We start from the raw sequence: 57671 nt of genomic DNA, 5'->3' as shown, positions 1-57671 counted from the left end.
ATGGTTTCTGACTTGTTTTTTGTTGCTAAAAATTATGTTTCAGGGAAAGATTTTGTGAGCAAGTACCAAGTAGAAGCACCTTTCCAAGAATCTCCATCAGATGCGGAAATTTTAAAAGATACTTCAAATTATAGAGTATTTGAGGTAGGAGATATTATGGGTGCTAGAGCCTCTTATTTTCATAAATCTATTGGTGGTTACAGTGCTGTGAGACCAAGAAGGATACAGCAGTTACTGGATTACCAAATTGTAAAAAACAATATCGAAGTGCTGAACATGCTTAATGTGAAGTATTTGATACAGAAAGATAAGGAAGGGAAAGAATTTCCGGTTGCTAACCCTGATGCTAATGGAAATGCTTGGTTTATCAGTCAGGTCAAACAAGTAAATTCTCCCGATGCCGAAATGAAAGCTTTGGATAAATTAGATTCTAAAAATACGGTTGTCATTAATACAAAGGAGTTTCAAGTTAAAAATACGGCTTTCGCCAAAGATAGCGCGGCTACAATAGCTGTAGTTACGTATAAACCAAATTACATCAAGTATACTGCTACTAATAAAAATGAAGGCTTCGCTGTGTTCTCTGAGGCTTATTATGGCAATGGGTGGAATGCTTACATTGACGATAAAAAAGTAGATCATTTGAGAGTTGATTATCTTTTAAGAGGATTACCAGTACCAGCAGGAAAACATAAAATCGAATTTAAGTTTGAGCCTCAAGTAGTAAAAACGGGTAGTATGATTACGCTGATAAGTGCAGTTGGAATATTGTTACTACTGATTGGGGGAATTTATTACGAAAAAAAGAAGAACCCGAAGAACGTGATTAATTAATGTTGTTTTATATTTTCGGAGTAGTTGTCAGGAATATTTTAATTCAACAGGAATAAATTGAAAAATAATAAAATTTTAATAATTACCTATTATTGGCCACCAGCGGGAGGACCAGGAGTACAGCGTTGGCTTAAGTTCGTAAAGTATTTGCCAGATTTTGGCGTTCAGCCTATAGTTTATATTCCGGAGAATCCTACCTATCCTATTGTGGATCAAAATCTTGTAAGTGAGGTGTCAGATCAAGCAATTATTGTCAAGCATAGGATTTTTGAGCCTTATCAATTGGCCTCTTTTTTATCCAAGAATAAAACTCAAAAAATGAATTCGGGGATTATTCCCAATCAAAAAAAGCAATCTTTTCTTGATAAAACTTTTCTTTGGATTAGAGGCAATCTTTTTATTCCTGATGCCCGCGTTTTTTGGGTAAAACCATCAGTATCATTTTTAGAAAAATACATTTTAGAAAATGATATTGATACCATTATAACTTCGGGTCCGCCACACAGTTTGCATCTTATTGGATTAGAATTAAAACAAAAATTAAATCTAAAATGGTTTGCTGATTTTAGAGATCCTTGGACCACAATAGGGTATCATAAATCCTTACGTTTATCAAGTTTTGCCGCCAAGAAACATAAAGCTTTAGAGCATCAGGTTTTGAATACTGCTGATACGGTTATTGTAACGAGTAAAACTACTAAAACGGAATTTCAAGCGATTACAAATAAACCAATTTCGGTAATTACCAATGGTTATGATACAGAGCAAATTGAAAAACAAACTTTAGATGTCAAATTTAGCTTAGCACACATTGGTTCTTTTCTTTCTGAGAGAAATCCAAAGATGTTATGGGAAGTGCTGCTGGAACTGCTAGAGGAAATCCCTAGTTTTAAATTGAATTTAGAAATAAAACTAATAGGCGCGGTCAGTCAAGAAGTTTTAGAAACTATTTCTCAATTCGGGTTAAATGCATATTTGAATAATCTGGGTTATGTTTCACATGCAGAAGCTATTGCGCACCAAAGAAAGTCACAGGTTTTGTTGCTAATCGAAATCAACTCTGAAGATACTAAAAGCATTATCCCGGGAAAACTTTTTGAATACATGGTTTCTAATAGGCCTATTATAGCAATTGGGCCTCAAGATTCTGATTTTGCTGAAATTATTACCAATACCAACACAGGTGTATTTTTTGACTATTCTGAGAAAATGAAACTTAAAAGAGTAATTTTGGACTTTTATGATCAATTTTTAGAAGGAACGTTGCAATCCAATGGAGTTGGTTTACAAAACTATTCTAGAAAAAACCTCACGAAAGATTTGGTTCAATTGCTTAACAAAATATAATAAAGTAAAGCCTGTTTGTGTTTTACAATCATAAAATAATGGGAATAGTATTAAATCAATCATTAAAGAATACCATAATTACCTACGCCGGTTTTGGAATTGGAGCAGTGAATACACTTTATTTATATCCTATTTTTTTAGGTGCTACGTATTACGCTCTAGCTAATTATATTTTATCTGTTGCCAATGTGATTATGCCTTTGTTTGCAATAGGGATGCAAAATACATTAGTCAAGTTTTATTCTCAATACAAAACAGATGAGGAGAAAGCTCAGTTTTTATCCTTTACGGTTTTGTTTCCGCTATTATTATCGATTCCCTTAATCTTTATTGGGTTTTTATTTTTTGATGACATTTTGTTTTTTGTTTCTAAGAAAAATCCAATTGTAAAAGATTTTATTTGGTTGATACCCTTTATTGGGATGTCAATGGCTTATTTCGAAATATTTTATGCTTGGGCACGAGTGCATATGCACTCCGTTTTTGGTAATTTTATTAAAGAGGTTGGACTTAGATTGTTGTCATTACTAGCATTAGTAGGAGTCTATTATAAGTGGATTACCATTGTTGATTTTATATATATTACAGCTGGGATTTACTTTTTGGCACTTGTAGTCACTATGGCTTATGCTTTTTATATCAAGATGCCTAGTTTTCAAATCGCAGTACCTAAAAACGTTAAAGACATTTTAGAGTATACTTTTTATATCATTTTATCAGGTAGTGTTGCCAATTTACTTTTGGATGGAGATAAAATTATGCTTAACCAATACATGGTTATTGATAATATTGCGTATTACTCTATTGCAACCTTTATAGCGTTAGTGATATCCGTTCCTAGTCGAGCCATGCATCAAATTGTTTATCCGATTACTGCAAAATTAATGCACGATAACAAACTCACGGAGTTGAATGTATTGTATAAAAAAACATCTATAAATCTGCAAGTTGTTGGTGGTTTTGTAATGCTAGGTATTTTTGTTAATATTAATCAGTTGTATGAAATTGTTCCGAAGGAATATAGTGGTGGAATATTAGTGGTTTTTATGATTGGAATTTCTAAGTACTTTGATTTGATTCTGGGTAATAATAATGCGATCATTTTCAATACAAAATACTATCGTGCCGTTTTATTTTTAGGTGTATTTCTTGTAGTGGTAGCCATTGGTTTAAATGCTATTTTTATTCCACTTTACGGGATTATGGGTTCTGCATTTGCTACATTGGTTTCTATAACATTGTACAGTATCGCTAAATTGCTTTTTGTTGTCAAAAGATTGCACTTATATCCTTTTACAAAGCAAACTTTACATTCACTAGCAATTACATTTTTGTTGTTTCTTATATTTTATTTTTGGGATTTTCCTTTTAATCCTATTTTAAATATTTTACTGAAATCAATCTTGATTACAGTATTGTATGTTTATGTTAATTACAAATTTGTTGTATCAAATGAGATCAATGATGCTATAAATGTGGTTCTTAAAAAAATAAAGTTTTTGTAAAGAATTATCGCAACTGTAAACCCTAATTTTAAAGGTATATTAGTCTATTTCTTGTTATTAAATTCTCTTGGATTTCTAGTTTGAATTTTTTATTAAAAATAATTAAAATATCACTAAAAGTGGGTATTGTTGGTGTGTGATTAAGATGGTAATTTTGTGGTGCATTATAAAATAATATAAAGTACAAAAGGACTCATTTAAATGGTACATACAACGTCACAAGCAGAAAGCATAAATGCTAACTTGGTTAAATTTTCAACTCTTTTGAAAGGAAAAACTAAAGAAGGATTTGTAGTCGTGGAACGCAATGATAAACTTCCTTATGCGGTATTATTGAAAAAGAAAAAGAAAGTAAACCACATCTATAATTTTGCAATTTTTTGTGCAACTTTAGGGTTATGGTCTTTTGTATGGATTTACATTACGCAAGTTTCATCAAAAGCTAAAAAAATTCTAATAGCTATAGATGAGGATGGAAATCCATTTGAGGAAAAATGCTACATGGGATAATTTTTCTTATTTTTGAAATCAATATTCAAATATTTTAATAGACTCATTATGAAATGTAAATTACTTATCCTTGCAGCTGTGCTGTTTAACATTAGTATTGCTGTTGCACAATCTCCTGGAGAAATTGATAGTAAAGAACGTATCACTATCAGTGATGATGTAGATTCTCCAAAAAAGAACAACTTTAAAATCAGTTTAACCAGCTTAATTTTTGGAAACTATCAGTTGCAATACGAAAGAAGTCTTACTAAGCGCATTGGACTTGTTGTAGGGTATAGTTTTATTCCAAAAGGAGCTGTGCCATTTAGAACACAACTAAATGACTTAACAGCTGATAATGCAGATACACAAGGTATATTTGAAAATGCAGAATTGGGTTACAAAGCTTTTACTCCAGAGATTAGATTTTACTTGGGAAAAGGGTATGGAAAAGGATTTTATGTAGCTCCTTTTTATAGAAATGTACAGTATGATATTAACAATGTAAATTTTACTTTTAGCAGTGACGTTGCAGGTGTAACAGAGCAAAATCTAGCTATGGGTGGTAAGCTTTCGGCTAATTCTTTTGGGTTGCAATTAGGTGCTCAATTTAATTTAGGCAAACATATCATACTTGATTGGTGGATTGTAGGTCCTCATTATGGTACTTCAAAAGGTGATTTTGTGGGAATAACTGATAGAAACTTAACTACTTTTGAACAACAAGAGTTGAAAAAAGAACTGGATAATATTGAACTTCCATTATCGGATATAAAAACAGAGGTTAATGCTCGAGGTGCTAAGATTAATGTGAGTGGTCCTTGGGGTGGTGTAAGAAGCGGAATTAGCTTAGGATACCGATTCTAAATAACTTATTACAAATATTAAAAGCCGATATACTTGAAAAAGTATATCGGCTTTTTTATTATTTTAGAACTGCTTTTAAATAGGTTCCAGTAATAGATTCTTTATTTTTCACCACCTGCTCTGGAGTACCAACCGCTAATAATTTCCCTCCATTTTCTCCACCTTCAGGACCAAGATCAATTAACCAGTCGGCACATTTTATTAAGTCAAGATTGTGTTCAATTACTATTATAGAATGTCCTTTCTCAATTAAAGCATCAAAAGACGCCAATAATTTCTTGATGTCATGAAAATGAAGTCCTGTTGTAGGTTCATCAAAAACAAATAAAGCTTTGTCTTTTGTGGCTCCTTTTACTAAAAATGATGCCAGTTTTATACGTTGTGCTTCTCCGCCAGAAAGGGTTGAGGATGATTGTCCTAGTTGTGCATAACCCAAACCTACATCTTGCAGCGGTTGCAATTTTTGAGTTATTTTAGTTTGTTTTTGAGCTGTAAAAAAAGCAATTGCATCATCAATGGTCAAGGTTAGAATTTCATGAATGTTTTTCCCTTCAAAAGCTACCTCTAATACTTCTTTTTTAAATCGTTTTCCGTGGCAGGTTTCACATGGTAATTGCACATCAGCCATAAACACCATCTCTACGTTGATAGATCCCTCGCCTTTACAGGTTTCGCAGCGCCCACCATCAACATTAAATGAAAAATGTTTGGCTTGGTATCCTCTTACTTTTGAAAGTTTTTCTTTGGCATACAAATCCCTAATGTCATCATATGCTTTGATATACGTTACCGGATTTGAACGTGAACTTCTACCTATTGGGTTTTGATCTACATATTCGATATGTTTTATTTGCGAAAACGAACCTGATATTTCTGAGAATTGACCTGCTTTTTCACCAATATTTTCTAGCTTTTTTTGCATAGCTGGAAAAAGAATTTTCTTTACCAGTGTACTTTTTCCACTACCTGAAACACCTGTAATGACCGTTAAAACATCTAACGGAAATGTAACATCAATATTTTGTAAGTTGTTTTCGCGAGCTCCTTTAATTTCAATGAAGTTCTTAAACTGTCGGCGTTTTTTTGGTACCGAAATTTCTAAATCACCATTCAGATATTTTGCTGTAAGAGAAGTAGATTTTAATATTTCGTCAAATGTTCCTTGGGCCACTAAATTTCCACCAAGACTACCAGCTTCGGGGCCAATGTCAATGATCATATCTGCTGCTTTCATGATATCCTCGTCATGCTCTACAACAATTACAGTATTACCTAAATCTCTTAAAGACAGTAGTACTTTTATTAGTCTTTCAGTATCTTTAGGGTGTAACCCGATGCTTGGCTCATCCAAGATATACATAGATCCTACCAAGCTACTGCCAAGTGAAGTAGCTAAGTTAATACGTTGTGATTCACCACCAGACAATGTCGCTGAATTTCTATTGAGTGTTAAGTAATCAAGACCTACTTCAGTTAAAAAAGACAGTCTGTTGTTGATTTCAATTAGCAATCTATTGGCTATTTGTTTTTCATAAGAATTTAATTCTAAGTTTTTGAAAAAAGTATCCAAATGCTTGATAGGCAAATCAACCAAATCAGAAACTGTTTTTTGATTAATCTTAACATAAGAAGCTTCTACACGCAGCCTTTTTCCTTTACATGAGGTACACTTTGTCTTGCCTCGATAGCGAGAAAGCATTACTCTGTTTTGGATTTTATAGTTTTTTTCTTCAAGCTCTTTAAAAAAAACATTCAATCCCTGAAAATAGCTATTTCCTGTCCAAATAAGTTCTTTTTGAGTCTCAGTAAGTTGATAAAAAGGTTTGTGAATGGGAAAATCAAATTTATAAGCTTTGTTAACTAACTCGTCACGATACCAACTCATACTATCACCACGCCATGGAAAAATAGCATTTTCAAAAATAGATAAAGTAGTATTTGGAACAACTAGTTCAGCATCGATACCAATAATGTTTCCGTAGCCTTCGCACACTGGGCAGGCGCCATAAGGATTGTTAAAACTAAATAAATGAACATTTGGTTCTAAAAAAGTGATGCCATCCAGTTCAAAATTATTTGAAAAAGTATGTTTAATATGGGTGTTTAATTCTTGTAAGTAGCAAACGCCTTTCCCTTCAAAAAAAGCAGTTTGAACCGCATCTGCTAGGCGGTTGTAAAATTCTTCTTCAACTTCGGGATCTTGGTTAACCACAATACGGTCAACTATTAAATAAACTTCCTTTTCATTTATTTCATCTGGAATGGTATCCAGCCTAATCATTTCATTGTTTACAAGGATTCTAGCAAAACCTTGTTGCAAAAGAACATTGAGTTTGTCTTGTAGTTTGCGTCCGGGTTCTAAATGAATGGGAGCTAATAACAACCATTTGCTGTTTTGTTCTAGCTTTTTGACCGCATTTACAACATCAGTTACTGTATTTTTTTTGACTTCAACACCAGAAACTGGGGAATAAGTGCGTCCTATTCTTGCAAAAAGTAATTTTATATAATCATAAATTTCTGTAGAAGTACCCACAGTTGAACGTGCATTTGTAGTATTTACCTTTTGTTCAATGGCAATAGCTGGAGCAATACCTTTAATATATTCTACCTTTGGTTTATCGAGTCTGCCAAGAAATTGGCGGGCATAAGAGGATAAGCTTTCAACATACCTGCGCTGTCCCTCGGCGTACAAAGTATCAAATGCTAAGCTTGATTTTCCAGATCCTGAAAGACCTGTAATAACCACTAGTTTATTTCTAGGTATAGCAACATCCACGTTTTTTAAATTGTGTACTTGCGCTCCTTTTATAATGATATTTTTTTTTGGGTCTAATTTAGAAAGGTCAACTTGCATAAAAATGATAATTTTTACAAAAGTAATCAATTTTGAACAGAGATTTCAGGATGAACAACTCACAAATAATGATTAAAACTGAGGTTTAAAAGTCAATTTTGGCCTTGTATGGTATTTATGTTTTCCATCCGATAAATAAGTACTATTTTTAGGTTTATTTTTGACAAAACAAACGAACGCTACCATTGAAAACAAAGTTATACCTTATTCTTTTTTTATGCTGTTTTTGTGGCTTTTCACAAGAGCTCCCCCCTATTGTAAAATATAGTTCTGCAACGTATGGCGCAGGAAATCAAAACTGGATGATTTCACAGGATAAAAAGCAATTTATTTATCTAGCAAATAATGAAGGACTACTAGAATTTAATGGTGCTAATTGGGAACTGTACCCGTCTCCAAACGAAACCATTATACGATCTGTAAAGGTTATAGGTAATAAAATTTATTCGGGTGCCTACATGGAATTTGGTTTTTGGAAACGAATATCCAACGGGAAACTTAAATACTATTCCTTAAGTAAAAAAATAAAAAACAAAATTCTTGATGATGAACAGTTTTGGAATGTTTTAGATTTTGAACAATGGGTTGTTTTTCAGTCTTTAAATAGAATGTATATTTATGATACTAAGACGGATACTTTTAACATCATTAGTCCAAAAAATAACATTACTAAATCTTTTCGTACTAAAGATGCAATTTATTTTCAAATAGCAAATGAAGGTCTTTTTGAAATAGAAAGTGGTACGTATCGTCTTGTAACCAATGATCAAATTGTATTGCAAAATAAGTTGGTAAATATTTTTGCTGATGATGATGGACTCCTTTTACAAACGCAACAAAATGGTTTTTTTAAACTTATTGATAAACGTTTGAAAAAAATTAAAACAGATGTAGACGATGAATTTGCAACAGGAAATGTGTATTGCAGTCAAAGGTTAAGTGATGGAAGTTTTGCCTTGGGAACTATTTCAAATGGTGTTTTTATACTTGATACAGCAGGTAAATTGAAATTTCATATCACTCAAAATAAAGGTTTGAGTAATAATACTGTTTTATCACTCTATGAAGATGTTGATCAAAATGTATGGTTGGGCCTTGACAATGGTATCAATTGTATCAATTTGCGTTCGCCCATTCAAAATTATAGTGATGATACAGGAATATTGGGGACTGTTTACACCTCTTTAAAATGTAACGGGAACTTATATGTAGGAACAAATCAAGGATTGTTTTTTAAAAAGGATTCTGTACAGGAGGAATTTCGTTTTGTGAGTGGTACTAAAGGTCAAGTATGGTCTTTATTTGAACATGATGGTACGCTTTTTTGTGGTCATGATTCAGGGACATTTATTGTTGAGAATGGGATGGCTAAGAATATTTTTTCTGCATCTGGAACTTGGAAATTTGAAAAGGTAAAAAATAAGAAAACAGTACTATTACAGGGCAATTATTTCGGTATTTCAGTTTTAGAAAAAAGAAATAATCAATGGATTTTTAGAAATAAAATAACAGGTTTTGATTATTCGTCTAAGTATTTTGAGATTTCAAAAAATTCAGATGTATACGTAAGTCATGAATATAAAGGGATTTATAGACTGGAACTTGATAAAGATCTATTGAAAGTACAACGAGTTCAGGCTTATAAAACACCTCAAAAAGGGAAAAATGCAAGCTTAACTACCTTTAATAATGAAATTTATTATGCTAATAAAGCAGGTATTTTTAAACTGAATCAAAAATCTAAACAGTTTGTAAAAGACAAAGTATTGAGTACTGTTTTTGAAAAAGATGAATACACATCTGGAAAATTAATTGTTGACAATTCTAATAAGATTTGGTTGTTTTCAAAGAATTACATTCATTATTTTTCTCTTAGTAAATTTAGTAATCAACTAGTTCAAAATTTAATTCCCATACCAGCAGCTTTGACAAACTCTATGTTGGGATATGAAAATATAACTCAAATTTCTCACTCCAATTATTTAATAGGAACAACTGATGGATATTATATTTTAAATTTAAATGAATTAGGTTTAAAGAATTACAACGTTTCATTATCAGGAATAACTACAAATAAACAAAACGAATCGTTTCAAAATCAAAGTATTCTAAGTGAGGGAAGTTTTGATCATGATGAAAATAACATTTCAGTTTTTTATGCTGTACCCGAGTTCAATAAGTATATAAATGTAGAGTTTCAGTACTTACTCGAAGGGTTTCAAGAGGAATGGAGTGAATGGAGTGCAAAGTCATCCGTTAATTTTAAGAATCTACCTCCTGGGTATTACACCTTAAAAGTTAGAGCAAAATATGCTAATTCCACTTTAGATAGTACGATATCCTATTCGTTTAGAATAAACAAACCTTGGTACTTTACTCATGTCGCGCTTTTGATTTATTTAATTGTGCTAGTCTTTGCAGCAAGATTTATACACAAGGCTTACAAACGCTATTATGAACAATTAGAAAAAAAATTAATAGAGGAGAACAATCTGTTATTAGAAATAAAAGAGTTGGAGAACGAGCAAGAGGTTATGCGAATTAAAAACGAACAACTTTCTCAAGTGGTTGATTCAAAAAATAAAGAATTGGCTGCATCTACAATGAGTTTGAATAGTAAAAATGAGTTGTTGGCCTTTATCAAAGAAGATTTGAAAAAAACAACTGAGGATGGCAATAAAAGTATAAAATCTGTAATTTCTACCATAAATAAAAATATCAATCAAGGAGACAGTTGGAGTATTTTTAAAGAGGCATTTGATAGTACAGATAAAGATTTCTTGAAAAAAATGAAGGCGGCGCATCCTACATTAACTCCTAATGATTTAAGATTGTGTGCTTATTTAAGACTTAATCTATCCTCCAAAGAAGTAGCACCTTTATTGAACATATCTGTACGAAGTGTTGAGATAAAACGATATCGTTTGCGTAAAAAAATGGAATTATCGCATGAACAAGGACTTGTAGAGTACATTTTAGCTGTATAGGTCATCACTTTTTAGGTCTAAAAAACTATACATTACCACAACATTAACGTTATTGTTGTGTATTTCTTGAGATTTAAGATTTTATTAAGAGTTAAGTTTCACTGTAAATTATGAAGTAATTTGAGAAATATTCAGTGATATTAGTTTTTTTTTGCTTTGTATGTTTTTTGTTGTGGTTCTAATTTACAAATTAGCAGTCTTTAGGTGTTAATTTTATAATTCACAAAAAACATAAATTATGAAGTCAAACTATCTATTAATCTTTTTTCTATTCATAACCACTTTGGGTTTTTCTCAAGGGTATGATGTAGGAGGTGTTGTCAAAGAGGCAAGTTCTGGTTTACCAATACCAGGGGTAAATATCCAAGTAAAAAATTCTTCATCAGGAACCACAACAGATTTTGATGGTCGTTTTTATGTAAAAGGTGTTTCGCCTAATTCCGTTTTAATATTCTCTTTCGTAGGTTTTAAAAGTGTAGAATATAAGGTTACACAAGCCACACAAAACCTATCAATCGTTTTAAAAGAAGACGCAAATACATTAGACGAGATTGTTGTCATTGGGTATGGAACTCAAAAAAAGAGAGAAGTAACAGGAGCAGTTTCTGTTGTAGATAGCAAAACGCTTGAGGTTTTAAAACCAGTTAGAGTAGAACAAGCATTGCAAGGAACCGTGTCTGGAGTAAATGTTACCTCTACATCTGGAGCGCCAGGTGCATCGCTAGATATTAGAATTAGAGGTATTGCTACAAATGGAGAAAATAGACCTACTACTATTATAGATGGTTATGTAGGGGAGTTAGGCTTACTAAATCCTAATGATATAGAAACGATTACGGTATTAAAAGATGCTCAAGCTGCCATTTATGGTACTATTGGTGCCAATGGTATTATCTTGATTACAACCAAATCAGGTAAAAAGAATACCAAATCTAAAATTAGTTACAATGCCTATACTGGCTTTCAAGAAACTTCAAGAAAATTACCGACTCTTAATGCCACTGAATATGCATTATTACTAAATGAAAGTTATGCTAATGGTGGTAACGCAATTCCTTTTCCAAATGTTTCTGGATTGGGTAAAGGTACCGACTGGCAGAATGAAATTTTTAGTACTTCAGTTCCAATAATCAATCATGATATTTCTTTCTCTGGAGGATCTGATAAAATAACTTATGCAGTGAGTGGGTCTCACATTGATCAAGAAGGGATCATTGGAGAAAAAAAATCAGGCTTTTTAAGAAATACTGCAAGAATTGCGCTAGGGGCAGATGTAACTGATAAATTGAAATTAAAAACGAATGTTATTTACACTTATTTTACTAGAAACACACTTAATGAAGGTGGATTAGGTTCTGTGTTATTTAATGCGTTGAATATGCCGTCTACACTAAAACCGTATGATGCTAATGGTGACTTTACACTTGCAGGTACGGGTCTTGGTAACGAAATAATAAATCCTTTAGCTCAAATTGCAAATACCTATAACGATTATAACTTCAAGAAGTTAAATGGTAATTTTGGGTTAGATTATAAACTATTTAAAGATTTTGTGATTACGAGTTCTATTGGATTTAATACGTCTAATAGCGAGTCGAAAACATTTTCTAAACAAATCAGTTATGGAGGAAAAGTTTTTGATGTACAAAGAAGTTCTGTAACTCAAGGTGCTATAAACGACAATAATTATTCATTTGATATTTATGGTACGTATACTAAGAAAATTGCCGATGCGCATAATATCACAGCAACTATAGGTAACACTATTTTTAAAGAGTATGGTAATGGTTTGTTTGCCACAGGTTTTGACGTTCCTTATAATTCTTGGGAATTTGCTGATATTGCTTTAACTAGAGGAATAGCAACGGTTGTAACAAACAGTTCGTATAATTATGATGAACGTAGACTTTCTTATTTTGCAAGAGGTCAGTATGATTATAAAGGGAAGTATCTTTTCTCGGCAATGATTCGTCGTGATGCTTCTACAAAATTTGGACCTGGCAACAAAGTGGGATACTTCCCTTCATTTACAGCTGGTTGGGTAGTATCTGATGAGAGTTTCTTTGGTCAAGATAAGTTTATTAATTTCATGAAATTTAGAGGAAGTTACGGAACTTTAGGAAACGATCAAATCCCTAACAATGGATATATTTCTCAATTAAATGGCGAGGCTACTTACGTTTTTAATGATGTGTTAGTAAATGGTTTTGCTGTAGGCCAAATTCCAAATTCTAATTTAAAATGGGAAGAAGCCCGCAAGTTTGATGTAGGATTGGATTTACGATTTCTTCAAAACAAAATATCATTTGTTGCAGATTATTTTATTGACACAAGAGCTGATTTGTTAATTCCATTTATTCCTGTTTCTGGAATTAACGGTGCTGCTGCACCTGGATCTAATGCACCTACAATTAATGCAGGTACGGTAAGAAATACAGGTTTAGAGCTAGCCTTGGATTATAAAAATAAGTTTTCGGATTCCTTTTCTTTAAGCGTAGGATACAATGTTACTTTCTTGAAAAACGAAGTGCTAGAGGTAAACAATGGTATTGGGTATCTTGAGGGAGGATCCTTTGGAGTTGGTCAACAACCACCTTCAAGAATGGAAGTAGGTAGACCAATTGGTTATTTCTACGGCTATAAAACAGATGGTATTTTTCAGAATCAAGCCGAAGTAAGTGCGCATCCATCTCAATTATCATTAGGAGCAGAGGCAAGTCCAGGTGATTTAAGATTTGTTGATGTAAATGGTGATGGTATTTTAAATGCCAGTGATAGAACTAATATTGGTGATCCAATTCCTGCAGCTACAATGGGTTTCAATGTCCAAATGAACTACAAAAACTTTGATTTTGCCATGTATACTTTTGCCTCTGTAGGCAATGATATGGTTCGAAATTATGAACGAAATCTAACAGATGTTAACAGACTGAATTATGTTTTAGACCGTTGGACAGGTGAAGGAAGTACAAATTCAACTCCGAGAGTAACAACAGGCGCTACAGGAAATTCAAACTTTTCAAGTTTTTTTGTTGAAGATGCTTCGTATGCAAGAATTCAAAACATACAGTTAGGATACGCACTTGAAAATAAGTTTATTGAAAAAGCAGGTCTTTCAAAAGTACGTTTGTTTGCCGGTGTAAACAACTTATACACTTTTACAAAATACAAAGGTTTTGATCCCGGAGCATCAAGTGGAGCTCCATTGGGTGGAGGTATTGACAATGGTTTTTACCCTATTCCAAGAACTTACTTGTTAGGTTTGAACATTAATTTTTAATCTGAATTAAAATGAAAAAATATCTTTTTAGTACCGTAATGATAGCAGCTATAGCCATGACTATCATTTCATGTAGTGATGAATTTGTGGATAGACCAGTGGAATATTCTATTGATTCTGAAAATTATTTCAACTCAAAAGAGGATTATGATAATGCCTTGATTGCTGCTTATGATTTGTTGCAAACCACGTATCTTAATTCACTTTTAGGAGAAATTGCCTCTGATAATACCTTGGCTGGTGGCGAGAGTCAATCAGACACTCCAGGTTTTCAGCAAATTGATGATATGATTCACACCCCTGTGAATAGCAATTTAAAAAATCTCTGGGATTGGATGTTTGCAGGTGTTCAAAGAGCCAACTATATCTTAGAATTTAAAAATAAAACAGATTTTCAAGGCAAAAACCAAATTATTGCCGAAACTCGATTTCTAAGAGCTTACTATCATTTTGAACTAGTAAAATGGTTTGGTGGTATCCCGATGAAAGGAGACGCAAGATTTGTTCCAGGAGATGAGAAAAAAATCCCTCGTTCTTCAAAATCAGAAGTTTATGCATCTATAGAAGCCGATCTAATTTTTGCCTCCGAAAATTTACCTGTAACAACAACTCAAAAAGGGAGAGCAACTCGTGGAGCAGCACTTGCTTTGTTAGGAAAAGCCTATTTGTACCAAAACAAATTTGCACCAGCTGCTACAACTTTTGATAAGTTGATAACGTCAGGGGCGTATTCATTAGTTCCAAATTATAATTCAATTTTTGAAAATGAAGGCGAAAATGGAGCAGAATCTGTTTTTGAGGTACAATATACTGATGTTGAAGGTGCCGGTTTTGGATGTCTCCAATGTAGTGAAGGGAATGTAGCGGTAGGTTTTAGTGGACCACGCAGTTATAGTGGTACTTTGTTTTCATCTGGATTTAGTTTTAATGTGCCTACGCAAAAAATTGTAAACGCTTTTGAGGCTGGTGACAATCGTAAAGCAGTGGCCATCCTAGATATTGAAGCTTGGGCTACTAGCACAGGAGCAACTTTTGGAAAAGGATACGAGCATACTGGGTTTTTTAACAGAAAGTACATTCCTAGAAAAAGAAGCACAACTGCTCAAGGTGATTTAAACTTGACAAATCCTAACAACTACCGCGCTATTCGATATGCTGATGTATTATTAATGGCAGCAGAGGCTTTCAACCGTGGTGGAATAGACGATGTAAAAGCAAGAGGATACCTAAATTTAGTTCGCAGACGTGCTTTTGGGGACTTGAACCATGATATTTCAACATCGGGAGCGGCATTAACTGACTTTATTTTGGCAGAAAGAAGGGTAGAATTAGTAGGAGAAGGACATCGTTTCTTTGATTTAGTTCGAACTGGTAAAGCTGCACAAGAAATCCCAGGATTTACAGCTAACAAACACGAATTATTTCCTATTCCTATCGAGGAAATTCAATTTGCAAATGGGAATTGGAAACAAAATCAAGGATATTAAAAAACTAACATAATTTAGATATGAAAAAGTTACAATTAATTCTAAGTATTTTCATTCTGACCCTTTCTTTTGGGTGTACGGAGGAAAATAATGATGTAGATTTAGAAACTATAGGTGCGCCAAAAAACGTTTCCGCACTCACAACCATTACACAAGATAATTCAGGTAATGTTACTTTTTTGCCAAAAGGTGAAGGAGTAACTCAATTTGAAATCTTCTTTGGAGATGCTACAACAAAGTCTATTATTGTGAATCCTGGCGGGACATACACCCACAAATACCGAGAGGGAGTATTTAAAGCAAAAATCATTGGGATAACCCTAAATGGCAAAAAAACTGAAACTATTCAAGATGTAACAGTTTCGTTTTTAGCACCTAAGAACTTAGTGTCGACTGTGGCAATTGGTAGTAATTTAAGCGTAAATGTTTCTGCAGAAGCAGAATTAGAGACTTTTTTTCAAGTTTATTTTGGTGATGTCCCTAACGAAGTTCCAGTAGATTTCATGCAAGGTCAAGTAATTACGCACACCTACAAAACCCCTGGAACCTACAATGTACGTGTTGTAGCATTGAGCGGTGGTGCAGCAACTACCCAAAAAATAACTCCAGTTACTGTTACAAATTTATTTGCTGCACCAGTACCAACGGTTCCAGCTGCTAATGTTATATCGATGTTTAGTGATAGCTACACTAATGTTGCAGTTGATACCTGGAGAACTTCTTGGTCACAAGCAACTTTAGAGGACATTGATATCAGTGGAAACAAAGCAAAAAAATACAGCGCATTAAATTTTGTGGGTATAGAGGCTACTTCTTCTCCTATAAACGCATCGGCTATGACATTTTTTCATATTGATATTTGGTCATCAGATGTAACCGAATTCAAAGTAAAACTAGTTGACTTTGGTGCAAACGGAACTTTTGACGGTGGTGATGATAGAGAACACGAAATAACCATTGCCAATCCTAAAAAAGAGGAATGGGTAAGTTTAGACATTCCTTTAAGTGATTTTACAGGATTAACTACACGTTCTCACATTGCGCAATTAATTTTAGTAGGAGCTCCAGCAGGAAGTAATACGGTTTATGTAGACAATGTGTTTTTTTACAACACTGCAGGCTCTGTTACTGCAGCGCCAACACCTACACGTCCTGCATCAAGTGTGATTTCTATGTTTAGTGATGCATATACAAATGTAGCCGTTGATACCTGGAGAACATCTTGGTCTAGTGCGACATTAACTGATTTGAGTATAAGCGGAAATGCAACTAAAAAATATAGCGCTCTAAATTTTGTGGGTATTGAGGCTACTTCAACTCCTATAAATGCAACGGCTATGACTCATTTTCATACTGATGTTTGGTCTTCTGATTTTACACAATTCAAGATTAAATTAGTTGATTTTGGTGCCGATGGAGCTTTTAGTGGAGGCGATGATGTAGAACATGAAATAACAGTAAATTCTCCAGCCCAAGGATCATGGGTTAGTCTTGATATTCCATTGAGTCAATTTACAGGATTAACTACAAGAGCGCATATAGCACAATTAATTTATGTTGGAGCACCTTCTGGTAATACAACTGTTTATGTAGACAACGTATATTTTCACAATTAACCTTTATAAGGATAACAGTAGGTTGAAAAGTAAACATACACTAAAAATTAAAAAATAATAAAATGAAAAAAATACTAATCAAAATAGTTTCCGTTTTTATCCTGCTATTGATGGTCAATTGTCAAGAGGATAATTTAGGATTTGGAGCCATTGATGCCCCCTCAAATCTAAAAGTAACTGCTGAAATTATTGGAAAATCAGCTGCATTTCCAAATGGAGATGGATCAGGAAAAGTAAAATTTATAAGTACCGCCGAAAATGCAATTTCATACAAATACGTTTTTAGTGATGGCACAAGCAAAAATCAACCAAGCGGAATTCTTGAATATCCATTCGCTACTCCTGGTACTAATACATATACTGTAACCATCATAGCATCGGGTGCAGGAGGAGTGACTTCTAGCACTACAATAGAGGTTACTGTGTTTAGTAACTTTAAAGATGAAGCTGCAGTTCAATTTTTAACTGGCGGATCTAGTAAAAAATGGTATTGGGCACAAAGTGAACCAGAACATTTGGGTGTAGGTCCTAATGTGGCTTGGTCTGATCCTACCTTTGGAACACAAAATTATTACCCCTCTTTTTATAGGGCTGCTGCCAATGAAAAAGCTGCAACTTGTTTGTATAAAAGTGTAATGACCTTCTCGTTAGTGGGACAACAAATGAAATTTGAATTGGATAACAAAGGACAAACGTATTATAACGCTGCTCTCAAGGGCGTTAATGAAGATGCATGTTTTGACTTGGTTACTACAGGATTAAAAATAGTTACTCTTAGTAAATCAGATTCTTTTGTTTCTAAAAATCCAGGAGCTGCCACTCAAACTAGGGGAACTGTTTTAAATATTGCCGATGGAGGTTTTATGGGGTATTTTGTTGGTTCAAGTTCTTATGAAATACTTTCTTTAACGGATAACAGAATGAGAGTAAGAGTAATTCAAGCAGGAAATCCATTTCTAGCTTGGTACCACACCTTTACTACTACAGCACCTGGAGCAGCAGTTACACCACCATCTGCGAATTATAATGTATTGAAATTTAGCGATGAATTCAATACTGACGGAGCACCAGATCCTACTAAATGGGGTTATGACTTAGGTGCAGGAGGTTGGGGTAATAATGAATCTCAGTCTTATACAAGCGCTAGTGATAATGTAGTTGTAGCCGGTGGGAACCTAAAAATTACTGCTAAAAAAGTAGGTTCAGGTTATACTTCTGCTCGATTGAAGTCTGAAAACAAGTTTGAATTTACCTATGGAAGGGTTGAGGTGAGAGCTAAATTGACAACTGGGGCGGGTACTTGGCCAGCAATATGGATGCTAGGCGAGAATTATGCCACTAATGCTTGGCCTGCCTGCGGAGAAATTGATATCATGGAATTCAAAGGCAGTCAACCTACTACTATATATGGCACCTTACATTATCCCGGAAATTCAGGAGGTAATGGTAATGGAAGTTCAACTACAATAGCTAATGCTGCTTCTGAATTTCATATTTACAAAACCATTTGGAGCCCAGAATCAGTAAAAATATATGTTGATGATGTATTGTTTCACACGGTTGCAAATACAAGTGCGTTGCCATTTAACAAAGATTTCTTTTTGATTTTAAATGTTGCAATGGGAGGAACCTTTGGAGGTGCTATTGATACAGCCTTTAGTCAGTCCTCAATGGAGATTGATTATGTAAGAGTATATCAATAAGCACATTTAAATTAGCAATAATAGTAAAAGGTAGGTTTTTTTTACCTGCCTTTTGCTTTAATAAACATACCACAAATGAAGTATTCATTTCTATTTATACTTGGCAGCCTATTTTTTGTAGTTGCTTGTAGTAAAAAAATCACACAACCATCAACTCCTTTGGTGCAAAAAAACGCATTAGATAGAAAGGTTGATTCGGTTCTTCAATTGATGACTTTAGAGGAAAAAGTTGGACAACTCAATCAATACAATGGTTTTTGGGATATTACGGGACCCACTCCAAAAGAAGGCCAAGCCGCAAAAAAATACGAAGACCTTAAAAAAGGCTTAGTTGGATCTATGCTTAACGTAAAAGGGGTAAAGGATGTTCGCGCTTTGCAAAAAATAGCTGTGGAACAAACCCGTCTCAAAATTCCTTTGCTTTTTGGCTTTGATGTAATTCACGGGTATAAAACAATTAGCCCTATTCCACTTGCCGAAGCTGCAAGTTGGGATTTACAAGCCATACAAAAATCTGCGGCTATTGCTGCCGAAGAAGCTTCGGCAGAGGGATTAAATTGGACTTTTGCTCCCATGGTTGATGTGGCTCGTGATGCACGCTGGGGTCGTGTTATGGAAGGAGCTGGCGAAGATCCATACCTTGGAAGTAAAATTGCGGTGGCTCGCGTACAAGGTTTTCAAGGAAATGATTTGGCTGCGACCAATACTATTTTGGCTTGTGCCAAACATTTTGCAGGTTATGGTTTTGCTGAATCAGGTAGAGATTATAACACGGTAGATGTAAGCGAAAATACGTTGCAAAACACCATTTTCCCTCCTTTTAAGGCAGCGGTTGATGCTGGCGTGCGTACTTTTATGAATTCCTTCAATGAATTGAATGGCATACCTGCTACTGGTAATGCGTATTTACAGAGGGATATTTTAAAGAAAGAGTGGAATTTTGATGGTTTTGTAGTTTCAGATTGGGGTTCTATAAACGAAATGATAGCTCACGGATATGCCAAAGATAGCAAACATGCTGCCGAGATTGCCATCAATGCAGGATCAGATATGGATATGGAATCAAGCGCTTATGTAGATCATTTAGTGGTATTAGTAAAAGAGGGTAAAGTAAAAGAGAGCTTTATTGATGATGCTGCAAGACGTATATTGAAAGTGAAATTTGAATTGGGACTTTTTGATGATCCCTATAAATATTGTGATGAAAAAAGAGAGCAAGCCACAGTAGGTAAACCCGAGTTTCATGAAGGTGTTTTAGACATGGCAAAAAAATCAATTGTGCTTTTAAAAAATGACAATAATATTTTACCATTAAAAAAAACGGGTCAAAAAATAGCATTAATTGGTGCTTTGGCAAATGATAAAACAAGTCCATTAGGCAGTTGGCGAATTGCAGCTGAAGACAATACGGCGGTTTCTGTTTTAGAAGGATTGCAAAAATACTCTGGAAATCAACTGACTTTTTCAAAAGGTGCTGATGTTTCAGTGGGACGCACTCAATTTATTTGGGAAACTAAAATCAACTCCACAGATAAAACGGGATTTGATGAAGCGATTGCAAATGCAAAACAAGCAGATGTTGTGGTAATGGTTTTAGGAGAACACGGTTTGCAATCTGGAGAAGGTAGAAGCAGAACCGAGATAGATTTACCAGGTGTACAGCAAGAATTACTAGAGGCAGTGTATAAAGTGAATCCTAATATTGTTTTGGTTTTAAACAATGGTAGGCCTCTTGCTATTCCGTGGGCTGCAGAAAAAATTCCTGCAATTTTAGTGGGATGGCAGTTAGGCACACAAAGTGGTAACGCTATAGCGCAAGTACTATATGGAGACTACAATCCAAGCGGAAAACTACCAATGTCTTTCCCGCGTAACGTGGGGCAATTGCCTTTGTATTACAATTATAAAAATACCGGAAGACCTATAATGAATGAACCTGAAAGTGTTTTTTGGTCTCATTATATTGACGAGAAAAACACGCCTCAATTTCCTTTCGGACATGGTTTAAGTTATTCTAAATTTGAATATTCAGGTTTTGAATTGTCTTCTAATGCTTTCGCAAAAGGTGGATCTATTCAAGTATCGGTCAATATTAAAAACACAAGTAATGTAATAGGTAAAGAGGTAGTTCAGTTGTATATTAGAGATTTGATTGCCAGCGTTACGCGCCCTGTAAAAGAACTTAAAGGTTTTGAATTAATAGAGTTACAACCTAATGAAACAAAGAAAGTAGTGTTTACAATCAATGAAAAAACGATTGAATTTTTTACCGCCAATAGAAAATGGGAAGCCGAAGCGGGAGATTTTAAAGTCTTTGTTGGAGGCAGTTCTGTAACACAATTCGAAAAAGATTTTCAATTTAAAAACTAAGCATTCATGAAATATATATTGGTTTGTTTCCTAATTTTCACTTGTTCATTCGCACAAGTGGGTACTCGCAAATTAGTTTGGGAAGAACACTTTAATGGAAAATCATTAAATGAAAAAACTTGGAATATCGAGTTGGGTGATGGTTGCCCAAATTGTGGATGGGGTAATAATGAAAGACAGTTATATACAAATGATAATCATAAAATTGAAAAAAGTTGCTTAGTAATTACTGCAAAAAAAGAAGCAGACAATAAATACACATCAACAAGAATTACTACCAAAGGGAAAAAAGAATTTCAATACGGTAGATTTGAAGCAAGAGCAAAACTTCCCGTAGGGCATGGGATTTGGCCCGCTTTTTGGATGTTAGGCTCTAATATTGATCAAGTTGGGTGGCCCATGTGTGGAGAAATTGATATCCTTGAATATGTGGGTAAAGAACCCAATATGGTATTTACATCGTTACATACTCAAGACAGTCATGGAAATACTATTAACACTAAAAAAACAAAAATAGAGTCTATTGAAGAGGGTTTTCACCTGTATGCCATAGAGTGGACACCAGATAAAATAGAATTTTTTGTAGATGCTAAGTTAGTGTATACTTTTCAGCCTGAATTAAAAACCCAAGCTGTTTGGCCATACAACCAGCCATTTTATTTTATTATAAACATGGCTATAGGAGGTAATTTTGGAGGGCCCAAAGTTGATGATGCAATTTTTCCTCAAAAATTTTATATTGATTACATAAAAGTGTTTCAATAATGAGCAAATTATTTTCAACTCTAGACACTAAAAAAGCCAGGTTTTAGCTCTTTTTAGTGTTTTTTGTTGAAAGTTTATAATTTCATTGACAATTTCACCACATTATAAATTTATTTATATAATTTTTATTATTTTTTTTTGCATTTAAATGCAATATTTTGTTAAATTTGAATTAAAATTAACCACGAAAACCAAAAGCCTATTACATAAAATTACTTTTTTGAGAAATCATACCCCAATTAATTAAATTAAAAAAGTACTATTATGGTTAATATACAACTCAACGATGCACTTTTAGTTAAAGAATATGTATCTGGAAACGAGGATGCATTAGCAAAACTAATTAAAAGGCACGAGTCTAAAATCTACGGTTTTATTTATTCTAAAATACCGGATAGAGACATCACTAATGATATTTTTCAAGACACCTTTATTAAAGTAATCAATACTTTAAAATCTAATTCTTATAACGAAGAGGGTAAATTTCTACCATGGGTCATGCGAATTGCTCACAATTTGATTGTAGATCATTTTAGAAAGTCCAAAAAAATGCCTTTATATAGAGAAACCGAAGAGTTTTCTATTTTTTCAATCATGTCTGATGATTCACTATCTATTGAAAATAAAATTATTGCCGACCAAGTTCAAATAGATATTAAGAAAATTATTGAAGAGCTTCCTGCTGATCAAAAAGAAGTTTTGATCATGCGCATGTATCAAGACATGAGTTTCAAGGAAATATCTGAGATAACTGGTGTTAGCATCAATACTGCCCTTGGAAGAATGCGTTATGCGTTACTCAATTTGAGAAAAGTTATTGATAAACATCAAATTGTTTTGACTACTTAATACTATCCCTTTAATTCTTACGTTATAATTTAAAATAAAAGCGTAGGATTTATGGCAAAATTATACTCAAAAAGGGCAAGTGCCTTACCTTTAATGAAACCAAAAAAGGAAATCGTTTCCTTTTTATTGAGCTATTCAAAAGCACTAACAGTATTAAAAATAGACAATAGATGTTATGAAATAGTATCTAATTAAAATTTTAATTTAAGTTTTAAAAAGTAAAACCACTAATTTATAGTGGTTTTACTTTTTTTTGATATTCGTTGATTACCTTTTTTCTGCCAATAGTTTTGGTGATAATATCTTTTTCTAAATCCCAACCTCTCGCTGGTGAATATTCTCTTCCGTACCAAATAATTTGAAGGTGCAGGTCGTTCCATGTTTCTTCAGGAAAGATACGTTTAGCATCTTTTTCCGTTTGAACAACATTTTTACCATTCGTTAAATTCCAGCGGTACATTAACCTATGAATGTGCGTATCAACAGGAAATGCAGGTACTCCAAAAGCTTGAGACATGACCACACTAGCCGTTTTATGGCCCACAGCAGGAAGTTCTTCTAGAAACTCAAAACTTTGCGGAACTTCGCCGTTATGTTTTTCAATTAGGATTTGTGATAATCCGTGAATTCCTTTAGATTTCATTGGCGATAAGCCGCAGGGTCTAATGATTTCTTTTATTTCTTCTACAGTCATTTTTACCATATCATACGGATTATCTGCTTTTGCAAAAAGTATTGGGGTTATTTGATTGACCCGCACATCAGTACATTGAGCAGATAATAACACAGCTATCAATAAGGTATAAGGATCTTTATGATCTAGCGGTATGGGAATTGTAGGGTACAATTCTTTTAACGTATTTATAACAAAAGTTACGCGTTCCTGTTTGGTCATTATTCCTAAATTTGATTTGTAAAGAAAATCATTTCTAATTTCAAATGCAACTAACAAGCCATTTCACTATTAAATATTATTACAATGACAACATTAACTAAAGGAGATAAAGCTCCAGATTTTATAGGTTTAGATCAAGACGGTAAAAAACATCAATTAGCAGATTATGCGGGTAAAAAGCTAGTTGTTTTTTTCTATCCAAAAGCAAATACTCCTGGATGTACGGCTGAAGCTTGTGATTTGAGAGATAATTTTGAACGCTTTCAGGCTAATAATTATGCATTATTAGGCGTGAGTGCTGATAGTTCAAAGGCTCAAGCCAAATTTAAAGACAAATATGAATTTCCTTTCCCTTTACTTGCTGATGAAGATAAATCTGTAATTCAAGCTTTTGGAGTTTGGGGACCAAAAAAGTTTATGGGTAAAGAATACGATGGAATTCACAGAACTACTTTTGTAATTAACGAAGAAGGTTTTATTGATGAGGTTATATCTGATGTGAAAACCAAAGTACACGCCGCTCAAATCTTAAAATAATACAATTTAGGATTTACATAATTTCAACAAAATAAAAAATCCAGTATTCAAGATTGTATTCTTGTGTACTGGATTTTTATATATAGCTAAAAGTTAATTGCTTTCGTTTAAGACTTTTTGAGGAGCATAACCAAACAGTTGATGCTCTTTAATGATTTCAGCTATACCTGATGGCAACATACTTTCCCATCCTGGTTTACCGTGATTAATCATGTTGAGTACTTCTCGAGAAAACACATTTAATATAGTAGGATCATAATCATCAATATCAACTACTTTTCCATTGAATTTAAAGAATTTGTAGAGCTCTTTCATTCGTGGATGTACTTTCAAGTTATCAGAGTTGATAATTTCACCGTTTTCTCCTATCATTGGGTACAAGAAAACTTTCATATCGCGATAGAATAATTTTCCAAAAGCTTCAAGAATTCCTCCACTTAAATGTCGGTAGTATTTTTCGTCAAAAATATCAATTAAGTTATTAACTCCTAATGCTAGTCCCATTCGAGCCTTAGTATAATTAGCAAAGTATTCTACAACTTTATAATATTCTTGAAAATTAGATATCATAACGGTTTGCCCTAGTGAACATAAAAGCTCAGCACGATCCATGAAATCCCTTTCGTTGATCTCTCCATCAGAACGTAAATTAGATAAAGTAATTTCAAAAACAACTAGTGTATTGTCCTTATCTACTTTATTTTCATTCAAAAACATTTTTAAAGACTTTTCATACATGTCCATATTTACCTTGGTCACAGGACGAAAACTTCCTCTAAAAGCAAGTATGTTTTTCTTGTAAAGAATGGCTGCAGGAAGAATGTTTTTACCATCAGGGTTAAACATCACGGCATCTGTCATGCCATTTTTCACAAGTTGCAAACTCATTAATCTGTTGTCTACATCTGCAAATCGAGGTCCAGAGAAATTTATGGTATCAATTTCTAGTTGGTCTTTATCTAAGTGATCATATAAATAACGAAGTAATCTTTTAGGATCATTGTATTTATAAAAAGCTCCGTAAATTAAGTTTACACCTAGAATCCCTAAGGTTTCTTGTTGTAATCTTACATCTGTTTCTTTAAAACGAATGTGAAGTATAATTTCATTGTAATCTTCATCAGGTTCAATTTGGTAGCTAATTCCTACCCATCCGTGGCCTTTAAATTGTTTAGCAAAATCTATAGTGGCAACTGTGTTTGCATAACTAAAAAACATTTTATTAGGATGTTTTTCACGGCTCAATCTTTGTTCTATAAGATTTACTTCATGCGAAAGCATTTTTTTTAACCTACTCTCTGTAACGTATCTACCATCCGATTCTACTCCGTAAACGGCATCACTAAAGTCTTTATCATAAGCAGACATGGCTTTTGCAATTGTTCCAGATGAACCACCAGATCTAAAAAAATGTCTTACAGTTTCCTGTCCAGCTCCAATTTCAGCAAAGGTCCCATAAATATTTTCGTTCAAATTTATTCGAAGCGCTTTGTCTTTTATTGATGGGATTTGTTCGATGATTTTATCACCTTTTAATTTTATCTCTGTATCCATTTTTTTTAATTCCTAATATGTTACAAAGTTAATGAAATAGGTTATTAAAGAAAGATAATTAACCCTATTTTTGCAAATAAAATCTATTGAATTGAAAGTATATTTTTTAGGAACGGGCACCTCTCAAGGCATACCTGTTATAGGGAGTAATCATCCCGTGTGTAAGAGCACTGATTTTAAAGATAAAAGGTTGCGAGTATCAGTTTGGATATCGTGGGATGACTATTCTTTCGTTATTGATTGTGGTCCTGACTTTAGGCAGCAAATGCTAGTGTCTAATTGTCAAAAAGTAGATGCTATTTTGTTTACTCACGAGCATGCAGATCATACCTCAGGACTGGATGATATTAGACCTTTTAATTTTAAACAAGGAGAGATTCCTATTTATGCTCATACACGAGTGATTAATAATCTTAAGGAGCGTTTTGCTTATGTTTTTGAAACCATCAATAAATATCCAGGAGCACCTTCTGTAAAAACAATAGAGGTCATCAATAATCATCCCTTTGTACTGGGTGAAAAAAGAATTGTTCCTATTGATGTACTTCATGGTAGTTTGCAGGTTTTTGGGTATCGAATGGATGATTTTGCGTACTTAACAGATGTGAAAACAATCAGTAACGAGGAGATTTTAAAATTGAAAAATTTAAAGGTTTTAGTGATCAATGCCTTGCGGGAAGAGCCGCATGATACACATTTCAATTTGAAAGAAGCTTTAGATTTCATAAATTTGGTGCAACCAGAAAAAGCATATCTCACACACATTAGTCATGTATTGGGCTTTCATGAAGAGGTCGAAAAACAACTTCCTGAGAACGTGTATCTTGCTTATGACAATTTGGAAATTATAATTTAATTAAACTAAAAATGAAAAAATCATTCTTATTGTATTTGACTATTCTCGCAGTTTTGTCTACTATTTTTACGTACATGTTCTTAAGTAAAGAGGTTGCATTTGAACAAAAGCGTTACGATAAAACCACTAAAAAATTGAGAGATAGCATTGCATTATTATCAAATGAGTTGCAAAGTGCTAATTACTTTTCATTAGAAAAAAATGAAAATGCACAAAATTATTTTGAATCTGGGTCGAATGATAAAATGATTCAATATGAAAAATTAATTCCATTTGTCACTGAAAAACTTTTGGATTTTAATGCCAACCCAAAAGGGAATCCTTATACAGGTCAAGATCAAATAGGAGCGAATAAGTTTATCATTAACAAAGTGAAAATTTTAAATCACAGATGGATTATTGCTGATTATAGCGATGGAGAAATTTGGGGAGAAGTTTTACTGAAATACTTTGTGAATGATGATGAAAGCATTTCATTTGAAGTAAATCAATCATTCTTGTATCAGAAATAAAAAAAAAGTCGCAGTTGAAATTAAATTTAACTGCGACTTTTTTATTTAATTTTCAAGTAACCAATTCTTGAAATCATAAAAGTTTTGTGGTGCTACACCGTGTCCCACCGGATATTCTTTGTAGGTAGTGTTAATGCCTAAAGTTTCCATCACTGATGGTGTTTTTCTTGCCCAATCAATAGGTATTACTTGATCAACGGTTCCATGTGATGCAAATATTTTTAAAGTATCAAAATTGTTTTTTTGATAACCGTCTTTAATAATCTCTGCATTGAAATACCCGCTCATAGCAACGATTTTCTGCACTTTTTCAGGGTAAGATAAAGCAACAGCATAGCTTAAAATTGCTCCTTGGCTAAAGCCAATCAAAGCAATATTTTGCGCATCAATGGGATAAGTTGCGGTTAATTCGTCTATAAATTGAACAATAACATCTCTAGATATCCTGGCTTGATCGTGATCTGAAAATTTATTCTCATCAGCATCAAAATTGATGGCGTACCAAGCGTAGCTTCCGTATTGCATGTCATACGGAGCTCTGGCTGAAACTACATAATACTGCTCCGGAAGTTCTTCGGCAAATGAAAATAAATCAGCTTCATTACTTCCATAACCATGTAGGAGTAACAAAAGTGGGTTTTTGTCTAAAATTATTTTGGGTTCTCTTATTTTGTATTCAAGTGATAATGCCATTGTTTTTAAGATATATTTGAAAGCCATTTTTGATAATACGTACCTAACAGAGGTACCGGTCTTGTTTCTCCTTTTATTGCGCTTGTAATTCCGTATGACCACAATACAAATGTAAAGATCCACATGGGCGCTGAGATCATTAAACTATCAAAGTTACTTATGATCAAACCGAGTGAAATAAAAGTTAGTGTGATTCCTAATCCTTGCCTGATGTGAAATGACGCAAATTCATTTTTATCTTCGGAATTCATGGACATGGCTATAAAAACGCCAATTCCTAAAATGTAGCTTGTTATAGCGGCTGTTTTACCAGATTCGGTTTGGTTTGAATTCATTTTTTTAAGCTAAAATTAATTGGTTTTGATTGATAATTCCGTAGACTTTTCCATTCAGTTCAGTCCCCAGAAATGCGGAGTTTTTTGATTTTGATAAAATGGATGATTTGCTAAAAACACTTTTAAAATTAGGGTTGAACAGTGTAAGATTTGCTTTTGCACCTTTTGCAATAATTTCTTCGGGTATACCAAAGGTTTTTTTACCAGAAGTTAATTTCTCAATAACTACTTCAAGTGGTAAAACGGTCATTAGGGCACCAAAACAACTTTCAAGGCCGATAGTACCATTTTTTGCTCCATCAAATTCCATTTTTTTATGTTCAATATCTATCGGATTATGATCGGTAGTAATCATATCTATTGTTCCATCAAGGACTCCATTGAGCAAAGCTTGACGGTCACTTTCGTTTCGTAATGGTGGTGAAACTTTAAATCGAGTGTCAAATTCTTGTAGTTTTTCGTCAGTGAGTACTAAGTGGTGTACAGCAACACTACAACTGACCTGAAGGCCTTTTGATTTAGCGGCCTTAACTAATGCTATAGATTTTTCAGTAGATAAAGTAGGTAGGTGTAATTTTCCTCCTGTGTACTCTAGTAAATATAAATTTCTAGCAGTGTGGATTTCTTCAGCTAAATTTGGAATTCCTTTTAACCCAAGTTGAGTTGATATAATTCCTTCATTTGCAACTCCATTACCTTTAATATGTTCATCTTGTGAAAAAGCAATTATCAAACCATCAAAATCTTGAACATATTGCAATGCAATTTTTAGTAAATTGGCATTTTCTGTACTTTTATTATAATCACCAAAGGCTACTGCACCAGCATTTTTCATGTCATATAATTCGGCAATATCTTTTCCTGCGCTTTCTTTTGTCATAGCACCTATGGGATAGAGTTGCGTTGCAGTCTGCGTTGCTTTGCTTTTTACAAAATGTATTTGGGATTGATTGTCAATTACAGGATAGGAGTTAGGTTGTAATGCAAGGCTTGTAAATCCGCTTTTTGACGCTACTTGCAGCCCGTTAAGTATGGTTTCTCGATCCTCAAAACCGGGTTCTCCAAGAGATACGCTACTGTCAAACCAGCCTTGGGAGAGATGTAAATTATCTAGTTTAATTTCTTGAATTTTATCTGGATTTTCAAGATTAGTTCCTATTTCTTGAATGTATCCATCTACTATTAAAAGATCTGAAATGGTGTTATGAAATGAACTTTTAGGGTCAATAATTTTTGCATCTCGGATAATTAATTTCATATTTAAGGAACTTTTTTTATGATTTGACAAATTTGAGAATTGCCATTTCTAAGAGTAGAAATAGTAGTGCAAATATAACAAACCATTTCCAAATTTGGTTATCGGTTCGGTTTGTTTGTAAAGCATTAAAGAATGATGTAATAGATGATTCTTGGTTCAAATCAGCTAGTACGTTATCATTGTTTTTAATTAAATCACTCTCTGATCTTGCGTAGTTGAAACTGAGATTTTCGATCCAATTTTTTTTGGAGAAAACACTAAAATTTCCAGCTTGTTTTGGGTAACCATTAAAAGTCATTTTAACCTTAGTACTCAAGATTTGTTGAATGGGAATAAATTGCTCCTCGGTTCCTTTAATGGTTACAATAGCGTCTTTTTGTAAAGCTGCATCTGTAATGTGAGGTAAATTACTTCCTATGGTATATGCAATAACTCCGTTATTTTGATTGTTAATCACCATTTTATAAAACGTAGGTACAATCAATGGCGACTGCTGAAAATTAGAATTTTCAAGATTTAAAGGTGATGCAAATACGGCTACTGTAGCTACCGAGTTTGTTAAGGATGTGAGAAATGGACTCTGGTCTTCATAAGATAATGCTGCGGGACTCGAACTACTTAAAGGATAGGATATTTTGGTCTTTGGATATTGAAAATTGGTTATTTTCGACTCGAATACATTATTGAAAATGGGATGATTAAAGTTGATTTTAGTAATTTGCTTTTCGGTTTGTTCTAATGGACTGTATGAAAGTGTACCAAAATTTTTGAAAAATGCGTTGTACGTTTCGATTGAACTTTCTAATGACGGAATTACAACAACGTGTCCGCCCTTTGACACAAACGATTTTAAAGTAGTTGCTAAGGCTTGAGGTATTTCATTCAATTCATTTAAAACAATAGCATCCTGCTGCTCTATACTGTTGTAATTCAGTGTGCTTAAAGAATAGTTTTTATACACAAATTCATCAGGAGTGTAAATTCGGGTTAAGAAATTACTTTTTGATGGCTCTCCTACACTAATTACATTTGCTTTTTTATTTTTCGAAATGCTAAAATAAAGGATGTTATCATAAGCAAGACCATTGTCTTGAATAGATATATATCCATGAAATGATTTTTTCGGGATGGTAAAAGTGATATTTTTTTTCTTGCTATCTAGGTCAACAGTAGTTTTTGCAATTAATTTATTATTGTCAAAAATGGAAATTGGAACATCAGGAAATTTATCGCCATAGCCAGTGACTTGAACCGTAATTTCATAGAAACTTTCGACCGTTTTACTGATGTACACGCTATCTACAGATGCGTTGTTTTTTTGTTCCGCTTCTGAAAGTATTAATAGAGGATTCATATTTTGATCGCTAGTTTTTACCTGTTTTTCTGTTATAGATAATCCATCTGTAAGGACTACAACATCTTTGTTATACGGGGATTTATGAGCTTTTACCTTAGCTAGAATATTATCTAAATTGAATGCCTCAGAACTGTATTTTAAATTTTGTAAATTACTTCGAACTGATTTTATATCGGTGTTCCAAAAGTTTTCAGAATTTGTTAATAATGAAAATGTAATATTTTCTGGTGTTTCTTCAAGCAGTTCTTGAACAGCTCTTTTTAATAGTTCGCCTTTCTTTCCTTTAGCCTGCATGCTATAGGAATTATCTAAAATAATAAACAGTTCATTGTTTTTATTTTTACTGTCTTTTGAGGAAAAAAAAGGCTGAGCAAAAGCAATGATAATACATGTCAATAGTAACAATCTGCATGTTAAAAGAAGCCATTTTTTTATTTTAGAGCTTTTTCTAGTTTGAATGGTGAGTGCCTTTAAAAACCGAACATTTGTAAAAAGTTCCGTTTTAAACTTTCGCAATTGAAAAAGATGAACCAATATTGGTATGAGCAAAAGGAATAAAAAATATAAAACTTCAGGGTGCTTAAAATGCATACTGTGATGGTATTGACTAGAATGTGTTAAAACTCCAATGGATTTCATTGTTGATAATGGAATCAAAAATACAAATTTGTTGACAGTTTATCAGCACGTTTGGTAAATTTTGAATAATAAATAATTTTACATTTGCGTGCATTTAATCTTTATTTTAGCCTTATTGCAAATTTTTACACAATGAAAAAATCTTTAGTTTTCTTGATACTCCTTGTTTTTAGTGTTACGGTCAAAGCGCAGAATAAGAAATTCAATTTATTAATTGGAACCTATACTCAAAATTGCGACAGTAAAGGTATTTATGTTTATGACTTTGATACTTCAAATGGAGATTTCAGTTACAAAAACGCAACTGATAAGACAGTTAATCCAAGTTTTTTAACCGTATCCAGTCAAAATAATTTCGTGTATTCTGTTAATGAATTTGGAAAAGAAAGTACAATTAGTGCTTTTAATTACAATACTTCTAGCGGCGCTATTCAGTTATTAAATAAGCAAAGTGCTATGGGTGCTGATCCTTGTTATATTATTAATGATGACAAAAACGTCATTGTAGCAAATTATTCTGGAGGTTCAATCAGTGTTTTGGAAAAAAATAGTGACGGTACGCTCCAAGAAGCCAAACAAGTCATTCAACATTACGGAAAAGGATTGAATCCCAAACGCCAAGAAGCGCCTCACGTGCACATGGTCTCTTTTTCACCTGATAAAAAATTTGTTTTGGCGAATGATATGGGAAATGACAAGATTTATACCTATTGTTACGATCCACTTGCAAAAACCGATGTACTGCAAATAAAAGATAGCATCTCCGTAACAGCAGGAAGTGGACCACGGCATTTAACTTTTAGTAAAAATGGCAAATTAGTTTACGTTCTGCAAGAGCTTAGTGGTATGATTACAGTGTACAGTTATAAAGAGGGTAAACTAGTTAAAAGAGATGAAACGTCTATATTAGCAGGAGGTTTCAAAGGAAATTTTACAGCTGCAGATATTCATTTTTCTCCTGATGGAAAGTTTTTATATGCTACTAATCGTGGCGATGCCAATACCATTTCAATATTTAAAGCCAATCTTAATGGTAATCTCAAATTAGTGGAGCATGTTTCAACATTAGGAAAAGGACCGCGTAATTTTGCAATAGATCCTACTGGAGCTTTTTTACTTATTGCGCATCAATATTCAAATGATGTAATTATTTTTAAAAGAAATAAAAAAACGGGCACGCTAACCAATACGGGCAAAAAAATAGAATTGTGTGCGCCTGTTTGTCTTGTTTTTACAGATAATAAGTAAATGTATTATACTAAAAAGGGCTGTTGTAGTAGCCCTTTTTAAGTAATTTATTTTTTATCTTTTCGTTTTTTATCTCTGGTCTTCAACATGTTTCTATTAACAGATCCGTGTGTTTTTTTCTTAGTAATTCCAGGTCCTCCAAGATTTACCTTTTTATTTTTCTTGCTTTTTTCCTGAAAAGCACCATCACCGGCTAGTTTTTGTTTTTTCATCAAAAACTTAATAGGTTGTCTTTCTTTCTCAGGCTCAATTAATTTTGAGGATACTTCAACAGTTTCTGGGAATGCTTCAATAGTAAGTTCCATATCCATCAGGAGTTCTATCTCAATTTTAAACTCCTCTTCGCGCGGAGCAACTAAACTGATTGCAGTACCTGTAGCATCTGCACGACCAGTTCTACCTATTCTGTGCATGTACAATTCCGGTAATTCGGGTATTTCAAAATTGACAACATGTGTTATATTAGAGATATCTAAACCTCTTGCCATAATATCTGTTGTAATCAAACCTCTTAAGTTTCCTTCTTGAAAAGAGGCCATGGTGCTCAAACGATAGTTTTGTGATTTATTAGAGTGAATGACACCAAACTGTCCATCAAAATCTTCTTCTATGCGATCGTGTAGTAAATCGGATATTTTTTTGTTGTTCACAAAAACAAGAACGCGACTCATATCTGGTGTGGTAGATAATAAGTGTTTTAATAAATTAACTTTCGTGTTAAAATTAGGAACGTTGTAGGTGATTTGTGTAATGTTTTCTAACGGAGTTCCTGACGCAGATAATGTAACTTCTTCTGGATAATCAAAGAAATCATTCAAAATAGCATCTACTTCATCAGTCATGGTGGCTGAAAAAAGAATGTTCTGACGTTTTTTTGGCATCATTGCCAAAATTGCAGTAAGTTGGGTTCTAAAACCTAGATTAAGCATTTCATCAAACTCATCAATTACGAGTTTTTGCATTTCCTCAAATCGGATTACGTTATCCAATGTTAAGTCCATTATTCGGCCGGGTGTTCCAACTAATATGTCGCAACCTTGGTAAACGGTAGTTTTTTGTGTATTAATGTTTACACCACCAAAAATACCAATAGTACGAACCGACATGTATTTTGTCAATTTCTCAACCTCTTCCACCACTTGCACTACAAGTTCGCGCGTAGGTACTAGGATCACTATTTTAGGAGTATGGCCAGGAGTAAATTTGTATAATTTGAGTAAAGGAAGTAGGTAAGCAAATGTTTTACCAGTTCCCGTTTGCGCAATTCCCATCATATCTCTACCAGACATGATTACTGAGAACGTTTTTGCTTGAATAGGGGTAGGTGTTGTAAATCCTAAATCATCGATCGCTTTCTGTACGGATTTAGGAAGATTGAATTGCTCAAAAGTAGTCATTTGCTTTAATTTTTTGCAAAGATAGTCTTTTTGAAAGTAATCAAGCAAATGTGCTAATTTACAGTCTTTTTGTTACCGGTGAAGGTATACATGCGTTTTGGTAAACGTTTCAAAAACCTTCAAAAACTCCTAATCCAAACAAGGCAAAATCATACTTTACAGGATCTTGTGCATCAAATTCGCGAAGTTTAGCGTCTAATTCTGCTAAAGCTTTTCCATCATTTTGTTTTCGAGTAAGCAACCCCAGTTTTCTAGCCACATTACCAGAGTGTACATCAAGCGGGCAAGATAGGGAAGCCGTTGAGATGTTTTTCCAGATACCCAGATCAACGCCAGTTTTATCATTTCGAACCATCCACCTTAAATACATGTTGATTCTTTTTGCTGCCGAATTGTTCAAAGGATCTGAAACGTGTTTTTGAGTTCGAGCGAGATGAGGGATGGAAAAAAAGATTTTTTTAAATTCGGAAATGCTATTTTGCATCGAATGAGGTTCTTGATTTTTGGCAAAAACCGTTTCTAGTCCACCGTGATGGGAATAGATGTTTTGTAAAGATTGGATGAATCCAATGAAATCTTGACCATTAAAAGTACGATGAACAAATGTATTTAACCGTTCTAAATCAGCTGGAGTGTGTGACATCACAAAATCATAAGGTGCATTGCCCATTAAGTCCAGCATGCGATGCGAATTTTGTATTATCATTTTACGATTCCCCCACGCAATGGTAGCACTTAGAAAACCAGCAATTTCAACATCTTCTTTTTGTGAATAAAGATGCGGAATTTGAACGGGATCACTTTCTATGAAATCTAAGGTATTGTATTGTAAAACTTTGTCGTCTAGAAATTCTTTTAATTCTGTTGTAGTCATTATAAGGTAGGAAAGGTATAATAAGAAAGAGTGTGTTTGTAACGGCTGTTCATTGCCCAGATAGGAACGGCATCTCCCGATTTTAAAAAACAAGGCTTTTTCGGCCGTAGTTTTTTTGATCGGGAATACAGTGGATAGCTGGACATCGAAGATTCAGCTGAGCTAAAAAGCTCCTAATTACTAATCAAACCATCCACCATGACTAGTTTTCTGTCGGCCATATTAGCGAGTTCTTCATTATGAGTTACAATCACAAATGTTTGTCCGAATTCGTCTCTTAGTTTAAAGAAAAGCTGATGTAAATTCTCTGCCGATGTGGTGTCAAGGTTTCCTGAAGGCTCATCTGCAAAAATAACCGCTGGTTTGTTGATTAGTGCTCGTGCCACGGCTACGCGTTGCTGCTCTCCACCCGAAAGTTCATTTGGTTTATGATTTATGCGGTGTGAAAGACCCAAATAGTCTAATAATTTTTTTGCCTCTTGCTCTGTTTCACCTTTTGGTTTGTTGGCAATAAAGGCTGGAATGCAAACATTTTCAAGTGCAGTAAATTCAGGAAGTAGTTGGTGAAACTGAAATATGAATCCTAAATTTAAATTTCTGAAAGTAGATAAAACTTTGTCATTCATGGTCAAAATGTCTTGACCATTGATGAATAAGGAGGTAGTTGTTTTTTGAATATCTGTGTTGGGTATAGTATTGGGTTTGTCTAAGGTGCCTAAAATTTGCAAGAGTGTTGTTTTTCCTGCTCCCGATGACCCTACAATAGATACAATTTCTCCTTTTTTAATATGCAAATCTACTCCTTTAAGTACATGTAGTTTATCGTAGTATTTATGTATATTTTTGACTTCTATCATTTTATTCTGTTTTTACAAAGAAACAAAGATTTTAAGTATTATGAATTGGAAGTCATTAATTTTTCAGTTTGACAAACGATAAACTTTAGTTAAGAATAGGTCTAAGGTGTTTGATAATAAATAACTTTGATTAAAATTTGAAATATGAAAAAAATAATTGGATTGATGATCGCCCTTTTGCCCTTTTCATTTTGTGCCAAAGAAAAAAACGTAATTGTACCTAAAAGTTTAGAATCAAAAAATATGGAAAAACAAGGAAATTTAGAGATTGCAACATTTGCAGGAGGTTGTTTTTGGTGTACCGAGGCAGTATTTTTACAGCTTGACGGAGTGAGTAAAGTAGTTTCAGGTTACATTGGTGGAAATACCGTAAATCCTAGCTATAAAGACATTTCTACTGGAGAAACGGGACATGCCGAAGCTATTGAAATAACTTTTGATCCTAAGAAAATAAGTTTTGGAGAGCTACTTGAGATATTTTTTGCCACTCATGATCCTACCACGCTCAACCGTCAAGGTGCTGATGTAGGGACGCAATACCGAAGCGAAATTTTTTATCACAATGATACTCAAAAACAGTTGTCACAGGATTACATTGCCTTGATGACGCAAGAAAATACTTTTGGTAAACCTATTGTTACTAAAATATCAGCTGCCACAAAATTTTATGTTGCTGAAGACTACCATCAAAATTACTACAACCAAAACAAAACGCAAGGGTATTGTAGTTATGTAATTACTCCAAAAATTGATAAGTTGAAGAAAATGTATCAAGGAAAGCTTAAGAAATAATTGGCATTAGATTTGTATATTGTTCAATAAATATAAATTGAATACTTATGATACAACCTGTTGCTAATGATGAAGCAAATAACAAAACAAGAAATTTTTTGTTGGGAATATTGTTTGATGCTATTGGGATGCTTTCTTTTACCATTCCTCTTTTGGGAGAATTTTCAGATGTAGTTTGGGCGCCATTAGCAGTTTTTTTAATGACTTGGATGTATAAAGGTAAAATAGGTAAAGTAGGAGGAGTGGTAACTTTTCTTGAAGAAATTATACCGTTTACTGATTTTATTCCCACATTTACCTTAACGTGGATATACACGTATTTAATAAAAAATAAAAATGCCTCTTAACGAGGCATTTTTTTATGGTACTACTTATGATTTAAAAAGAAATCCGAGTCCTAATCTTTTCAGCATTTTTTTCTCAAATGCCCAAAAAAATTTGAATTGCCCAAATATAAAACCAATACAAACTAGCAGTACTTGGTATATAGGAAATATTAATATCAAGCGAACAGGAATTATCAAATATCCCAAAGAATCTTTTGTTATACCTAGCCACGTACAAAACGGTTTAGATAACCAAGCTGATGCTGATCCCGTAATAGCAAAAACAATTAGAATTATTATGAATTGGAAATTTGTTTCAATTCCCCAACGTTGTTTGAGTTTGTTCATTTTTATTTATAATGAATACAAATGTAGTGAGATTATCTCAGGGGTACAAAACCAAAAAGTTTTTGTTTGTACGTGTTTTGGAAAAAAATCATGTAGTTGTATATCAAATAATTTACTTCATACCCATAATTAATAGTGGGGTCATAATTTATCGTCATTTCATATAAATTGGGATTAAAACGCTGTGGTTGCAAAACACGGTTGTTCCACTCGGTTATATAAAACCTATTTTTAGTTTCTAAGAAAGCCTGAGAGTAATAATTTCTAGGCAAAGCTGTAGCATTGAGCCAAGAATTAAAGCCAGGTTCTATTATAATTACCTCGTATTCGAGTTCTTCATTTGCTATTCTTACGGTATCATTAGTAGAATTATTTGACGGATTTTTTACAGCTGTAAATGGAGTAGTTGTAGCACAACTGTACATGATGAGCGCGACTATTCCTAATATATATAAACTACGTTTCATAATCGAAATTTTACTTTAAATTTACAACTATATTCTCTTTTTTTAAAACCATTTAACAAAAAAAAATCACCTAAGTAGGTGATTTTTAATGTTTTTTATTTCCCGAATAGTTTGCCTAGAATTCCGCCTAGTCCACCACCTTTACCAGATACGGCTGCCATTGCATCGCTAATGTCTACTTTTCCATCAGCATTTTGATCTAAACCAAATTGTCCTCCATATTTTGAAATAGCATCCATGATTCCAGATCCTTGAGCTCCACCTCCAGATATAGCTGCAATGATATCAGAGATTTGAAAACTACTATCGTTAGGATCTTTTGCTTTATTTACCAATGAGCCAAGGATTTTAGGAATCAAACTTCCAGCAACACCTGATGCGGTATCTGCATTGATACCAAATTTTTCTCCAAGGTTACCAGTAAGTTGTTCAGTAAGTTTTTGAACTACAGGATTTGAAGCGTTTTGAGCATTGTCTCCTTGAAACAAAGAAGCCAATTGTTCTACTCCTCCTTCAGAAGCAATTTTCTGTAAACCAGAAAAAATGGAGCTACTTGCTTCTTCAATAACTGCCTCGTTTTGTTCGTTTGGTATGGCATCGTTTTTAACAACTGACTCGACTCCAAACTGTTGTGCTAATTGTGTTAATTGTTCTAACATAGGTTTTGGTTTTGTTTAGATATCAAATCTAATGAAAAAAAAGGATTTATTACTTAAAATAAATCCCTTTTATGCATTTCATTTATAATGAAACTTATCCCAAAATACTTATAATTTGTTGGGCTAGTTCAGTTCCTATTCTATCTTGTGCCTCACCTGTAGCTGCACCTATGTGTGGTGTTAGTGAGATTTTGTGGTGCATTAATATTGCCATCTCAGGCGTTGGTTCACTCTCAAAAACGTCCAATCCTGCAAACAATATTTTTCCGCTATCCAGTCCTTTAAGTAAAGCAACCTCGTCAATTACACCACCACGGGCACAATTTACAATTCCCACACCATCTTTCATGCTAGCAATTTCTTTATCACTAATAATGTAACCGTTTTGCGCAGGCACATGCAGCGTAATAAAATCAGCCTCTTTAAAAACTGATTCTAAAGATTGCGAAACAATAGTTGTGGTAATAGATTGACCGTCAAAAAAAGATACCGTGACATCTACTTGAGGAATAAAACTATCTGCAGCAATAACTTTCATTCCAAGTCCAAGCGCCATTTTTGCCGTAGCCTGACCAATACGGCCAATGCCCACAATTCCAAGCGTTTTGCCTCTAAGTTCAATACCATTTGCGTATGCTTTTTTAAGCCCGTCAAAGTTGGTATCGCCCTCAAGGGGCATGTTTCTATTCGAGTCGTGCAAAAAACGAACACCCGAAAATAAATGTGCAAAAACCAACTCTGCCACAGATTCTGATGATGAAGCAGGCGTATTAATCACTGCAATTCCTTTGCTTTTAGCATAATCCACATCAATATTATCCATTCCTACGCCTCCACGACCTATAATTTTCAAGCCAGGGCAAGCATCAATAATGTCTTTACGAACCTTAGTAGCGCTTCTTACTAAAACTACACTAACATTGTTTTCATTAACAAAATTAGCCACTTGTTCCTGCGCTACTTTTGTTGTTATAACTTCAAAACCACCTTTTTCTAAAGCTTGAATTCCACTTTTTGAAATTCCATCGTTGGCTAATACTTTCATTTTTATTTTATTTTTAAGGATTGAAAAATTTAAAGATTCAATCTATATTGTGTATTGTAGTGATTGATTAAAAATTGATTTTTTAAATCTTTAAATCATTCAATATTTTAATTTTTAAATTGCCTTTTCCAAAGCCTGCATTACATCCACCAGTACTTGAACGCTCTCTAATGGTAATGCATTGTACATAGAAGCTCTGTAACCACCTGCTGAACGATGACCTGGTAATCCTGAAATTCCTGCAGCTTTCCACAAAGCGTCAAAGGTTGCGGCATGTGCTTCATCATTCAACAAGAACGTAGCATTCATATTAGAACGATCTTCAACCGCAGCAGCTCCTTTAAATAATGGATTTCTATCAATTTCGGCATACAATAAAGCCGCTTTAGCATTGTTTATTTTTTCAATGGCTGCAATTCCACCCAAGTTTTTTAACCATTGTAAAGTCAATAAAGAAGCGTAAACAGGGAAAACAGGAGGTGTGTTGTACATACTTTCTGCTTTAATATGTTTGGTATAATCCAGCATACTAGGAATAGTTCTACCAGTTTTACCTAGAATTTCTTCTTTTACAACAATCAATGTGGTTCCTGCAGGTCCCATGTTTTTTTGAGCTCCAGCATAGATCAAGTCAAATTTTGAAAAATCCAATACTCTTGAAAAAATATCAGAACTCATATCGCACACAAGAGGGATGTTAGTTTCTGGAAACTTCTTCATTTGGGTACCAAAGATGGTATTATTACTTGTGCAGTGAAAATAATCAGCATCTTCTGGTATATTGTATCCTTTTGGAATATGATTGTAATTTTGCTCCTTAGAAGAACCTATGATGCTAGTTTCTCCAAAAAGTTGTGCCTCTTTTATCGCAGCTGCAGCCCACGTTCCTGTATCCAGGTAAGCGGCTTTTCCATTTTCTTTCATCAAGTTGTAAGGAACCATCAAAAATTCTAGACTAGCACCACCTGCAAGAAATAATGCTTGGTAGCCTTTGCCTTCAAGGCCTAATAATTCTAAAACAAGTGCTCGAGCTTCATCCATAACGGCCACAAAATCTTTGCTTCTGTGAGACATTTCTAGAAGAGATAATCCAGAATCATTGAAATTTAATATCGCTTGTGCTGATTTTTCAAAAACTTCTTGGGGTAAAATGCAAGGTCCTGCGCTGTAGTTGTGTTTTTTCATGTGTGTAGTTATTTCCAAAAAAAATTAAAATGCAAATTTCGACAATAGGAGCTTAAAAATAGCTAATTAATCAAGAATAATTGCCCCCTATTTTAGGCTATATTTAGTAAAAATGAAATTGTATCTATGTTATCTGCATAATCCCATAATTGCGGATTTTGAGTTTGTCCAAACGAAATACTATTTTCAATGCAACCACCAGAAACGATACATTGAAGTAGTTCATTTTCAGAATCTAACTTTGTTTGTAGTGCAGGTAAGTCTTCGTAATATTCATAAAAAACACTAGAAATAGGTGAGGCATGGCTTTGATCTTCTTTTATAGTCAAAAAGCCATTGTCAAGCAACTTGAAATTACTCATCAAGAAAACCGCTTTGTTGTAATCATAATTATTAGCGTATTTTTCATAATGAATGACATCTTGATATTCAAAAATGGCTTCAAAAAAGGTGTCGAAATTATATCCCTTTGGTACAAAAAGTTTAGATACATTACGACATCCTAAACCAAAATACCTAAAAATATCTTCTCCCAAAGCAGTTAGTTCCTCCTTATTTTCAGTACCAGTCAAAACCGCTACTGAATTTCTACTTTTTCTAATAATAGACGGTTTGTCTTTAAAATAATACTCAAAATACCTTGCTGTATTGTTGCTGCCCGTGGCGATAACTGCATCAAAGTTTTCTAATTTACCCTCAACAAAACGAATAGTATTCGCTAATGGAGGAGCGACTGCAATCAAATATTTAGCTAAAAAAGGCAGTAAATGTTGGTCGTTTGATGATGTTTTTACAATGACATTGTTCCCAGTTATTACAACCGATAAAAAATCATGAAACCCAACTAGAGGAATGTTTCCTGCTAGTACTAATGCAATATTTTTTGGATTTTGATTCTCTAGAGTGTAGGCAGAAAGCCATTGATCAAGGTTTTCTGCTGTTAATGCTTTAGACCAAGATTGAATTGAAAAATATACATTTTCAGGAGTGTACCAGCCATTGTGTGATTGAGATAGGATAATAAGTTCTTGAAAAGCATCAAAAAATGTTTCGTTGTGCAAAACATTTGGGCTTTTTATAGTATTGTTTTCAGAAAATTGGCTTAAAAATTTCCCTAATTCAACAAAAACATTTTTTTTTGTTTCTAATGTCATAATGTTTGCTTATGAATAGTTTTGATTGTAATTTTGCACAAAAATAAGCTATAAAAAGTATAGTAAAAAGATTAAAAGACGAAAGATCATAGATTCTTATACTCGAAAATCTTATTTGCTTAATTCCTAAATTAAAAAGATGGCAATTATTATAACAGACGAATGTATCAATTGTGGAGCTTGCGAACCTGAGTGCCCAAATACTGCAATATATGAAGGAGCTGATGATTGGAGATACAAGGACGGAACAAAACTGAAAGGTAAAGTAATTTTGCCAGACGGTACTGAAATTGATTCTGACGAGGCACAAACACCAATCTCTGACGAAGTGTATTATATCGTTCCTGGTAAATGTACGGAGTGTAAAGGATTTCATGACGAACCGCAATGTGCTGCAGTATGTCCTGTAGATTGTTGTATTCCAGATGAAGCACATGTAGAAAGTGATGAAACATTGCTAAACAGGCAAGCATTTTTACACAACGAATAAGTATTGATTTTAAATAAAAAAAACCTGAGATATCTCAGGTTTTTTTATGCAATACTATTTTTGTTATTCTTTGATCATTTCAAAAATTTCAGATGTAATTTTATCTGTTGCTGGATCATAAGATTCTAAAACTAAGTTTCCATCAGCATTAAAGTATCCAAAAGAGGTTTTGCTTTTAGTACTGTAAATATAATTGTTATTTGAAGTTTTTCTTAATACAGCCGCCTTTTCCTTATTAGGCAGGTACATGTTATAACCTGTTTCTGCTAGACTAACTTGGTATTTTTGTCCGTTGTAGTTGTAATAAGCAGATCTGTCTACGTCTACAATATTTGTAACTCCATTTGCTGTTACTGCAGTAATGGCTGTAACCTGTACAGGAGTTTGTTTTATTTCTTTATTCAAAGCATTAGACTCAGCATCTTTCAATTCAATATTTTGAGTTTCTTTTACCTCTTGAGTTTTAACCAATTGTTTTTCTCCTTTTGAATCTTTTATTGTTGTAACCGTTGTTTTTACCTCGGATTTTACATTTTTGATTTGCGCTTGACTATTCACTGAAAATAATAGTGCAATAGCACCAATAAGTATCGTTTTCATAATTATTTATTTATAATATTAATATGAGGTAAAATTACAATGATAACAGAGATAAGTTGTTATGAAATTTCCAGGATAAATTGTATAATTTACACTAGTTACTATTTTCCTTTATGAAAATTTATTAATCGTTAATAGTATGTTTTGAAAATCAAAAAAGAAAATGATTCTTTCGAAACAATTTCGAATAAGTTTTAATTATGATGAGGTACGTAGGTAAGAGTTTTTGCCAAAAAAAAAGGACCATCTTTCGATAGTCCTTTATGAATTTATATTTGAAAATTAGAATTTATAGTTCAAAGATAAATTGAACATAGTTCCTAATTGACTGAAATGGTATCCATCATACGTCATTTGAGAATAACGTCCATTGAAAGTAACCAAATTGAATTGTTTTCTAGTTTGCGCTGGATCATTCAAAATTGCTGTTCCAGCTGCGTTTTCAGCTTTAAATTGCCATTCTGGTAAAACATTTAATATGTTATTTACATTAAGTGCTAATGTAAGTTTATCTGTTGCAGAGAATGTAACTCCTAAATCAGTAACCATTTTTGTCAAAAACTCTACTCTTAAGTCATTTGACATACCAGCATTTTTAAACTTTGTAGGCCCAAACAAGGTATTGTTTACTGTTAATCCAAATTTTCCAATTTCGTATTCTGCACCACCTATTACTTTGAATTCAGGTCTAGAAGTAAATAAAAGTGCTTCTTGGGTTGCATCTATTACAGATTGATTAACAGCTACAACACTTGCAGGATTTTTAACTGGGCCGTCAATTTTATTTGTAATGGTATAGTTACCAGATAAGTTAAAGCCCATTTTTCCAGATCCCACTATTAAATTTTTGTAGCCCGCTACAAGGTCAATCCCAGATGTTCTTGAATCAATTCCGTTAACAAAAAACGCTGATGTATTAGTAGGGGAAAATGTGATAGGATTTCCAAGTACAATTCGGTCTTCTACCTTAATATCATAATAATCTATGGTAAGGTTGAAATTTTTGTTTGGTTTTAAACCTATTCCTGCTGTAAAGTTTGTTGAATTTTCAGAATCTAATTTTGGAACACCACTTGCTCTTGCTGCAGATGATACATTGTTAATTAAACCTTGTACAACGATTCCTTGTCCTGGAACAAAAGAGGATTGTGATTTTTGAGTGTATATTTGATGTAATGATGGTGCTCTGAATCCTGTTGATAAAGAAGCTCTTAGTGTTATTTTATCGTCAGAAAACTTATATCTAGTACTTGCTTTCCATACAGTTGCACTACCAAAATCGCTGTAGTCTTCATATCTAACTGTCCCATTTATTAAAAAATCTTCTGTCACATCGTATGCTAAATCTAAATAGACACCCAAGTTATATCTATTAAATTTACCTGAGTTTTCTGGAGTATTACCTTGAAATGAATCAGCACCACTTCTATTTCCAGTGTATGATGCAAGATCTCCTTCGAAAATTTCAAAATTTTCAGTTCTAAATTCAGATCCAAATCCTAAACTTAATTGATCATTTAAATTTTTAGAGATATCTATATTTCCAACATAGTGATTAAATGATGTTCCTCCTGGTTTGAAAGTGATTGGAGTGTTAATTCCATATAAAAAGTTTTCCCCAGGGTCTTTCGTGTCATTACCATTAGAGTCAATAAATGATCTGTTTTGTGAATTTGAAACGGTGTATATTTGAGTATTACCTCCTGTTGTTAAACTTACATCTGTATTCCATCCATTTTTGGTTGATTTGTAACCTATTGTTGCATTGTAATCGTTAAGATCACCTTCAAATGTTGGTACATAACCTTGGTAAGAAGCAGCAGTTCCATTACCGAACAATGTTGCTAGATATGGCATGTCAGCTACTGATCTCCAATACGGTGTTCTATAATTTGCAAATGAATTCACTTTTTTATACACATAAGCGGCATTGTAATACATTTGATTATTTTCGTTGTAATCAACTCCACCATTCACTAAAAATTTTGCAGAGGCAGTTTCTGGTGATCCATTAACATTTCCAGCATCTGGTTTAAGAGCTAGGAAAGCATTTACGTCAGCAAGGTTAGCGCCAAAATCAGCAACTTCTCCATCTGCATTTACTTTTCCTGGTCTATTTGCTAATGCAACTTTTGAAAAATCTACAGTGTAATTGATAAATCCTTTTTCGCCAATAGTAGATCCATTGTTTAAACTTACTCCATACATTTCACCATCTCCTTCAGATGTTATTCCTGTTCTTAATGTAACTGATCCCAAAGAGGAATTCTTTTTTAAGATGATGTTCATTACACCAGCAATGGCGTCAGAACCGTATTGTGCTGAAGCCCCATCACGAAGTATTTCAACTCTTTCGATAGCATCAGTCGGTATAGCCGAGATATCTGATCCTGTTTCACCACGTCCCGGAGATGTTTGTGTGTACACTAGTGAACTCATGTTTTTTCTCTTTCCATTGATCAAAATTAACGTTCTACTAGGTCCCATATTTCTTATTTCGTAAGGATCTAGTAGGGAAGTAGCGTCATTTACAGGAGTTTGTACCGTGTTAAAAGACGGTATTTTGTACTGTAATGCTTTGTCAAAAGTTGCTTGTCCTGTTGAGGTAAGATCTTTTGAAGATAGTACATCAATAGGAAGTGCTGATGTAGTGTTACTTCTAGGTGCAGTTCTTGTTCCTGTTACTACAACTTCATTTAAATTTTGTCCACCTTCTTCTGATAAAACTACATTGATTACAGCGTCTGTTGCTGCTCTTTCTACTTTGTTGAATCCAACATAACTAAATACTAATGTAGCTCCTTCATTTACTTTAATTTTGTAAGAACCATCACTGTCAGTAGAAACTCCATTTTTTGTTCCTTTTTCTACGATGTTTACTCCTGGCAACGAATTTCCAGAATTGTCTTTAACTACACCTGATATTTGCTTTTGCGCAAATACAAACGAGACGTTTAAGAGGATTAATAATAATGCGATTTTTTTCATAATAAGTTGTGTTTTATTTTTTTTTTGATTTTAAATAGACCGCAATATAATTTTTTTTTAACAAAATATTAGTACTATTTATATTTTTTTTGAAAAAATAGCAGGTTCTCAGTAATGCTATCTTTTAATTATTGAAAACAGTATTAAAATGGTATATTTGCAAACTTTTAAAGCTAAATGTCTTTATCTAATAAGATTTAATGCTTGATAGCTCAAAATTTAAAACTCAAAAGAATCTTGTTTGTCATAAAATGACTCACAGGTTTCTGTTAAAAAATAAAATAGTATTTACAGATGAAAGCAGGAATTGTAGGGTTACCTAATGTTGGAAAATCAACTTTGTTCAATTGTTTGTCAAACGCAAAAGCGCAAAGTGCTAACTTTCCTTTTTGTACCATAGAGCCAAATATTGGTGTTGTTAATGTACCTGATCCAAGAATTAATAAATTAGAGGAATTGGTAAAACCGGAGCGTGTGCAAATGGCTACGGTTGATATTGTAGATATTGCAGGCTTAGTAAAAGGAGCTAGTAAAGGAGAAGGTTTAGGAAATCAATTTCTTGGAAACATTAGAGAGTGTAACGCTATTATTCACGTTTTGCGTTGTTTTGATAACGATAATATTGTGCACGTTGATGGTAATGTAAATCCCATTCGCGACAAAGAAACTATCGATATCGAGTTGCAGTTAAAAGATTTAGAAACGGTTGAAAAACGTTTAGAAAAAGTAAATCGTGCTGCAAAAACGGGTAACAAAGAGGCGCAGACTGAAAAAGCGCTTTTGGATCGAATTAAAGATACTTTATTGCAAGCAAAATCAGCAAGAACTATAACTCCGCAAGGAAATGACGAGGAAGTTTTGATGGAATCGTTTCAATTGATTACCGCAAAACCAGTTTTGTATGTGTGTAATGTAGACGAAAACTCTGCCGTAAATGGAAACAAATACGTAGATCAAGTTCGCGAGTTAGTAAAAGATGAAGATGCAGAAGTAATTATTTTGTCTGTAGGTGCCGAAGCTGATATTACAGAGCTTGAAAGCTACGAAGAGCGCCAAGTGTTCCTTGAAGATATGGGATTGTCAGAGCCAGGAGCATCCGTTTTAATTCGTGCAGCTTATAAATTATTAAAACAACAAACCTATTTCACGGCAGGTGTAAAAGAAGTTCGTGCTTGGACCATCAATATCGGTTCTACCGCGCCACAAGCTGCTGGTGTAATTCATACTGATTTTGAAAAAGGGTTTATCCGTGCCGAAGTAATTGCTTATGAAGACTATGTGCAATACGGTTCTGAAGCTAAATGTAAAGAAGCAGGAAAATTTAAAGTAGAAGGTAAAGAATACGTTGTGAAAGATGGTGATGTAATGCACTTTAGATTCAACGTGTAATTTTTAAATGTAAAAAGTGAAAAGTCGAAAGTTAGAAATAGCTTTCGACTTTTTTTATGGACCTAATCCAGCTTTACGCTTCAAGATTTTTCTATAAAGCCGTTTTTTCTAAGCCCTCAAAGGAGCTTCCTGCGGTCGCTCTTTTAGGTCAAGAAAAAATGTAGCTTTATAAAAAAATGCTTTCCGCTACAATCTGGGGTATTTGTATAGGTGTTTAACGTTTGATTAAAATTATCAGAAGGCGCCTTGATAATTAACTTTGTCATAAAATCTATTTGTTGTACATTTAGAAAAACAATCTTATGAAAATAGTAACCTTTGGCGCAAGCAACAGTAAAAATTCTATCAATAAAAAACTGGCAATTTATGCAGCGCATCTTTTTGAAAATGCAAACGTAGAAGTTCTGGATTTAAACGATTTTCAAATGCCTTTGTTTACAGTTGATTTGGAGGCCGAAATCGGTCAGCATGAGGTAGCGAAAGCATTTTTAGCTGCAATTGCAACAGCTGATGTACTAGTAATTTCTATGACGGAACACAACGGTAATTATAGTGCTGCTTTCAAGAATATTTTCGATTGGAGTTCTAGAATCAACGGAAAAGTTTTTCAGGACAAACCCATGTTGCTTCTAGCTACTTCGCCAGGAGCAAGAGGTGGTGCTAGTGTTTTAGAAATTGCAAAAACTGCTTTCCCGCGTTATGGCGCCAACGTAAAAGCAACTTTTTCGTTACCTAGTTTTGATGCTAATTTTGATATCCAAAAAGGAATTATAACAAACGGTGAATATGATATTAAGCTAAAGTCATTGATTGGTAATTTTAAATCGTAAAGCAAAAAGAGCTTGTCAATATTATTCTTGATAACTTTGAGGCTTTGAATTTTTAAAATTTATCATATTACACTACATTAGCACATTCGAGAGCTTTGCGTAAAGTAAAGCCCAAACTGAACGAAGTTAAAATCCACAAATTTTAAAATGTCCGATCAAAATCAATATACCGAAGACAATATTCGGTCCTTAGACTGGAAAGAGCATATTCGCATGCGCCCCGGAATGTACATCGGGAAACTGGGTGACGGTTCTTCGCCAGATGATGGTATTTATATCCTGTTAAAAGAGGTTTTAGACAACTGTATCGATGAATTCGTTATGGGCTCTGGTAAAACCATCGAAGTGACCATCAAAGACAAAACGGTTTCGGTACGTGATTACGGGCGAGGTATTCCGTTGGGTAAAGTCGTTGATGTAGTTTCGAAAATGAATACGGGTGGTAAATACGACTCCAAAGCGTTTCAGAAATCAGTAGGTTTGAACGGTGTGGGTACCAAAGCTGTGAATGCACTTTCAAACTATTTCCGAGTAGAATCGGTGAGAGAGGAAAAGCAAAAAGCCGCTGAGTTTTCCGCTGGAAATTTAGTCCTTGAAGAAGATATAATTGAAACTACCAAGCGTAAAGGAACAAAAGTAACTTTTACGCCTGATGAAACCATTTTCAAAAATTACAAGTTCCGAATGGAATATGTGATTAAAATGGTAAAGAATTATTGTTACTTAAACAATGGTTTGACGATTATTTTTAACGGTGAAAAGTACATTTCAGAGAACGGACTTCGTGATTTACTAGAAGAAACAATAAGTGCTGATGATTTGGAATATCCAATTATTCACTTGAAAGAACATGATATAGAAATTGCGCTTACCCACAGTAAAACCCAGTACAGTGAGGAGTATCACTCTTTTGTAAACGGACAAAATACCACACAAGGAGGGACGCACTTAGCAGCTTACAGAGAAGCTATTGTAAAAACCATTCGTGAGTTTTACAATAAAAACTTCGAAGCTTCAGATGTACGAAAATCTATTGTGAGTGCTATTAGTATCAAGGTGATGGAACCTGTTTTTGAGTCGCAGACTAAAACTAAATTAGGTTCCACAGATATGGGTTCGGATGATGGAAGTACACCAGTCTCTGTTCGTACGTTTGTAAACGATTTTATCAAGAACAAATTAGATAACTATTTACATAAAAACCCACCAACAGCAGAGGCGTTATTGCGCAAAATTTTGCAGGCAGAGCGGGAGCGTAAAGAATTATCTGGAATTAGAAAACTAGCCACAGATCGTGCTAAAAAAGCCAACCTACATAACAAAAAATTAAGAGATTGCCGTGCGCACTTACCCGATACAAAAAACCCTAGAAACTTAGAGAGTACACTTTTTATTACCGAGGGAGATTCGGCTTCGGGATCCATTACTAAGTCGCGTGATGTGAATACGCAAGCCGTGTTTAGTTTGCGTGGAAAGCCGTTGAACTCGTATGGAATGAGTAAAAAAATTGTGTACGAAAACGAAGAATTCAACTTGCTTCAAGCTGCTTTGGATATTGAGGACGGTCTCGAAAAGTTACGTTACAACAACATTGTAATCGCTACCGATGCCGATGTCGATGGAATGCACATTCGATTGTTATTGATTACCTTCTTCTTGCAATTTTTCCCTGAACTAATCAAAGAAGGACATTTGTATATTTTGCAAACGCCACTTTTTAGGGTTCGAAACAAGAAAGAAACCATTTATTGTTACTCTGAAGAAGAAAGAAGAGAAGCAATCGAAAAACTAAAACCAAAACCAGAAATCACCCGATTTAAAGGATTAGGAGAGATTTCACCAGATGAGTTCAAGAATTTCATTGGAGAAACGATCCGCTTAGATCCAATTATGATGGATAAAAATACCTCGATTGAGCAGTTATTGTCTTTCTACATGGGTAAGAATACGCCAGACCGACAAGAATTTATTATCAAGAACTTGAAGGTGGAGTTGGATGCTTTGGTTGAGGAGTGATATAGGTTTAAAGTAAGATTTAGAATTACTATTTTATACAACTATTTTAATTGTGAGAACTTTTAAATTTGAAATTGTGGAACATATTTCTGAGGAAAACTATTCTTTTTAGACATACACGATAAGAAAAATATACAAAACTATTATTCAATAGAATATATTTAATGAAAGACGAAGAAGACGAAAATACAATTCCTGAGGGAGACGAAAATGAAGATGTAAGCAACGACACTGGTTTTGATGATATAAAAACCTCTAGTGGCATGCAGCATTTTTACGAAAATAATAACGAAGAAGGCGATACCATAACCAAGGTTACGGGCATGTACAAAGACTGGTTTCTGGATTATGCTTCGTATGTAATATTGGAACGTGCTGTTCCGGCTATTGAGGACGGATTTAAACCTGTTCAACGCCGTATCATGCACTCGCTTAAAGAGTTGGATGATGGTCGTTACAACAAGGTGGCGAACGTTGTGGGACACACGATGCAATACCATCCGCACGGAGATCAAAGTATTGGTGATGCTATGGTGCAAATTGGTCAGAAAGAATTATTGATAGATTGCCAAGGAAACTGGGGAAATATCCTAACAGGTGATGGTGCTGCGGCTTCGCGTTACATTGAGGCGCGTTTGTCCAAGTTTGCTTTGGAAGTCTTGTATTCTCCAAAAATTACCGATTGGGGTGTTTCGTACGATGGTCGTCGTGCTGAGCCAAACAATCTGCCGGTAAAGTTTCCATTGCTTTTAGCACAAGGAGCAGAAGGAATTGCTGTAGGACTTTCCACGAAAGTGTTGCCGCACAATTTTAATGAGCTAATTGACGCTTCGATCAAAATATTAAAAGGAAAAGCGTTTACGTTGTATCCTGATTTCATGACGCAAGGTATTGCTGATGTATCAAATTACAATGACGGATTGCGTGGTGGTCGTGTACGCGTACGTGCCAAAATTGCCCAATTGGATAAAAACACGTTAGTCATCACTCAAATTCCGTTTTCGACTAATACGACCACTTTAATTGATAGTATTTTGAAAGCCAATGAAAAAGGCAAAATCAAAATCAAAAAAATTGAAGACAATACCGCTGCTGAGGTAGAGATATTGATTCACTTATTTCCAGGAGTTTCTCCAGACAAAACCATTGATGCTTTGTTTGCTTTTACAGCTTGCGAAACATCAGTTGCGCCTTTGGGTTGTGTGATTGAAGATAACAAACCTTTGTTTATTGGGGTTTCTGAAATGTTGCGCATTTCAACTGCAAGAACAGTTGATTTATTAAAACAAGAACTCGAAATTCAACTCGAAGAATTAAAAAACAAGTGGCACTTTTCAACGCTAGAGAAAATTTTCATTCGCGAAGAAATGTACATTGATTTTAAATTGTATGGTGATAGAGAAGCGCTGTATACCTATTTGTACAACCGATTTGAGCCTTTTACGAAATCTTTTGTTAGAGCCATTAATGATGACGATTTGCAGAAGCTCACGCAAATTCAAATGATTCGAATTACCCGTTTTGACTCGGATAAGGCTGATGACATGATTGCCAAGTTAGAGGACGAGATGAAGGAAGTAGAACATCATTTAGCTCATTTAACAGACTTTGCAATAGCGTACTTTACGAAATTAAAAGAGAAATACGGTAAAGGTCGCGAACGCCAAACCGAATTGCGTATTTTTGATGATATCGAAGCAACAAAAGTAGTCTTGCGCAACACCAAACTGTATGTAAATAGAGAAGAAGGTTTTGTAGGTACAAGTCTTAAAAAAGACGAGTATGTTACGGATTGCTCTGATATTGATGATGTTATTGTTTTTCTAAGAGATGGAAAAATGATGATTACAAAAGTGGATGCAAAAACCTTTGTGGGTAAAGATATTATTCACGTGGCTATTTTTGACAAAAGTGATAAGCGCACCATTTACAACTTGATTTATCGCGATGGAAAATCGGGTCCATCATACATCAAACGCTTTAACGTATCGGGAGTTACACGTGATAAACCTTATGATTTAACAAATGAAACTGCGGGATCTCAAATCGTATACTTTTCATGTAATCCAAACGGTGAAGCTGAGGTAATTACCATTTTGTTGCGCCAAGTGGGAACTATCAAAAAATTGAAATTTGATATTGATTTTTCAAATCTTGCCATAAAAGGAAGAAGTTCTAAGGGGAATTTGGTAACGAAATATCCAATCAAGAAAATAGAATTAAAAGAGAAAGGGATTTCTACACTATTGCCTCGTAAAGTGTGGTTTGATGATACGGTACAACGATTAAATGTAGATGGACGTGGAGAATTGCTGGGTGAATTTAGACCAAGTGATAAAATTTTAATCATTGCACAATCTGGCAAGCTCAAAGTGATAACGCCGGAGTTGACAACACATTTCGACCAAGACATGGTCGTTTTAGAGAAATGGAATCCTAAAAAACCTATTTCGGCCATTTATTTTGATGGAGAAAAAGAGCGCTATTACATCAAACGCTTTTTGGTAGAAACCGAAAACAAAGAGGAAGCCTTTATCTCAGAACATGCTAATTCGCATCTAGAAATTGTTTCAACAGATTATAGACCTGTTGCCGAATTAGTTTTTGCAAAAGCAAAAGGAGTACAAAAAGAAAACCAAGTGGTAGATGTTGAGGCTTTTATAGCCGTAAAAGGATTCAAAGCCCAAGGTAATCAATTGACTGCAGATAAGTTAAAGCAGGTCAATCTGCTGGAATCACTTCCGTACGAGGAGCCTGTAGAGGAAATTCCAGAACCGATTGTTTTAAATGAAGAAGAGACTGGACCAGTGCAATTAGATGACGATGGTCAAATAACCATGAGTTTAGATTAACAAAAAAGCTTCCAATTTCTTGGAAGCTTTTTTATTATTTACTAGTTATTCATAATTTATTTTTTACTCTTATTCATTTTCATATTCAGTACTTCTACTAATAATGAGAACGAAATAGCAAAGTACAAATAGCCCTTTGGTACTGGTGTTACGTGACTTCCAAAGATCAAAGCGTTAGATAGATGAGCACTTTCAGTAAGCAACATCATACCTATTAAAATCAAAAATGAAAGGCCAAGGATTTGAATAGAAGGGTGTTTGTTTACAAAATTCCCAACAGGAACCGCAAACTGCATCATGATGAGTACAGAAATTATTACTGCTGTAATCATAATGTATAAGGCACCTTCAACACCATTTGTCATTCCTACCGCTGTCAAAATACTATCAAAAGAAAAAACCAAATCAATCAAGATAATTTGAAAAATAACGTTTTGAAATGATTTTGTAGCCGCTTTTCCAAGTTCTTTTTCCTCATGTCCTTTCTCATCCACTTTTTCCCGAATTTCATTGGTACTTTTGTAAATCAAAAATAACCCACCACCCAGTAAAATTAGGCTTTGACCTGTAATTCCAGCCGAAAACCAACTCAACTCAATTTTGAACCATGGTTCTTTCATTTGAATTAATAAATTAATACCAAACAAAAGTGCTATTCTCATGAACATCGCCAAGAACATTCCTATTTTAGTGGCTCTTTTGCGTTGTTCGATCGGTAATTTTCCAGTAGCAATAGAGATGAAAATGATATTGTCAATTCCTAAAACAATTTCAAGAAAAGTCAAGGTTAAAAGGGCTATCCACGCATCAGGGTTTAAAAATACTTCCATTATATTTAGTTAGGGTTGATATCTATTAATTGGTAAGCTTCGTCACGGTTCCGCGCTGTTTGGCATCAGATCCAACCATTCCAAATTCAAAGGTATACGAATTTTTTGATGTCGTCAAGATTTTCATGCCAATAGCTTTTTCTTCAGCCATGTTTTTTGGATGTAATTTTTGCAAAATATATTCACAGTCATTTACCCAACGAATACTTGCGGTATCTGTTTTTCCTTCAAAAGTCTCAATTTCAATACTATCATTGCGTTCAAAGAAAGTGGTTTTTTTAACTCCATTCACTTCATATTCAAACTTGAATTTACCAATTTTAAAATCCTTACAATTTCTATCCGCATCATAACAGGACACGAGGAGCAGTAAGGCCATGAGTAGTACAATTTTTTTCATTTGTTGTTTTTTATAGTTTTTTTGAACCTAATCCAGCTGTTTGTTGCAACTCATAAGAATGTAAATCTTTTTTTCTAGTGCCATAAAAGGAGCTTCCGTTGGTCGCTCTTTTAAGTCAAGAAAAAAATAGCTTTCCAGTCTCATGGGTTTTAACTTCCATCTGGGGTAAAATTAGTGTATTTTAATGTCATATTTGTCTAATAAACCACCAATTCCTTGCGTTGAAAACTTTGCTTTTTTCATCGGATTGTATTCTGGATCTATGATGTAATCTATGGCTTTAGTAAAGTCACTTCCTGCTAATTGCGTGTTGTTAAATAGCGCTCCTTGTAGCGAACTCCCATCAAAAATGGAACCCGTTAAATTGGTTTCAGAAAAATTGACTTCTCGTAACGAACACGAAATAAACTTGGTTTTGGGCATCTTTTTATTGGTAAAAGAGGCATAATCCAAAACACATTCTTCAAACTCCACTTGGAATAAGAAATCATCACATTCATCAAACAAAATCCCTAATAGTTTACAGTTTTTAAATTGTACTCCTTTTAAACTAGCACTAGCTAATCTAGTCATAGAAAGATTACAGTCTTTAAATACACAATCCATAAAGGTAGCATTGGACAAAACCGCATTTGATATATCACAATTTAAAAAAATACATTCTTCAAATTCTTGATTGCTTATCGAGTTGTCAAACGGATTTGTTTTTTCAAATGTTTTTTGAAGTTGAATATTGTTTTTCATTAGTCGTTAAATAAGCTTTTCATAATTGTTTTTAACCCTACATACATTAGGTACATAGCAATAAAACAAACAATCACCCCAACGCTTAATACTAGATAATGCCAAATGTTTTGCTTGTTCATAAAAGCATTATGAATTATTGTTGGTCCTAAAAATAATAGCGGTAAGGCCCCTGCTAAATACCTTATTCCTTTTGATAATAATTCTTTGTTAGTCGCCATTGTTTCTTTTAAAATTTAAGGTTTGAAGCTTTTGAAAATGCAAAGTAGGTACAAGTACTATCTTTATTGCGCTAGATAAAAATCAACAGCTTTTCTCACGCTTCCGTATTCTGTAAGTAATGCAGCACCTTCTTCGTAGGTAACTGGAATTTCTTCCATAATCATCTTTACACCGCGGTCAACAAGTTTACTATTGCTGAGTTGCATATCGACCATTTTGTTTCCTTTCACTTTCCCAAGTTGGATCATGGTAGCAGTTGAAATCATGTTGAGTACTAGTTTTTGTGCCGTTCCTGCTTTCATGCGGGAACTTCCGGTTACAAATTCAGGTCCTACAATTACTTCAATTGGGAATTTCGCTGTTTGTGACAACGGACTTCCAGCATTACAAGAAATACTTCCTGTGGTTATGCTCATCTCATTGCACGCCTCTAAACCAGCAATAACATAAGGTGTGGTTCCCGAAGCTGCAATTCCTATAACAACATCATTTTTATTCACTTCAAAGGCTTGCAAGTCAATCCAGGCTTGAGTTGTGTTGTCTTCGGCATTTTCAACAGCTTTACGAATGGCTGTATCACCACCAGCAATAATCCCAACAACTAAATCAAAAGGAACACCGAAAGTAGGCGGACATTCGGAGGCATCAACAATTCCTAATCTTCCTGAGGTTCCCGCTCCTATGTAAAATAGACGACCGCCTAATTTCATTTTAGTGACAATTTCGGTTACTAAATTTTCAATTTGTGGCAATGCCTTTTCAACAGCAAGAGGAACTGTTTTGTCTTCTTGATTAATATTTGACAACAATTCCTGAACCGACATTTTTTCTAAATGTTCGTATTTTGAGGCTTGTTCGGTAGTTTTAGTGAAAGTCATTTTTAGTATAATTGGACAAGTCCAAAATTAACCTTTTTTATCACATTCCCGAAATTTTCTATTTTTTGTTTCAAGTTTTAAAAGTTTCAGATTTGCTTGCTTTTTGTACTAATTTACTAATTTTTATAATTTAATTTCTTCTAAATCGAAAGGAATTCAAATTGTTGAGACTTGATCTAAAATACTATATTTGTTTAAATATTATAAGTTAAATGGATAAATTAAGCTTACTGCAGGGCATTGGTCGGATCTCCGTTTTTGTTTCTTTATTGCTTGCATTTTTTTTAGTAACGGTTAAAACCAAAAATAAATTAGCAAATCGTTTATTTGCGTGTTTTTTTATTTTTTCAGCGATTGATCTTTCTGGTTTTTTTATTGATGCGGTTACTCGTATTGAGTTAAATTTAGAGATTTTTAGATCTACTGCCTGTTTGTTTGGAATGCCTTTATTTTATCTTTCTGTACTGGCAGTCTGTTATTCTGATTTTAGATTAAAGTGGAAGCACGCATTGCATTCAATTCCTTTTTTATTGGTCAATTTGGTTTTTATTCCAAGGATTTATCTTAGCAACTACATAGAAAGAGACACATTTGTTACAATACTTAATCAAATGCCAGAGATATACCTCATTCAGATTTTAATTGAATTTCAATATGTATTTTATATCGTCGGTGTTTTTATAATTTTAAAAAAGTATAGAGAAATCTATCTAGAAAATTACGCTGATTCGAGTACTGCTACTTATAAATGGTTATTTCAAATTACTTGTGTTTTTCTCATTGCACATTCAATTGTTGCATTAAAAAATATATTACGTTATACTGGGTTTAGAGAGATGTTTCTTTGGATAAATGTACTTGTAGGTGCTGTTGCTTTGCTTATAACATGCTGGTTTATCATGAAAGCGCTAAACCATCCCGAACTTTTTAGAGGTGTTAATTCTAAATTGAAATTAGCAAAAGATATTCTGCCTGAAGTTGAAGAAAAAACAGAATGTAAAGATGTTCATAACAATGCTATTTCCAGTAAAATTTCGAAATTGAAACAGTATATGGACGATAAAGAGCCTTATCTTGATCAATCGCTTACAATTCAGGAGCTTGCCAATCAAATTAATATTCCGGTTCGCGATTTATCTGTTTTAATAAATCATCATATGAATCAACATTTTTTTGATTTTGTTAATGAATATCGCATCAAAAAAGCGATGGGTATTTTAAAAGATCACTCTAAAAGTCAGCTTACTGTTTTGGAAATTTTGTACGAAGTGGGTTTTAATTCGAAATCTTCCTTTAATACTTCTTTCAAAAAATATACAAATTTAACTCCTACTGCATACCGAAAAGCTTTGTAATAAGCACTTTGTAAAAAGTCGTACACTATGTCTAATAAAGTCGAACTGATTTCTTCACGAGAAATTGGTTCGACTTTTTTTTGTCGGTCGCATAAGTAAAGTTTCTAAGGCAACTTTGCTTCATAGTAATCGA

General features: G+C 33.9%; 48 protein-coding genes (1 of these 48 running past the window's edge). 25 read left to right on the top strand and 23 right to left on the bottom strand.

Annotated elements, in window-relative coordinates:
- From IQ05_RS09825 to IQ05_RS09805, 5 genes are all read left to right on the top strand, one after another.
- On the top strand, positions 1 to 834 hold the final stretch of the coding sequence (locus tag IQ05_RS09825) for a YfhO family protein (protein WP_144892477.1). The gene continues 1587 nt to the left of window position 1, outside the view; only the last 834 of its 2421 coding nucleotides appear in the window; the start codon falls outside the window, past its left edge; it ends in the stop codon at positions 832 to 834.
- A 57-nt stretch (positions 835 to 891) separates the two neighbouring features.
- On the top strand, positions 892 to 2181 hold the full coding sequence (locus IQ05_RS09820; RefSeq protein ID WP_144892475.1) for a glycosyltransferase family 4 protein: 1290 nt from the start codon (positions 892 to 894) through the stop codon (positions 2179 to 2181).
- A gap of 38 nt (positions 2182 to 2219) precedes the next feature.
- On the top strand, positions 2220 to 3686 hold the full coding sequence (locus IQ05_RS09815) for a lipopolysaccharide biosynthesis protein (RefSeq protein ID WP_144892473.1): 1467 nt from the start codon (positions 2220 to 2222) through the stop codon (positions 3684 to 3686).
- A 201-nt stretch (positions 3687 to 3887) separates the two neighbouring features.
- Complete coding sequence (locus tag IQ05_RS09810) at positions 3888 to 4196, top strand: hypothetical protein (RefSeq protein WP_167496939.1); 309 nt, start codon at positions 3888 to 3890, stop codon at positions 4194 to 4196.
- Between the two features lie 48 nt (positions 4197 to 4244).
- Entirely contained in the window at positions 4245 to 5042 is a 798-nt protein-coding gene (locus IQ05_RS09805; RefSeq protein WP_144892471.1) for a DUF3575 domain-containing protein, read from the top strand.
- Positions 5043 to 5100: 58 nt separating this feature from the next.
- Here the strand turns inward: IQ05_RS09805 and uvrA are convergent, their stop codons facing one another.
- Complete coding sequence (gene uvrA, locus IQ05_RS09800) at positions 5101 to 7899, bottom strand: excinuclease ABC subunit UvrA (RefSeq protein WP_144892469.1); 2799 nt, start codon at positions 7897 to 7899, stop codon at positions 5101 to 5103.
- Positions 7900 to 8201: 302 nt separating this feature from the next.
- Here uvrA and IQ05_RS09795 point away from each other — a divergent pair, with 302 nt between their 5' ends.
- The 8 genes from IQ05_RS09795 (at position 8202) to IQ05_RS09760 (ending at position 22956) form a co-directional block, all read left to right on the top strand.
- Positions 8202 to 10886, top strand: a complete 2685-nt coding sequence (locus IQ05_RS09795; protein WP_167496938.1) for a helix-turn-helix and ligand-binding sensor domain-containing protein — start codon at positions 8202 to 8204, stop codon at positions 10884 to 10886.
- 238 nt (positions 10887 to 11124) lie between these two features.
- Complete coding sequence (locus IQ05_RS09790; RefSeq protein WP_144892465.1) at positions 11125 to 14166, top strand: SusC/RagA family TonB-linked outer membrane protein; 3042 nt, start codon at positions 11125 to 11127, stop codon at positions 14164 to 14166.
- An 11-nt stretch (positions 14167 to 14177) separates the two neighbouring features.
- Positions 14178 to 15653: a RagB/SusD family nutrient uptake outer membrane protein gene (locus IQ05_RS09785; RefSeq protein WP_144892464.1), complete on the top strand. Its 1476-nt coding sequence runs from the start codon at positions 14178 to 14180 to the stop codon at positions 15651 to 15653.
- Between the two features lie 20 nt (positions 15654 to 15673).
- Positions 15674 to 17269 carry a PKD domain-containing protein gene (locus IQ05_RS09780; RefSeq protein ID WP_144892462.1) on the top strand — a complete coding sequence of 532 codons (1596 nt, stop codon included), beginning with the start codon at positions 15674 to 15676 and terminating at the stop codon, positions 17267 to 17269.
- Between the two features lie 62 nt (positions 17270 to 17331).
- Entirely contained in the window at positions 17332 to 18972 is a 1641-nt protein-coding gene (locus IQ05_RS09775) for a family 16 glycosylhydrolase (protein WP_144892460.1), read from the top strand.
- A gap of 75 nt (positions 18973 to 19047) precedes the next feature.
- Positions 19048 to 21342, top strand: coding sequence for a beta-glucosidase BglX (gene bglX / locus IQ05_RS09770; protein WP_144892458.1), 2295 nt, complete (start codon positions 19048 to 19050; stop codon positions 21340 to 21342).
- Between the two features lie 6 nt (positions 21343 to 21348).
- On the top strand, positions 21349 to 22107 hold the full coding sequence (locus IQ05_RS09765) for a glycoside hydrolase family 16 protein (protein WP_144892456.1): 759 nt from the start codon (positions 21349 to 21351) through the stop codon (positions 22105 to 22107).
- Positions 22108 to 22371: 264 nt separating this feature from the next.
- The gene (locus IQ05_RS09760) at positions 22372 to 22956 is read left to right on the top strand and encodes an RNA polymerase sigma factor (protein ID WP_144892454.1); all 585 of its coding nucleotides are present in this window, start codon (positions 22372 to 22374) and stop codon (positions 22954 to 22956) included.
- A 232-nt stretch (positions 22957 to 23188) separates the two neighbouring features.
- Here the strand turns inward: IQ05_RS09760 and IQ05_RS09755 are convergent, their stop codons facing one another.
- Positions 23189 to 23851: an endonuclease III domain-containing protein gene (locus IQ05_RS09755; RefSeq protein ID WP_144892452.1), complete on the bottom strand. Its 663-nt coding sequence runs from the start codon at positions 23849 to 23851 to the stop codon at positions 23189 to 23191.
- An 84-nt stretch (positions 23852 to 23935) separates the two neighbouring features.
- Between IQ05_RS09755 and bcp the strand changes: the two genes are divergently transcribed.
- Positions 23936 to 24388, top strand: a complete 453-nt coding sequence (gene bcp, locus IQ05_RS09750; RefSeq protein WP_144892450.1) for a thioredoxin-dependent thiol peroxidase — start codon at positions 23936 to 23938, stop codon at positions 24386 to 24388.
- A gap of 93 nt (positions 24389 to 24481) precedes the next feature.
- On the opposite strand, the gene IQ05_RS09745 is transcribed toward bcp, so the two are convergent.
- The gene (locus IQ05_RS09745) at positions 24482 to 25942 is read right to left on the bottom strand and encodes a TonB-dependent receptor (RefSeq protein WP_144892448.1); all 1461 of its coding nucleotides are present in this window, start codon (positions 25940 to 25942) and stop codon (positions 24482 to 24484) included.
- A 91-nt stretch (positions 25943 to 26033) separates the two neighbouring features.
- Here IQ05_RS09745 and IQ05_RS09740 point away from each other — a divergent pair, with 91 nt between their 5' ends.
- Positions 26034 to 26798: an MBL fold metallo-hydrolase gene (locus IQ05_RS09740; RefSeq protein WP_144892447.1), complete on the top strand. Its 765-nt coding sequence runs from the start codon at positions 26034 to 26036 to the stop codon at positions 26796 to 26798.
- 11 nt (positions 26799 to 26809) lie between these two features.
- Positions 26810 to 27310, top strand: coding sequence for a hypothetical protein (locus IQ05_RS09735; protein ID WP_086454178.1), 501 nt, complete (start codon positions 26810 to 26812; stop codon positions 27308 to 27310).
- 45 nt (positions 27311 to 27355) lie between these two features.
- Here IQ05_RS09735 and IQ05_RS09730 read toward each other — a convergent pair whose 3' ends face one another.
- Genes IQ05_RS09730 through IQ05_RS09715 form a run of 4 tightly spaced genes read right to left on the bottom strand, consistent with a single transcriptional unit; the run spans position 27356 to position 31544 of the window.
- Complete coding sequence (locus IQ05_RS09730) at positions 27356 to 28003, bottom strand: alpha/beta hydrolase (protein WP_144892446.1); 648 nt, start codon at positions 28001 to 28003, stop codon at positions 27356 to 27358.
- 5 nt (positions 28004 to 28008) lie between these two features.
- Positions 28009 to 28338, bottom strand: a complete 330-nt coding sequence (locus tag IQ05_RS09725) for a hypothetical protein (RefSeq protein ID WP_144892445.1) — start codon at positions 28336 to 28338, stop codon at positions 28009 to 28011.
- Positions 28339 to 28342: 4 nt separating this feature from the next.
- On the bottom strand, positions 28343 to 29596 hold the full coding sequence (locus tag IQ05_RS09720) for a dihydroorotase (protein ID WP_144892441.1): 1254 nt from the start codon (positions 29594 to 29596) through the stop codon (positions 28343 to 28345).
- Between the two features lie 16 nt (positions 29597 to 29612).
- On the bottom strand, positions 29613 to 31544 hold the full coding sequence (locus IQ05_RS09715; RefSeq protein WP_144892537.1) for a vWA domain-containing protein: 1932 nt from the start codon (positions 31542 to 31544) through the stop codon (positions 29613 to 29615).
- 180 nt (positions 31545 to 31724) lie between these two features.
- Between IQ05_RS09715 and IQ05_RS09710 the strand changes: the two genes are divergently transcribed.
- On the top strand, positions 31725 to 32840 hold the full coding sequence (locus tag IQ05_RS09710; protein ID WP_144892439.1) for a lactonase family protein: 1116 nt from the start codon (positions 31725 to 31727) through the stop codon (positions 32838 to 32840).
- A gap of 47 nt (positions 32841 to 32887) precedes the next feature.
- Here the strand turns inward: IQ05_RS09710 and IQ05_RS09705 are convergent, their stop codons facing one another.
- From IQ05_RS09705 to IQ05_RS09695, 3 genes are all read right to left on the bottom strand, one after another.
- The gene (locus tag IQ05_RS09705) at positions 32888 to 34237 is read right to left on the bottom strand and encodes a DEAD/DEAH box helicase (RefSeq protein ID WP_144892437.1); all 1350 of its coding nucleotides are present in this window, start codon (positions 34235 to 34237) and stop codon (positions 32888 to 32890) included.
- Positions 34238 to 34346: 109 nt separating this feature from the next.
- Positions 34347 to 35111, bottom strand: coding sequence for a TIGR02757 family protein (locus tag IQ05_RS09700; RefSeq protein WP_144892435.1), 765 nt, complete (start codon positions 35109 to 35111; stop codon positions 34347 to 34349).
- Positions 35112 to 35284: 173 nt separating this feature from the next.
- Positions 35285 to 35968, bottom strand: coding sequence for an ABC transporter ATP-binding protein (locus IQ05_RS09695; protein ID WP_144892433.1), 684 nt, complete (start codon positions 35966 to 35968; stop codon positions 35285 to 35287).
- A gap of 144 nt (positions 35969 to 36112) precedes the next feature.
- Between IQ05_RS09695 and msrA the strand changes: the two genes are divergently transcribed.
- Complete coding sequence (gene msrA, locus IQ05_RS09690; RefSeq protein WP_144892431.1) at positions 36113 to 36760, top strand: peptide-methionine (S)-S-oxide reductase MsrA; 648 nt, start codon at positions 36113 to 36115, stop codon at positions 36758 to 36760.
- Positions 36761 to 36807: 47 nt separating this feature from the next.
- A complete protein-coding gene (locus IQ05_RS09685; RefSeq protein ID WP_144892429.1) occupies positions 36808 to 37107 on the top strand; it encodes a hypothetical protein in 300 nt (99 codons plus the stop codon).
- 24 nt (positions 37108 to 37131) lie between these two features.
- Here the strand turns inward: IQ05_RS09685 and IQ05_RS09680 are convergent, their stop codons facing one another.
- From IQ05_RS09680 to IQ05_RS09655, 6 genes are all read right to left on the bottom strand, one after another.
- Positions 37132 to 37434: a DUF6787 family protein gene (locus IQ05_RS09680; RefSeq protein ID WP_144892427.1), complete on the bottom strand. Its 303-nt coding sequence runs from the start codon at positions 37432 to 37434 to the stop codon at positions 37132 to 37134.
- Positions 37435 to 37466: 32 nt separating this feature from the next.
- Entirely contained in the window at positions 37467 to 37901 is a 435-nt protein-coding gene (locus IQ05_RS09675) for a DUF6146 family protein (protein ID WP_144892425.1), read from the bottom strand.
- A 95-nt stretch (positions 37902 to 37996) separates the two neighbouring features.
- Positions 37997 to 38560 carry a DUF937 domain-containing protein gene (locus IQ05_RS09670; protein WP_144892423.1) on the bottom strand — a complete coding sequence of 188 codons (564 nt, stop codon included), beginning with the start codon at positions 38558 to 38560 and terminating at the stop codon, positions 37997 to 37999.
- Positions 38561 to 38654: 94 nt separating this feature from the next.
- Entirely contained in the window at positions 38655 to 39605 is a 951-nt protein-coding gene (locus IQ05_RS09665) for a D-2-hydroxyacid dehydrogenase (protein WP_144892421.1), read from the bottom strand.
- Positions 39606 to 39719: 114 nt separating this feature from the next.
- Positions 39720 to 40790, bottom strand: a complete 1071-nt coding sequence (gene serC, locus IQ05_RS09660; RefSeq protein WP_144892419.1) for a 3-phosphoserine/phosphohydroxythreonine transaminase — start codon at positions 40788 to 40790, stop codon at positions 39720 to 39722.
- A 92-nt stretch (positions 40791 to 40882) separates the two neighbouring features.
- Complete coding sequence (locus tag IQ05_RS09655) at positions 40883 to 41944, bottom strand: acyl-CoA reductase (protein WP_144892417.1); 1062 nt, start codon at positions 41942 to 41944, stop codon at positions 40883 to 40885.
- Positions 41945 to 42083: 139 nt separating this feature from the next.
- Here IQ05_RS09655 and IQ05_RS09650 point away from each other — a divergent pair, with 139 nt between their 5' ends.
- Positions 42084 to 42434: a 4Fe-4S dicluster domain-containing protein gene (locus tag IQ05_RS09650; protein WP_144892415.1), complete on the top strand. Its 351-nt coding sequence runs from the start codon at positions 42084 to 42086 to the stop codon at positions 42432 to 42434.
- A gap of 63 nt (positions 42435 to 42497) precedes the next feature.
- Here IQ05_RS09650 and IQ05_RS09645 read toward each other — a convergent pair whose 3' ends face one another.
- Positions 42498 to 43034 carry a hypothetical protein gene (locus tag IQ05_RS09645; RefSeq protein ID WP_144892413.1) on the bottom strand — a complete coding sequence of 179 codons (537 nt, stop codon included), beginning with the start codon at positions 43032 to 43034 and terminating at the stop codon, positions 42498 to 42500.
- Between the two features lie 282 nt (positions 43035 to 43316).
- A complete protein-coding gene (locus IQ05_RS09640) occupies positions 43317 to 46022 on the bottom strand; it encodes a TonB-dependent receptor (protein ID WP_144892411.1) in 2706 nt (901 codons plus the stop codon).
- 294 nt (positions 46023 to 46316) lie between these two features.
- On the opposite strand from IQ05_RS09640, the gene ychF reads away from it, so the two are divergent.
- The 4 genes from ychF to IQ05_RS09620 all read left to right on the top strand — a co-directional run bounded on the left by ychF (position 46317) and on the right by IQ05_RS09620 (position 53109).
- Positions 46317 to 47411 carry a redox-regulated ATPase YchF gene (ychF, locus tag IQ05_RS09635; RefSeq protein ID WP_144892409.1) on the top strand — a complete coding sequence of 365 codons (1095 nt, stop codon included), beginning with the start codon at positions 46317 to 46319 and terminating at the stop codon, positions 47409 to 47411.
- Between the two features lie 302 nt (positions 47412 to 47713).
- Positions 47714 to 48241 carry an NADPH-dependent FMN reductase gene (locus IQ05_RS09630; protein ID WP_144892407.1) on the top strand — a complete coding sequence of 176 codons (528 nt, stop codon included), beginning with the start codon at positions 47714 to 47716 and terminating at the stop codon, positions 48239 to 48241.
- 147 nt (positions 48242 to 48388) lie between these two features.
- Positions 48389 to 50257, top strand: a complete 1869-nt coding sequence (locus tag IQ05_RS09625; protein WP_144892405.1) for a DNA topoisomerase IV subunit B — start codon at positions 48389 to 48391, stop codon at positions 50255 to 50257.
- A gap of 164 nt (positions 50258 to 50421) precedes the next feature.
- Positions 50422 to 53109, top strand: a complete 2688-nt coding sequence (locus tag IQ05_RS09620; protein ID WP_144892403.1) for a DNA gyrase/topoisomerase IV subunit A — start codon at positions 50422 to 50424, stop codon at positions 53107 to 53109.
- A gap of 56 nt (positions 53110 to 53165) precedes the next feature.
- Here IQ05_RS09620 and IQ05_RS09615 read toward each other — a convergent pair whose 3' ends face one another.
- From IQ05_RS09615 to murQ, 5 genes are all read right to left on the bottom strand, one after another.
- Complete coding sequence (locus IQ05_RS09615; protein WP_144892401.1) at positions 53166 to 53939, bottom strand: TerC family protein; 774 nt, start codon at positions 53937 to 53939, stop codon at positions 53166 to 53168.
- A gap of 25 nt (positions 53940 to 53964) precedes the next feature.
- A complete protein-coding gene (locus tag IQ05_RS09610; RefSeq protein ID WP_144892399.1) occupies positions 53965 to 54339 on the bottom strand; it encodes a DNA topoisomerase IV in 375 nt (124 codons plus the stop codon).
- A 171-nt stretch (positions 54340 to 54510) separates the two neighbouring features.
- Positions 54511 to 55083, bottom strand: a complete 573-nt coding sequence (locus tag IQ05_RS09605) for a pentapeptide repeat-containing protein (protein ID WP_144892397.1) — start codon at positions 55081 to 55083, stop codon at positions 54511 to 54513.
- Positions 55083 to 55304 (bottom strand): DUF6095 family protein, encoded by a 222-nt coding sequence (locus IQ05_RS09600; protein WP_144892395.1) that lies wholly within the window; start codon positions 55302 to 55304, stop codon positions 55083 to 55085. Before IQ05_RS09600 ends, IQ05_RS09605 begins: the two co-directional genes overlap by 1 nt.
- A gap of 63 nt (positions 55305 to 55367) precedes the next feature.
- A complete protein-coding gene (gene murQ / locus IQ05_RS09595) occupies positions 55368 to 56183 on the bottom strand; it encodes an N-acetylmuramic acid 6-phosphate etherase (protein ID WP_144892393.1) in 816 nt (271 codons plus the stop codon).
- Positions 56184 to 56395: 212 nt separating this feature from the next.
- On the opposite strand from murQ, the gene IQ05_RS09590 reads away from it, so the two are divergent.
- Positions 56396 to 57538, top strand: a complete 1143-nt coding sequence (locus IQ05_RS09590; protein WP_144892391.1) for a helix-turn-helix domain-containing protein — start codon at positions 56396 to 56398, stop codon at positions 57536 to 57538.
- The last annotated feature ends 133 nt before the right edge of the window (positions 57539 to 57671 follow it).

The sequence above is a fragment of the Flavobacterium tiangeerense genome (assembly GCF_007830355.1).
GTDB lineage: Bacteria > Bacteroidota > Bacteroidia > Flavobacteriales > Flavobacteriaceae > Flavobacterium > Flavobacterium tiangeerense.
The sequence above is the reverse complement of the archived record's forward strand: the minus strand, read 5'-3'. Positions and strand labels throughout refer to the sequence as shown.

Excerpts from the sequence above, each read along its gene's own strand:
- IQ05_RS09815 (WP_144892473.1), top strand. The coding sequence starts at position 2,220 with ATGGGAATAGTATTAAATCAATCATTAAAGAATACCATAATTACCTAC.
- IQ05_RS09810 (WP_167496939.1), top strand. The coding sequence starts at position 3,888 with ATGGTACATACAACGTCACAAGCAGAAAGCATAAATGCTAACTTGGTT.
- IQ05_RS09805 (WP_144892471.1), top strand. The coding sequence starts at position 4,245 with ATGAAATGTAAATTACTTATCCTTGCAGCTGTGCTGTTTAACATTAGT.
- uvrA (WP_144892469.1), bottom strand. The coding sequence starts at position 7,899 with ATGCAAGTTGACCTTTCTAAATTAGACCCAAAAAAAAATATCATTATA.
- IQ05_RS09795 (WP_167496938.1), top strand. The coding sequence starts at position 8,202 with ATGATTTCACAGGATAAAAAGCAATTTATTTATCTAGCAAATAATGAA.
- IQ05_RS09790 (WP_144892465.1), top strand. The coding sequence starts at position 11,125 with ATGAAGTCAAACTATCTATTAATCTTTTTTCTATTCATAACCACTTTG.
- IQ05_RS09785 (WP_144892464.1), top strand. The coding sequence starts at position 14,178 with ATGAAAAAATATCTTTTTAGTACCGTAATGATAGCAGCTATAGCCATG.
- IQ05_RS09780 (WP_144892462.1), top strand. The coding sequence starts at position 15,674 with ATGAAAAAGTTACAATTAATTCTAAGTATTTTCATTCTGACCCTTTCT.
- IQ05_RS09775 (WP_144892460.1), top strand. The coding sequence starts at position 17,332 with ATGAAAAAAATACTAATCAAAATAGTTTCCGTTTTTATCCTGCTATTG.
- bglX (WP_144892458.1), top strand. The coding sequence starts at position 19,048 with ATGAAGTATTCATTTCTATTTATACTTGGCAGCCTATTTTTTGTAGTT.
- IQ05_RS09765 (WP_144892456.1), top strand. The coding sequence starts at position 21,349 with ATGAAATATATATTGGTTTGTTTCCTAATTTTCACTTGTTCATTCGCA.
- IQ05_RS09760 (WP_144892454.1), top strand. The coding sequence starts at position 22,372 with ATGGTTAATATACAACTCAACGATGCACTTTTAGTTAAAGAATATGTA.
- IQ05_RS09755 (WP_144892452.1), bottom strand. The coding sequence starts at position 23,851 with ATGACCAAACAGGAACGCGTAACTTTTGTTATAAATACGTTAAAAGAA.
- bcp (WP_144892450.1), top strand. The coding sequence starts at position 23,936 with ATGACAACATTAACTAAAGGAGATAAAGCTCCAGATTTTATAGGTTTA.
- IQ05_RS09745 (WP_144892448.1), bottom strand. The coding sequence starts at position 25,942 with ATGGATACAGAGATAAAATTAAAAGGTGATAAAATCATCGAACAAATC.
- IQ05_RS09735 (WP_086454178.1), top strand. The coding sequence starts at position 26,810 with ATGAAAAAATCATTCTTATTGTATTTGACTATTCTCGCAGTTTTGTCT.
- IQ05_RS09730 (WP_144892446.1), bottom strand. The coding sequence starts at position 28,003 with ATGGCATTATCACTTGAATACAAAATAAGAGAACCCAAAATAATTTTA.
- IQ05_RS09725 (WP_144892445.1), bottom strand. The coding sequence starts at position 28,338 with ATGAATTCAAACCAAACCGAATCTGGTAAAACAGCCGCTATAACAAGC.
- IQ05_RS09720 (WP_144892441.1), bottom strand. The coding sequence starts at position 29,596 with ATGAAATTAATTATCCGAGATGCAAAAATTATTGACCCTAAAAGTTCA.
- IQ05_RS09715 (WP_144892537.1), bottom strand. The coding sequence starts at position 31,544 with ATGCATTTTAAGCACCCTGAAGTTTTATATTTTTTATTCCTTTTGCTC.
- IQ05_RS09710 (WP_144892439.1), top strand. The coding sequence starts at position 31,725 with ATGAAAAAATCTTTAGTTTTCTTGATACTCCTTGTTTTTAGTGTTACG.
- IQ05_RS09705 (WP_144892437.1), bottom strand. The coding sequence starts at position 34,237 with ATGACTACTTTTGAGCAATTCAATCTTCCTAAATCCGTACAGAAAGCG.
- IQ05_RS09700 (WP_144892435.1), bottom strand. The coding sequence starts at position 35,111 with ATGACTACAACAGAATTAAAAGAATTTCTAGACGACAAAGTTTTACAA.
- IQ05_RS09695 (WP_144892433.1), bottom strand. The coding sequence starts at position 35,968 with ATGATAGAAGTCAAAAATATACATAAATACTACGATAAACTACATGTA.
- msrA (WP_144892431.1), top strand. The coding sequence starts at position 36,113 with ATGAAAAAAATAATTGGATTGATGATCGCCCTTTTGCCCTTTTCATTT.
- IQ05_RS09685 (WP_144892429.1), top strand. The coding sequence starts at position 36,808 with ATGATACAACCTGTTGCTAATGATGAAGCAAATAACAAAACAAGAAAT.
- IQ05_RS09680 (WP_144892427.1), bottom strand. The coding sequence starts at position 37,434 with ATGAACAAACTCAAACAACGTTGGGGAATTGAAACAAATTTCCAATTC.
- IQ05_RS09675 (WP_144892425.1), bottom strand. The coding sequence starts at position 37,901 with ATGAAACGTAGTTTATATATATTAGGAATAGTCGCGCTCATCATGTAC.
- IQ05_RS09670 (WP_144892423.1), bottom strand. The coding sequence starts at position 38,560 with ATGTTAGAACAATTAACACAATTAGCACAACAGTTTGGAGTCGAGTCA.
- IQ05_RS09665 (WP_144892421.1), bottom strand. The coding sequence starts at position 39,605 with ATGAAAGTATTAGCCAACGATGGAATTTCAAAAAGTGGAATTCAAGCT.
- serC (WP_144892419.1), bottom strand. The coding sequence starts at position 40,790 with ATGAAAAAACACAACTACAGCGCAGGACCTTGCATTTTACCCCAAGAA.
- IQ05_RS09655 (WP_144892417.1), bottom strand. The coding sequence starts at position 41,944 with ATGACATTAGAAACAAAAAAAAATGTTTTTGTTGAATTAGGGAAATTT.
- IQ05_RS09650 (WP_144892415.1), top strand. The coding sequence starts at position 42,084 with ATGGCAATTATTATAACAGACGAATGTATCAATTGTGGAGCTTGCGAA.
- IQ05_RS09645 (WP_144892413.1), bottom strand. The coding sequence starts at position 43,034 with ATGAAAACGATACTTATTGGTGCTATTGCACTATTATTTTCAGTGAAT.
- IQ05_RS09640 (WP_144892411.1), bottom strand. The coding sequence starts at position 46,022 with ATGAAAAAAATCGCATTATTATTAATCCTCTTAAACGTCTCGTTTGTA.
- ychF (WP_144892409.1), top strand. The coding sequence starts at position 46,317 with ATGAAAGCAGGAATTGTAGGGTTACCTAATGTTGGAAAATCAACTTTG.
- IQ05_RS09630 (WP_144892407.1), top strand. The coding sequence starts at position 47,714 with ATGAAAATAGTAACCTTTGGCGCAAGCAACAGTAAAAATTCTATCAAT.
- IQ05_RS09625 (WP_144892405.1), top strand. The coding sequence starts at position 48,389 with ATGTCCGATCAAAATCAATATACCGAAGACAATATTCGGTCCTTAGAC.
- IQ05_RS09620 (WP_144892403.1), top strand. The coding sequence starts at position 50,422 with ATGAAAGACGAAGAAGACGAAAATACAATTCCTGAGGGAGACGAAAAT.
- IQ05_RS09615 (WP_144892401.1), bottom strand. The coding sequence starts at position 53,939 with ATGGAAGTATTTTTAAACCCTGATGCGTGGATAGCCCTTTTAACCTTG.
- IQ05_RS09610 (WP_144892399.1), bottom strand. The coding sequence starts at position 54,339 with ATGAAAAAAATTGTACTACTCATGGCCTTACTGCTCCTCGTGTCCTGT.
- IQ05_RS09605 (WP_144892397.1), bottom strand. The coding sequence starts at position 55,083 with ATGAAAAACAATATTCAACTTCAAAAAACATTTGAAAAAACAAATCCG.
- IQ05_RS09600 (WP_144892395.1), bottom strand. The coding sequence starts at position 55,304 with ATGGCGACTAACAAAGAATTATTATCAAAAGGAATAAGGTATTTAGCA.
- murQ (WP_144892393.1), bottom strand. The coding sequence starts at position 56,183 with ATGACTTTCACTAAAACTACCGAACAAGCCTCAAAATACGAACATTTA.
- IQ05_RS09590 (WP_144892391.1), top strand. The coding sequence starts at position 56,396 with ATGGATAAATTAAGCTTACTGCAGGGCATTGGTCGGATCTCCGTTTTT.